At 69.5% G+C, this 55,361-nt stretch carries 55 protein-coding genes (1 of these 55 running past the window's edge); 25 read left to right on the forward strand and 30 right to left on the reverse strand.

The features are described 5' to 3' along the window. Positions 1–837: 837 nt before the first annotated feature. Together ACPW96_RS20755 and ACPW96_RS20760 are read right to left on the reverse strand one after the other, a co-directional pair. Positions 838–993, reverse strand: coding sequence for a hypothetical protein (locus ACPW96_RS20755; RefSeq protein WP_425885429.1), 156 nt, complete (start codon positions 991–993; stop codon positions 838–840). Further along, positions 990–1,316 (reverse strand): ArsR/SmtB family transcription factor, encoded by a 327-nt coding sequence (locus ACPW96_RS20760; RefSeq protein WP_425885430.1) that lies wholly within the window; start codon positions 1,314–1,316, stop codon positions 990–992. Before ACPW96_RS20760 ends, ACPW96_RS20755 begins: the two co-directional genes overlap by 4 nt. A 43-nt stretch (positions 1,317–1,359) precedes the next feature. On the opposite strand from ACPW96_RS20760, the gene ACPW96_RS20765 reads away from it, so the two are divergent. Next, a complete protein-coding gene (locus ACPW96_RS20765; protein WP_425885431.1) occupies positions 1,360–1,995 on the forward strand; it encodes a dihydrofolate reductase family protein in 636 nt (211 codons plus the stop codon). Positions 1,996–2,075: 80 nt separating this feature from the next. Here ACPW96_RS20765 and ACPW96_RS20770 read toward each other — a convergent pair whose 3' ends face one another. From ACPW96_RS20770 to ACPW96_RS20805, 8 genes are all read right to left on the reverse strand, one after another. After that, a complete protein-coding gene (locus ACPW96_RS20770) occupies positions 2,076–3,269 on the reverse strand; it encodes an RNA polymerase sigma factor (protein WP_425885433.1) in 1,194 nt (397 codons plus the stop codon). Positions 3,270–3,271: 2 nt separating this feature from the next. Further along, entirely contained in the window at positions 3,272–3,628 is a 357-nt protein-coding gene (locus ACPW96_RS20775) for a YciI family protein (protein WP_425885434.1), read from the reverse strand. A 16-nt stretch (positions 3,629–3,644) separates the two neighbouring features. Then, the gene (locus tag ACPW96_RS20780) at positions 3,645–4,094 is read right to left on the reverse strand and encodes an SRPBCC domain-containing protein (RefSeq protein WP_425816718.1); all 450 of its coding nucleotides are present in this window, start codon (positions 4,092–4,094) and stop codon (positions 3,645–3,647) included. 418 nt (positions 4,095–4,512) lie between these two features. Continuing rightward, complete coding sequence (locus tag ACPW96_RS20785; RefSeq protein ID WP_425816716.1) at positions 4,513–4,845, reverse strand: three-helix bundle dimerization domain-containing protein; 333 nt, start codon at positions 4,843–4,845, stop codon at positions 4,513–4,515. A 62-nt stretch (positions 4,846–4,907) separates the two neighbouring features. Further along, complete coding sequence (locus tag ACPW96_RS20790) at positions 4,908–5,843, reverse strand: haloalkane dehalogenase (RefSeq protein WP_425885435.1); 936 nt, start codon at positions 5,841–5,843, stop codon at positions 4,908–4,910. 6 nt (positions 5,844–5,849) lie between these two features. Next, positions 5,850–6,200: a carboxymuconolactone decarboxylase family protein gene (locus ACPW96_RS20795; RefSeq protein ID WP_425816712.1), complete on the reverse strand. Its 351-nt coding sequence runs from the start codon at positions 6,198–6,200 to the stop codon at positions 5,850–5,852. Between the two features lie 123 nt (positions 6,201–6,323). Further along, positions 6,324–6,680, reverse strand: coding sequence for a hypothetical protein (locus ACPW96_RS20800; RefSeq protein ID WP_425885437.1), 357 nt, complete (start codon positions 6,678–6,680; stop codon positions 6,324–6,326). A 50-nt stretch (positions 6,681–6,730) separates the two neighbouring features. Further along, the gene (locus ACPW96_RS20805) at positions 6,731–7,309 is read right to left on the reverse strand and encodes a GNAT family N-acetyltransferase (protein WP_425816708.1); all 579 of its coding nucleotides are present in this window, start codon (positions 7,307–7,309) and stop codon (positions 6,731–6,733) included. A gap of 262 nt (positions 7,310–7,571) precedes the next feature. On the opposite strand from ACPW96_RS20805, the gene ACPW96_RS20810 reads away from it, so the two are divergent. Both ACPW96_RS20810 and ACPW96_RS20815 read left to right on the forward strand, forming a co-directional pair. Continuing rightward, positions 7,572–9,008, forward strand: coding sequence for a DUF1254 domain-containing protein (locus tag ACPW96_RS20810; protein ID WP_425885438.1), 1,437 nt, complete (start codon positions 7,572–7,574; stop codon positions 9,006–9,008). 171 nt (positions 9,009–9,179) lie between these two features. Continuing rightward, positions 9,180–10,793, forward strand: a complete 1,614-nt coding sequence (locus ACPW96_RS20815; protein WP_425885440.1) for a M28 family peptidase — start codon at positions 9,180–9,182, stop codon at positions 10,791–10,793. 66 nt (positions 10,794–10,859) lie between these two features. Here the strand turns inward: ACPW96_RS20815 and ACPW96_RS20820 are convergent, their stop codons facing one another. Next, on the reverse strand, positions 10,860–11,705 hold the full coding sequence (locus ACPW96_RS20820; protein ID WP_425885441.1) for a CPBP family intramembrane glutamic endopeptidase: 846 nt from the start codon (positions 11,703–11,705) through the stop codon (positions 10,860–10,862). Positions 11,706–11,819: 114 nt separating this feature from the next. Between ACPW96_RS20820 and ACPW96_RS20825 the strand changes: the two genes are divergently transcribed. Continuing rightward, positions 11,820–12,296, forward strand: a complete 477-nt coding sequence (locus ACPW96_RS20825) for an SRPBCC family protein (RefSeq protein ID WP_425885443.1) — start codon at positions 11,820–11,822, stop codon at positions 12,294–12,296. Between the two features lie 19 nt (positions 12,297–12,315). On the opposite strand, the gene ACPW96_RS20830 is transcribed toward ACPW96_RS20825, so the two are convergent. Both ACPW96_RS20830 and ACPW96_RS20835 read right to left on the reverse strand, forming a co-directional pair. Next, positions 12,316–13,176 carry an NAD-dependent epimerase/dehydratase family protein gene (locus ACPW96_RS20830; protein WP_425885445.1) on the reverse strand — a complete coding sequence of 287 codons (861 nt, stop codon included), beginning with the start codon at positions 13,174–13,176 and terminating at the stop codon, positions 12,316–12,318. Between the two features lie 10 nt (positions 13,177–13,186). Continuing rightward, positions 13,187–13,765, reverse strand: a complete 579-nt coding sequence (locus tag ACPW96_RS20835) for an AAA family ATPase (RefSeq protein ID WP_425816696.1) — start codon at positions 13,763–13,765, stop codon at positions 13,187–13,189. Positions 13,766–13,987: 222 nt separating this feature from the next. Here ACPW96_RS20835 and ACPW96_RS20840 point away from each other — a divergent pair, with 222 nt between their 5' ends. The 3 genes from ACPW96_RS20840 to ACPW96_RS20850 are packed head-to-tail and all read left to right on the forward strand — an operon-like array spanning position 13,988 to position 20,045. Then, entirely contained in the window at positions 13,988–14,752 is a 765-nt protein-coding gene (locus tag ACPW96_RS20840) for a hypothetical protein (protein WP_425816694.1), read from the forward strand. A gap of 8 nt (positions 14,753–14,760) precedes the next feature. Beyond that, a complete protein-coding gene (locus tag ACPW96_RS20845) occupies positions 14,761–18,690 on the forward strand; it encodes a Pls/PosA family non-ribosomal peptide synthetase (RefSeq protein WP_425885447.1) in 3,930 nt (1,309 codons plus the stop codon). Further along, positions 18,687–20,045 (forward strand): M1 family metallopeptidase, encoded by a 1,359-nt coding sequence (locus ACPW96_RS20850; protein ID WP_425885449.1) that lies wholly within the window; start codon positions 18,687–18,689, stop codon positions 20,043–20,045. Before ACPW96_RS20845 ends, ACPW96_RS20850 begins: the two co-directional genes overlap by 4 nt. On the opposite strand, the gene ACPW96_RS20855 is transcribed toward ACPW96_RS20850, so the two are convergent. Beyond that, positions 19,999–20,676 (reverse strand): 4'-phosphopantetheinyl transferase family protein, encoded by a 678-nt coding sequence (locus ACPW96_RS20855; protein WP_425816688.1) that lies wholly within the window; start codon positions 20,674–20,676, stop codon positions 19,999–20,001. The two genes, ACPW96_RS20850 and ACPW96_RS20855, sit on opposite strands and share 47 nt — an antisense overlap. 173 nt (positions 20,677–20,849) lie before the next feature. Between ACPW96_RS20855 and ACPW96_RS20860 the strand changes: the two genes are divergently transcribed. The 6 genes from ACPW96_RS20860 (at position 20,850) to ACPW96_RS20885 (ending at position 27,077) form a co-directional block, all read left to right on the forward strand. Further along, on the forward strand, positions 20,850–21,131 hold the full coding sequence (locus ACPW96_RS20860; RefSeq protein WP_425816687.1) for a metal-sensitive transcriptional regulator: 282 nt from the start codon (positions 20,850–20,852) through the stop codon (positions 21,129–21,131). A gap of 31 nt (positions 21,132–21,162) precedes the next feature. Beyond that, the gene (locus ACPW96_RS20865; protein WP_425885450.1) at positions 21,163–21,396 is read left to right on the forward strand and encodes a heavy-metal-associated domain-containing protein; all 234 of its coding nucleotides are present in this window, start codon (positions 21,163–21,165) and stop codon (positions 21,394–21,396) included. After that, positions 21,393–23,660 carry a heavy metal translocating P-type ATPase gene (locus ACPW96_RS20870; RefSeq protein ID WP_425885452.1) on the forward strand — a complete coding sequence of 756 codons (2,268 nt, stop codon included), beginning with the start codon at positions 21,393–21,395 and terminating at the stop codon, positions 23,658–23,660. The genes ACPW96_RS20865 and ACPW96_RS20870 overlap by 4 nt, the downstream gene beginning before the upstream one ends. A 45-nt stretch (positions 23,661–23,705) precedes the next feature. Continuing rightward, complete coding sequence (locus ACPW96_RS20875; RefSeq protein ID WP_425885453.1) at positions 23,706–25,868, forward strand: heavy metal translocating P-type ATPase; 2,163 nt, start codon at positions 23,706–23,708, stop codon at positions 25,866–25,868. A gap of 84 nt (positions 25,869–25,952) precedes the next feature. Next, the gene (locus ACPW96_RS20880) at positions 25,953–26,498 is read left to right on the forward strand and encodes a hypothetical protein (protein WP_425816679.1); all 546 of its coding nucleotides are present in this window, start codon (positions 25,953–25,955) and stop codon (positions 26,496–26,498) included. Positions 26,499–26,558: 60 nt separating this feature from the next. Continuing rightward, positions 26,559–27,077 (forward strand): DUF1269 domain-containing protein, encoded by a 519-nt coding sequence (locus ACPW96_RS20885; protein WP_425885455.1) that lies wholly within the window; start codon positions 26,559–26,561, stop codon positions 27,075–27,077. A gap of 24 nt (positions 27,078–27,101) precedes the next feature. Here the strand turns inward: ACPW96_RS20885 and ACPW96_RS20890 are convergent, their stop codons facing one another. Then, a complete protein-coding gene (locus ACPW96_RS20890; protein ID WP_425885457.1) occupies positions 27,102–27,848 on the reverse strand; it encodes a patatin-like phospholipase family protein in 747 nt (248 codons plus the stop codon). A gap of 128 nt (positions 27,849–27,976) precedes the next feature. Here ACPW96_RS20890 and ACPW96_RS20895 point away from each other — a divergent pair, with 128 nt between their 5' ends. Next, positions 27,977–28,795 carry an MOSC domain-containing protein gene (locus tag ACPW96_RS20895; protein ID WP_425885459.1) on the forward strand — a complete coding sequence of 273 codons (819 nt, stop codon included), beginning with the start codon at positions 27,977–27,979 and terminating at the stop codon, positions 28,793–28,795. 66 nt (positions 28,796–28,861) lie between these two features. Continuing rightward, positions 28,862–29,689, forward strand: a complete 828-nt coding sequence (locus tag ACPW96_RS20900) for a VOC family protein (RefSeq protein WP_425885461.1) — start codon at positions 28,862–28,864, stop codon at positions 29,687–29,689. A gap of 69 nt (positions 29,690–29,758) precedes the next feature. Here the strand turns inward: ACPW96_RS20900 and ACPW96_RS20905 are convergent, their stop codons facing one another. Next, positions 29,759–30,694 (reverse strand): NADP-dependent oxidoreductase, encoded by a 936-nt coding sequence (locus ACPW96_RS20905; protein ID WP_425885462.1) that lies wholly within the window; start codon positions 30,692–30,694, stop codon positions 29,759–29,761. A gap of 149 nt (positions 30,695–30,843) precedes the next feature. On the opposite strand from ACPW96_RS20905, the gene ACPW96_RS20910 reads away from it, so the two are divergent. Beyond that, positions 30,844–31,344, forward strand: a complete 501-nt coding sequence (locus ACPW96_RS20910; protein ID WP_425885464.1) for a MarR family winged helix-turn-helix transcriptional regulator — start codon at positions 30,844–30,846, stop codon at positions 31,342–31,344. Positions 31,345–31,354: 10 nt separating this feature from the next. On the opposite strand, the gene ACPW96_RS20915 is transcribed toward ACPW96_RS20910, so the two are convergent. Further along, on the reverse strand, positions 31,355–32,023 hold the full coding sequence (locus ACPW96_RS20915) for a response regulator transcription factor (protein WP_425885466.1): 669 nt from the start codon (positions 32,021–32,023) through the stop codon (positions 31,355–31,357). Beyond that, positions 32,020–33,225 (reverse strand): sensor histidine kinase, encoded by a 1,206-nt coding sequence (locus tag ACPW96_RS20920; protein ID WP_425885468.1) that lies wholly within the window; start codon positions 33,223–33,225, stop codon positions 32,020–32,022. The genes ACPW96_RS20915 and ACPW96_RS20920 overlap by 4 nt, the downstream gene beginning before the upstream one ends. Before the next feature lie 158 nt (positions 33,226–33,383). Here ACPW96_RS20920 and ACPW96_RS20925 point away from each other — a divergent pair, with 158 nt between their 5' ends. Together ACPW96_RS20925 and ACPW96_RS20930 are read left to right on the forward strand one after the other, a co-directional pair. Continuing rightward, positions 33,384–34,079, forward strand: a complete 696-nt coding sequence (locus tag ACPW96_RS20925; protein WP_425816661.1) for an ABC transporter ATP-binding protein — start codon at positions 33,384–33,386, stop codon at positions 34,077–34,079. After that, positions 34,076–35,380: an ABC transporter permease gene (locus ACPW96_RS20930; protein ID WP_425885470.1), complete on the forward strand. Its 1,305-nt coding sequence runs from the start codon at positions 34,076–34,078 to the stop codon at positions 35,378–35,380. Before ACPW96_RS20925 ends, ACPW96_RS20930 begins: the two co-directional genes overlap by 4 nt. A 54-nt stretch (positions 35,381–35,434) precedes the next feature. Here the strand turns inward: ACPW96_RS20930 and ACPW96_RS20935 are convergent, their stop codons facing one another. From ACPW96_RS20935 to ACPW96_RS20945, 3 genes are all read right to left on the reverse strand, one after another. Continuing rightward, positions 35,435–36,487, reverse strand: coding sequence for an aldo/keto reductase (locus ACPW96_RS20935; protein WP_425885472.1), 1,053 nt, complete (start codon positions 36,485–36,487; stop codon positions 35,435–35,437). After that, positions 36,484–37,365, reverse strand: a complete 882-nt coding sequence (locus tag ACPW96_RS20940) for an aldo/keto reductase (RefSeq protein ID WP_425885474.1) — start codon at positions 37,363–37,365, stop codon at positions 36,484–36,486. Before ACPW96_RS20940 ends, ACPW96_RS20935 begins: the two co-directional genes overlap by 4 nt. A gap of 141 nt (positions 37,366–37,506) precedes the next feature. Further along, on the reverse strand, positions 37,507–38,901 hold the full coding sequence (locus ACPW96_RS20945) for a PLP-dependent aminotransferase family protein (RefSeq protein WP_425885476.1): 1,395 nt from the start codon (positions 38,899–38,901) through the stop codon (positions 37,507–37,509). Positions 38,902–38,968: 67 nt separating this feature from the next. On the opposite strand from ACPW96_RS20945, the gene ACPW96_RS20950 reads away from it, so the two are divergent. The 3 genes from ACPW96_RS20950 to ACPW96_RS20960 are packed head-to-tail and all read left to right on the forward strand — an operon-like array spanning position 38,969 to position 41,080. Continuing rightward, on the forward strand, positions 38,969–39,535 hold the full coding sequence (locus tag ACPW96_RS20950; RefSeq protein WP_425885477.1) for a dihydrofolate reductase family protein: 567 nt from the start codon (positions 38,969–38,971) through the stop codon (positions 39,533–39,535). Beyond that, positions 39,528–40,733, forward strand: coding sequence for an MFS transporter (locus ACPW96_RS20955; RefSeq protein ID WP_425885479.1), 1,206 nt, complete (start codon positions 39,528–39,530; stop codon positions 40,731–40,733). Before ACPW96_RS20950 ends, ACPW96_RS20955 begins: the two co-directional genes overlap by 8 nt. Positions 40,734–40,756: 23 nt before the next feature. After that, positions 40,757–41,080, forward strand: a complete 324-nt coding sequence (locus ACPW96_RS20960; protein WP_425885480.1) for a hypothetical protein — start codon at positions 40,757–40,759, stop codon at positions 41,078–41,080. Positions 41,081–41,106: 26 nt separating this feature from the next. On the opposite strand, the gene ACPW96_RS20965 is transcribed toward ACPW96_RS20960, so the two are convergent. The 3 genes from ACPW96_RS20965 to ACPW96_RS20975 are packed head-to-tail and all read right to left on the reverse strand — an operon-like array spanning position 41,107 to position 44,230. Beyond that, positions 41,107–42,159: an ABC transporter permease gene (locus ACPW96_RS20965; protein WP_425885482.1), complete on the reverse strand. Its 1,053-nt coding sequence runs from the start codon at positions 42,157–42,159 to the stop codon at positions 41,107–41,109. After that, a complete protein-coding gene (locus ACPW96_RS20970; protein ID WP_425885483.1) occupies positions 42,156–43,178 on the reverse strand; it encodes an ABC transporter ATP-binding protein in 1,023 nt (340 codons plus the stop codon). The genes ACPW96_RS20965 and ACPW96_RS20970 overlap by 4 nt, the downstream gene beginning before the upstream one ends. Positions 43,179–43,219: 41 nt before the next feature. Beyond that, positions 43,220–44,230 carry a glycerophosphodiester phosphodiesterase family protein gene (locus tag ACPW96_RS20975; protein WP_425885485.1) on the reverse strand — a complete coding sequence of 337 codons (1,011 nt, stop codon included), beginning with the start codon at positions 44,228–44,230 and terminating at the stop codon, positions 43,220–43,222. Between the two features lie 119 nt (positions 44,231–44,349). Between ACPW96_RS20975 and ACPW96_RS20980 the strand changes: the two genes are divergently transcribed. The 3 genes from ACPW96_RS20980 (at position 44,350) to ligD (ending at position 47,093) form a co-directional block, all read left to right on the forward strand. Further along, positions 44,350–45,273, forward strand: a complete 924-nt coding sequence (locus ACPW96_RS20980; protein ID WP_425885507.1) for a Bax inhibitor-1/YccA family protein — start codon at positions 44,350–44,352, stop codon at positions 45,271–45,273. A 186-nt stretch (positions 45,274–45,459) separates the two neighbouring features. Then, entirely contained in the window at positions 45,460–45,780 is a 321-nt protein-coding gene (locus tag ACPW96_RS20985; RefSeq protein ID WP_425885486.1) for a helix-turn-helix domain-containing protein, read from the forward strand. A gap of 59 nt (positions 45,781–45,839) precedes the next feature. Next, entirely contained in the window at positions 45,840–47,093 is a 1,254-nt protein-coding gene (ligD, locus tag ACPW96_RS20990; protein ID WP_425885487.1) for a non-homologous end-joining DNA ligase, read from the forward strand. Positions 47,094–47,442: 349 nt separating this feature from the next. Here ligD and ACPW96_RS20995 read toward each other — a convergent pair whose 3' ends face one another. From ACPW96_RS20995 to ACPW96_RS21010, 4 genes are all read right to left on the reverse strand, one after another. Then, positions 47,443–48,051 carry a ClpP family protease gene (locus ACPW96_RS20995; RefSeq protein ID WP_425824005.1) on the reverse strand — a complete coding sequence of 203 codons (609 nt, stop codon included), beginning with the start codon at positions 48,049–48,051 and terminating at the stop codon, positions 47,443–47,445. Beyond that, positions 48,048–48,662 carry a ClpP family protease gene (locus tag ACPW96_RS21000; RefSeq protein WP_425885489.1) on the reverse strand — a complete coding sequence of 205 codons (615 nt, stop codon included), beginning with the start codon at positions 48,660–48,662 and terminating at the stop codon, positions 48,048–48,050. Before ACPW96_RS21000 ends, ACPW96_RS20995 begins: the two co-directional genes overlap by 4 nt. A 235-nt stretch (positions 48,663–48,897) precedes the next feature. Further along, complete coding sequence (gene guaA / locus ACPW96_RS21005; protein WP_425885491.1) at positions 48,898–50,532, reverse strand: glutamine-hydrolyzing GMP synthase; 1,635 nt, start codon at positions 50,530–50,532, stop codon at positions 48,898–48,900. After that, positions 50,529–51,032, reverse strand: a complete 504-nt coding sequence (locus ACPW96_RS21010) for a DUF3817 domain-containing protein (RefSeq protein ID WP_425885492.1) — start codon at positions 51,030–51,032, stop codon at positions 50,529–50,531. Before ACPW96_RS21010 ends, guaA begins: the two co-directional genes overlap by 4 nt. Positions 51,033–51,147: 115 nt before the next feature. Between ACPW96_RS21010 and ACPW96_RS21015 the strand changes: the two genes are divergently transcribed. Further along, a complete protein-coding gene (locus ACPW96_RS21015; RefSeq protein WP_425885493.1) occupies positions 51,148–53,238 on the forward strand; it encodes a glycoside hydrolase family 15 protein in 2,091 nt (696 codons plus the stop codon). A 1-nt stretch (position 53,239) separates the two neighbouring features. On the opposite strand, the gene ACPW96_RS21020 is transcribed toward ACPW96_RS21015, so the two are convergent. Together ACPW96_RS21020 and ACPW96_RS21025 are read right to left on the reverse strand one after the other, a co-directional pair. Beyond that, positions 53,240–54,595 carry a glucose-6-phosphate dehydrogenase gene (locus tag ACPW96_RS21020; RefSeq protein ID WP_425885495.1) on the reverse strand — a complete coding sequence of 452 codons (1,356 nt, stop codon included), beginning with the start codon at positions 54,593–54,595 and terminating at the stop codon, positions 53,240–53,242. 62 nt (positions 54,596–54,657) lie between these two features. After that, a protein-coding gene (locus ACPW96_RS21025; RefSeq protein ID WP_425885496.1) for an SURF1 family protein crosses the window boundary here: on the reverse strand, positions 54,658–55,361 show its 3' portion. 160 nt of this gene lie beyond the right edge of the window; 704 of the gene's 864 nt are visible here — the last part of the coding sequence; its start codon lies beyond the right edge, outside the window; its stop codon occupies positions 54,658–54,660.

Below are 55,361 nucleotides of genomic sequence, written 5' to 3' on the forward strand. Positions count from 1 at the left end.
ACTCGACGTGAGTGACCTCCAGAACCCGGTGTATTGGATCGCGCCGGAAGTCTCTTCGTACGTTCCGGGTCCCACAGAAGTGACAGCAGCTGCGGGCGCTGGCTGAGCGACCCCCGCCAGGACGAGCAGTGTGAAGATGCCGAGCGCAAGTGCTCGGTAAGGGAATAGGCGTGGCATGGGTCCTCCGCAAAACGTCGATTCGGCCCCCAGATGTCAGGTGGCGACCTCATCGGCGATTCCCTACGCAATTGTTGGCACACTCCCGACGAGTGCGGAAGAGGCGGGGGCGGACGCTTACATGAACGAAACGAACCGTGACGCGAACGTCACAAACCAGCTGCAGCGCGCCACCTTAGAGTGCGGCGGGCATGCGCGTTCCATCCCGGGGGGTGTTGGGAGGCTGACGCCCTCGCAGCTGCCCACCCAAGGAGCATCGTGAACGATCGGGTCCTTTCAGCCCGCCGAGCCTACCTGCGTCGGGGCCGGGATCGTCGCCGGCATCATCACTGCCGTGGCGGCTTCGCCTGCACTGGCACCCCTCGTCGGGTGGTGCGCTGCCGGGATCATCGCCCTCACACGGGTGTGGCGGATGCTGTGGCGGCAGGACCCGGGAGGCACCAACGAGCACTCCTGTCGTTCTTCTTCGGCACGGCCCTGATCGCAGTCGCCATCAACCTGGTCACGAACCTCGGCCAAGGATGAGCTCGGAGGCTCCGCTCGGCTGCGGGTGCGGGTCGGGCGACGAGATGGTCACACCCGCTCGGGAGCTCATCGAGCCGCTCTGCCGGTGGTGGGACGCAGACGAGGAGAGGCGGCGAGGTTCGTCTGGCGACGAAGTCAGTGCTCCCCGTGCGGGCGCGGCCCACCGGAACTGATCAGCTGGAGATACTCGCCGACCTGTCCGATATCGGAACCGTCGGACCGGTGACCGATGTAGCCATTCACGGTGACCGACAACTCCTGCTCGTCGGTGTCGACCCTGACGACCGTCATGTGAGCAGGTCCGACATCCGCTCGACCCGACCGCGCCACGCCGATTCGAGATCATCCAGGGCGTGCCTCACGCGGCGGACCATCTCCACGTCGGTACGGACCAGCTGCTCCCGCCCGCGTCGTTCCTTGGTGATCAAGCCGGCCCGCTGCATCACGGCGACGTGCTTGTGCACGGCCGGAAAGCTCATCGAGTACGCCTCGGCGAGCTGCGAGACGGACGGGGAGTCCAGCGCACAGCGACGGAGGATGTCGCGACGGGTGGCGTCGGCAAGCGCCCGCAGCAACTCATCGACTTGCTCTTCCCTCAACGGATCTATAACCATATGGTTTTACGATACACGGCTGATGGACGAATGGAGGATCAGGATGCCGCTGACGACAACGAGCTGGGTGTCAGTAGATGGAGTCATGCAGGGCTTGGGCGCCGAAGACGAAGATCGTCGGGGCGGATTCGAGCGCGGTGGGTGGGCGATGCCGTATGCCGACCCCGCCGTCGAGGGGGCCCTGAACGCCGTCTACGAGAAGGCCGATGCATTCTTGTTCGGTAGTTGGACCTTCGACGTCTTCGCCCGATCATGGGGCGCAGTCCCCGAGATGATGGATTCGCCCATCGGCAGGGCGCTGAACTCGAAGCCCAAGTACGTCGCATCCGACACCTTGGCGAGCCCTGCCTGGGCGCACACCACCGTGATCCCCGCGAACTCGGCCGCGGCTGTCTCCGGTGCGGTGCGCGAGGCGAGCGGTGAGGTGGTGACCCCGGGCGGTCGTACGCTGATCCGCTGGCTGCTCGCGAACGACCTCGTCGATGCCGTCAACCTGTTCATCGCGCCCGTTGTCGTGGGACAGGGCGAGCGCTTGTTCCCCGACACCGGGCCGGATCGTGCTCTCGAACTGACCGAGCATACCGTCGTGTCCAACGGGGTCATCGTGGTGACATACCGCCCCACCGGTCCCGCGCGCTACGGGCAGACAGCCGACACAACGCGGGCGTGGACGGAGTAACCGCACGAGCGCGAGAGTCTGCTCTCACCAGGACAAGGACGTGGGTCTGCGGCTGGGCAGATGTTCGGTCGCCATACCGCTTATCGCCGCGAGAGCAGGTATCGCCGAAGCGCAGGGTCCGATGTCAGCCCGATCGCCCTGTCGAACGCGGCGTGTGCCGCGGCGTCGTCGTTGCTCGCCTGCGCGACTTGCGCGCGGCAGATCCAGTACGGCTGGTGATCGCGAACCGCTTCCGGGGCAAGGGCGTCGAGCAGCGCGGCGGCTTCTGTCGTCTCCCCGGCCTCGATCAGCGCTGCCGCCGCCCCAAGCGTCGCCCCGACGGACGGGGCGATCCGAAGAAGACCGCGGTACAGCACGACGATCGTGTCCCAGTCGGTGTCGTGGCCGTCGGCGCGGGAGGAGTGGATCGCGCTGATGGCCGCCTCGAGCTGGAATCGGCCGATCTGTCCGAGCGCTGCGGCCCGGCGAAGTGCCGCGTCGGCGCGCCCTCGATCAGGCTTCGACCACAGTGCGGTGTCCTGCTGGGCGAGAGGCACGAACGCGCCGTGGGCGACCCGGGCGGTGCGGCGGCTTCGGGTGTGCAGTATGAGGGCGAGCAACCCCCAGGTCTCGGCCTGATCTGGGAGGAGTTCGGTAAGGAGCGTGCTGAGCCGGAGGGCCTCCGCGCGGAGATCGGCGTCGCCGTCACCGCCGACGGTATCGCCGATCCCGTACGCCCCGTACACGGCCTGGAGCACGGCGTCCAGGCGCGGCGTGAGTTGTTCACGCGGAGGCAGAGCGAAGCGGATGCCGGCATCCCGGATCTTCGTCTTCGTCCTGCTCAGACGCTGGCCCATCGTCGCCGGCGACACGAGGAATGCCGAGGCGATGCGGGCCGCATCGACACCGAGCACCGCCTGCAGCATCAGAGGGGCGTGCATCCGCTCGTCGATCGCCGGGTGCGTGCACACCAGCATCAGCCCGAGGCGGTCATCGAGTTCACGGGGCTGCACATCGTCCTCGGGGATCAATTCGAGGTCTTCGGGGGCGACGGTGACGCTTCGAGCCGCGCGCCGCAGCGCGCTCATCGCGCTGTTCCGAGCGGCGACCCGGAGCCACGCCTCGGGGCTGTCGGGGATACCCTTCCCGCGCCACGCCACCACCGCGGAAGCGAAGGCATCCGCAACGGCGTCCTCGGCGAGCTGCAGGTCTCCGGTCCGCCGGAACAGCCAGCCGACGAGGCGCCCGAACAACTGGCGGTAGGCCTGTTCGAGCGCCTCGTCGACACGGTCCACGGCTACGCCATCGCGGGCAGGACGGGGCGGACCTCGACACTGCCGTGAACGGCGGCCGGGCACCTCGCCGCCCAGCGCATCGCCTCATCGAGATCAGCGACCTCGATGAGGAAGACCCCGCCGAGGTGCTCCTTGGTGTCGGCGAACGGCCCGTCCTGCACTTCCCGCGTCCCGCCGCGAAGCCGGATGGTGGTGGCGGTCTCGGGAGGCTGCAGGGCGGCGCCGGCACCCATCACACCGCTCTCGCGAAGCGCCGACACGTAGGCCGCCCAGGATGCCCAGTACTCCGGCGACGCGGCGGGGTCGGTGCGTGCGTCGTAGTCGCGGGGGGATTCCATCGCCAGGATGGCGTATTGCATGCCCGTGCTCCCTCGGTCAGTGCGCAGGGGCCGGTACGAGGGGAGCACCTGTCTCGAGCAGGGTCTTCAGCCCCGACAGGATGAGCACCCATCCCTTCTCGACGTTGCGTGAGGCGACAGTATCAGGCAGCCCCTCGTGTGTGAGCGTGAGCGCGGTCAGGCCCGGCAACGCCATGGCGGTGTCGCCGAGCTCGTAGGTGACGACCGAGTCTGGCAGGGCCGCGACATCAGAAGCCCACGTACCGGCGAACGTCATGCGCAGCTTCCTGTTCTCGTCGACCTCGAGCAGTTCGCCGCTGATGACGGTCTTTCCGTCGCTGACGTATGAGTACGTCTCGCCGGCCCTCTCGCCGTAGTGAGCCTCGAACCCGTAGTAGTACGCCGGGCTGAGAGTCGGGCTGGTCAGGGCAGTCCAGATCTCTGCGGGGCTGGCTTTGATCGCGAGCTGGATCTTCTGAGTCGTCATGATGTCCTCCTGTTCCGCCACGGTGGCGTCGGAGGGGAGACGCACGACGATCGACGATTTCGACAAACGGGCGTTCGGTCGACCGCGCCTCATTCGCCGGCGAGAGGCGTCGCGTCGGACAAGGACCGCGCAGGGCCTCGTGTCCCCGACTGCGAAGTGGTACTGGCACGCACGCCGTCGACGAACTGCCAGGTCGATGGCGATAGCTCCAGAAAGCCGTTCGCGTGCATCCGTTCCCACAACAGCTCGACCCCCGCCTTCGTCAGTGGGCGCCAGACCACGGGTGGAACGAGCTCCCTCGGATGCGCAACCAGCCACTCGCGTGTTTCGGGCGGGACGTTCACCCACGCTTTCTCGAATGCATCGGCGCTCGATACCACCCATTCAGAGTAGGCGGCTCCGCCCCATCGCGCATCCGTCAGCCGCGGCCGTAGTCTCCCAGCAGCGGACCGCTTGGCGGTTCAGCGCGTCGTTGATGCTCCATGGGGTCCACTCCCGACTTCGCATTCGCTGGCATTTCCTGGAGAGGCTCGTCGACGGTCAGTTGCGGGTCCGCCTCGAGGCGGAGCCGCTCGGTCGCTTCGTGCTCCACGAGGAGGGGGATGAAATCGCGGACGCGAGCACCGTTCAAGCGTTCGTGCTCTTCATCGACCACTTCGGCGACGTGATCCCTGGCGAGGGTCGGGAATCGTGCGGCAAGCCGATCGACCACGTTGACGGTGACGTCGCCGGTCTCTTCTGTTTCGCTCATACCGGCATCCTCCGTGCACCTCGGCCGGCTTGACAAGGGGTTCGTTGGGAGCGCCGGGCGCGTTACGCGCCTCGCACGCCCTCGTCGACGGTTGCCGTCGCGATGGCCCACGCCGCCAGTGCCGCTGCCATGTTCTCCGGTTGGTCCTCCGGCAGGAAGTGCAGCCCTCGTCCGACGTCGACCGATGCGATGGCCGGTATGTCCGCCACCAATTCACGCGCAACGGCGGTTGTGATGATGGCGCCGGGATGGGCGTGCAGCAGAAGCCGCGGTGTGCTGGTATGCGCCAGCCATTCGTAGTTGGCGCTGAGCGCGTCGTGAACGGGAGCCGGATCACCTCGTACCGGAATCTGCGTCACCCACGCCCAGATGGGGAGGCGTGAGGCGGGCGTCGGGAACGGTTCCCGATAGGCGCGCGCCTCCTCGATGGTGAGCTGGTGGTGCATCCCGCCTGGGAGGATCGCCGTAAGGAAGACGTCGTCGTCCAGGACCTCTCTACGACCGTCGACCGGATCACGGAGCCGGCGGAAGAGTTCCCGACCGCCCTCATCGAAAGCCTCCCAGGATGGAAGCGGTCGGAGGTGGCCTTCCGCGAAGGCCACTCCCGCGACGCGGAGCGGATGAGTGCGGGCGTACTCGATGCCCAGCCCGACGCCCCAGTCGTGGGTCACCAAGCGCACAGGCTGGGTGCCGACGTCCAGACAATCAAGGGTCTCCGTCAGGTACGCACGATGGTCGGTCCAGGAGTATCCGATGGCGGGTTTGCCAGAGCCCCCCATGCCGATCAGATCAATGGCGATGCATCGGTACCGGGATGCGAGCGCCGCGATCACCTTGCGCCACAGGAAGGACGATGTCGGGTTGCCGTGCAGGAACACGAGCACCGGCCCGGTCGCTCGATCCACCGGGCCGACGTCGACCACGCTCATCGTTGACCCGAGCACCGGGACGTCGTGCCCGTAGTTGCGCGTCACGGCGTCCCAGTCGAGTGCCGCCACGGCGCCCTACAGGTCGTCGTCGAACTCGTCGTCGAGCTCGGCGACCTCGAGATCCGCGAGGGCCGCCTCGGCGGCGAAGGCTCGGATGATGTTGGCGGTGGCGGCCGCGATGCGCGCCGTCCCGACGATCGGCGCGATTGCGGTCAGGACACCCCGAATCGTGTCGAGGTCGAGGCCGTCTTCAGCCGCGACGTCCAGGTTGAGGGCATAGGAGACGGGTGGGGCATCGACGGCGACGAGCGCTGCGATGCGCACGAGTATCAGGGTGTCGAGGTCGAGGCTCGAACTCTCGTAGGCATCGGTCGTCATGCGAGCGAGGAGCTCGAGAACGGGGGCGTCGGTGGTTGTGTCGCTCATGCTGCGTCCTTCCGGAACGGTTCAGACGCCGGACACGTGACCGTCGCCATTGCCGCCCACACTCGCAGAGCGCCGGCGGGCAGACCATGAACGGCCGATGAAAGGACGGCGAACAGTGCCCGTTTAGCCGTACGCCTGATCGCAAGGGACAGCGGTTGCCGGGGAGTGCTCCAGTCCGACCCCGTCGATCTCGGGACGAAGACCGCCGACGACGACGGCGACGTCTCCTACGCGATCGTGCTGCCCGCCGACCTCACCCCTGGCACGCACACCGTCACCCTCACCGGGGCGCAGAGCGGACCCGCCGTCGGCACCTTCCAGGTGGTCGGAGCGCCGCCCGCTCCTGCGGGCGGCACAGGTTCCGGTTCGGGCGCGCTGCCCGCCACCGGCGCGGAGCCCGCCGTCCCGGCATCCATCGCCCCGCTCCTGCTGCTGGCGGGCGTCGTGCTCGTGACAGCGGCCCGTCTCCGTCGCCCGCATCGGCTGAGAGCACCGGCCGACCGCAACCCCACCCGTCCCCGGCGTCAGCCTCAGGCCGGCGGGATCGTCTTGCGCATCACGGTCTTGCTCTTGCCGATGTGGCGCTCGAACGTGAATCCCGCCTTCTCGAACATGGCCCTGGTCCCGTTGTGGAGGAAGGAGGATGAGGTTCTCTTGCCGGGCACGAGCTCGTTGGGGAACGAAACCACCTCGCCTCCGCCTGCCTGCGCGATCAGCTCGAGCGCTCCATCCAGCGCCTCCCGTGCCACACCAGAACGCCGATGGTCGCGGTCGACGAAGAAGCAGGTGATGCGCCACGGCGCCGGCTTGGTCTCGCCCGCGTCGTACTGCTTGCGGTGGTAGATGTTCGGCAGCTCGACCGGAGTGCCGTACTCGCACCACGCGATCGCATCGTCGCCGTCGAAGACCAGCGCGGCGTGCGCGACGCCCTCCGCCACGAGTCGCTCCTTGAACGTCGGCCCGTGGTGATCGCTCTTGCTGGTCTGCGCCGTGTCACCGTGAAAGTAATGGCAGTAGCACCCGCCCCAGACCCCGTTGTGCTTCTGCGCAAGTGCCAGCCACGCCGGGAAGGTCTCGGGGGTCAGCGGCTTGATCACGTGCGAAGACATCACGCCCACCTCATCCGCCTCACGTCTTGGTCCACGTCTCGAAACGTCCTCGTCGGCCATGCCGGACTCCTCGCGTCGGTGCGGCCAGTCTGCCAACTGCCTCCGACACCGGACAAGGCATCGCGGGCGTCTCACGCTGTCTGCATGAGTCGGGCACGAATCCAGGCAAGTATCTTGAGGCTCGTCCGGTCATCGCTCTGGATTGCGGACACGACTCGCGTGTCTGCGTGAAGCCGGGAACATCGCTATGTGAGGGAGATGCATGTCGGACCAGAACCGCCCGGGGCTCAGCAGCGACGAGATGGCGAAGGCGGTGGCTTCACTGAGCGCGCCCGACACGATTCGATCCCCCTTCGGAGATCTTCGCTTCTTCGACGGTGTTCCCCTTCCGGAAACGGCCACGACGGCCTACGACGCGCTGGACCTCATGACGGGAATCGAGGTGTTTCTGAATGCCGTGCCCGGGGCATCGCTGGTGGCATTCCGCAACGGGTTGCGCACAGCCGGCGTCGAAACGGCCAGGCAGATCGGCATCACCGAGCCGAGGGCGACGTCGAAGGCCCTCTTCCTCACACCGAACACCGAGACCACATACGGGGTCACGATGCTCGACCTGAAAGCCTGGGGTCCCACGGTGATCGAGGCGCCGCCGCAGTCCCTCTGCGTCGTCGACGACTTCTGGTTCCGGTACGTCGCAGACATGGGAATCGCAGGGCCGGACCGGGGAGCCGGCGGCAAGTACCTGTTCCTCCCACCCGGCTTCGACGGGGACGTTCCCGAAGGCTATTTCACGTATCGAACCCCCACCTTCACCAACTTCGTGGTGCTGCGGGCCCTCGGCGGCGTCCCCGCCATGAAGCAGACGCGCATCTACCCGCTCGCCCAGGCGGAGAATCCAGACGCGAACGAGTTCATCAACCTGTCCGAGCTCGCGGTGAACACCGTCCACGCCAACGATTTCTCCTTCTACGAGGAGGTCGCGGAGCTCGTGCAGGAGGAACCGGCGGATGCCCTCGACGCGGAGCGCGCGGGGCAGCTCGCATCCATAGGCATCGTGCGCGGTCAGCCGTTCGCACCCGATGCACGCCTGAGGGCGATTCTCGAGCAGGCCGCACCGATCGGCGCGGGCATCGCCCGGGTGATCGCCTATGCGCCGCGCGACCCCGATGCGGTGCTGTACGGTTCGTGGCGCAACGGATTCGTCGGCGGCAGCTACGAATTCCTCCGTGACGGTGCCCGCTTGCTGGAGGCTCGCACCCAGTTCCACTACCTCGCGACCGTCATCACGCCCGCGATGGCGCACGCACAGATCGGAGCGGGCTCCGCCTATGCCTACACGGTGCACGACGCCGACGGCGACCTGCTGGACGGAGCTCGCACCTACCGCCTGCACGTCGATGCCAACCCGCCGGCGAAGAACTTCTGGGCGGTCGACGTCTATGACACTCAGACCCGGTCGCTGCTGGTCGTCCCATCGACGCCATACCCGGCGCTGGCCAGCAACGACGGCAAGATCCAGGCCAACGACGACGGTTCGTACGATCTGTACTTCGGACCCACCTCACCCGAAGGCAAGGAATCGAACTGGGTGCAGACGCTCCCCGGCAAGGCGTGGTTCCCGATCCTGCGCATCTATGGACCACTGGAGGGCTGGTTCGACCAGACCTGGCGGATCAGCGAGTTCGAACGCCTCGGCTGAGCGAGGGCCGCTCGCTGCGCTGCGCCTCCACGAAGTGCCCCCCGCCGCCGGCTCCGGCGCATGCTACAGCGCCGCGAGCATCGAGGCCACCTCTGTTCGCCGCGCCGCGGCACTCCTAGGGTCGGAGCATCAGCGCCGTCGTGGTGCTGAGCCCACCGACAGGAGAGACGATTGAATCCACCGAAGAAGCACACGCGGACACTGACCGTGGCGGCATCCGCCGTCGCGGTCACCGCACTCGCCCTAGCGCCGGTGACGGCGGCCACTGCTGCACCGGCTCAATGCGACATCGGCACGGCCATCAGCGTGAAGAAGATCGCGACGTGCGTCGCCGCCCCCGGCGTCTACGAGCACATGCAGGCATTCCAGAAGATCGCCGACGAGAACGGCGGAAACCGCGCTGCGGGACTTCCCGGCTATGAGCGGAGCGTGGACTACGTCGTCGACACGCTCACCAAGGCGGGCTGGAAGGTCACGATCGATGAGTTCCCGTACCTGTTCAACTACGATCCCGTGCTGACGCAGCTCACCCCGGCCGAGACCGAGCGTGCCTCCGGGTCTTTCGTGGGCAGCGCGTACGGCGACGTGACCGGCACCATCATTCCGGTCGACCTCGTGCTCGACCTGCCTCGCGATCCCGTCACGAGTGGATGCGAGACGGAGGACTTCGACGGGCTCGACTTCTCCGGCCCGGCCGACATCGCCCTCGTGCAGCGCGGCACATGCGAATTCGGCGTCAAGGCGTTCAACGCCGAGACGGCAGGGGCCGAAGCCGTCATCATCATGAACCAGGGCAACACCCCGGCGCGTTCGGATGTCTTCACGAACGTGACGCTGATCGGTGAGGTCACCGAACCGCGCGGCATCCCCGTCGTCTCGACGTCGTTCGATTCCGGAGTCGCGCTCGCGGAGGCCGGGTCCACGGCCCGCGTGCAGATCGCGGAGCCCGGGTCACGTCCGCAGAAGAACGTGATCGCCGAGCTTCCGGGCAGGAACGCGAACAACATCGTCATGGCGGGCGCTCACCTCGACTCGGTTCGTGAGGGTCCTGGAATCAACGACAACGGCAGCGGATCCGCCACGCTCCTCGAGGTGGCACAGACCTTCTCGAAGCTGAAGCCGCAGAACACCATCCGTCTGGCATGGTGGGGCGCAGAGGAGGACGGTCTGGTCGGCTCGAGCGAATACGTCCTCGGACTGAGCCAAGCGGAACGTGACCGCATCGGGCTCTACCTGAACTTCGACATGACGGGCTCGCCCAACTACATCTACACGGTGTACGACGCGGACCAGTCGGGCTTCGTGGCGCCGGAGGGCGTCCCGATCCCCGAGGGCTCCGTGCAGATCGAGAACCTGTTCGAGGGGTACTTCAGCACTCTTCGAGTCCCGTACGACGATGCCGAGTTCAGCGGGCGCAGTGACTACCAGGCGTTCATCGAAGCGGGCATCCCGTCCGGTGGATTGTTCACCGGCGCGGAGGAGCCCAAGACCGAGGAACAGGCGGCGATCTGGGGCGGCACAGCGGGCGAACAGCTCGATCCGTGCTACCACGAGGCCTGCGACTCGATCGAGAACGTGAGCATCGAGGCACTGGGCGTCAACGCCGGCGCGATCGCGGTCGCCATCGGCGTGTTCTCCTACTCGACCGAGTCGGTGAACGGCGTGCGCGGCGGATACGTTCCGAGCAGCCTGCGGCTCCCGACGATCGCGGGCCCGGAGGGCACGACCAACACGGACGGCGGAGGCGGACTCGCACCGCACCACGACGAGCTCGTCGCCGGCTGAGCCGGTAAAGGGCATCAGGGGTCCCGCGCGATGAGCGCGGGGCCCCCTTGTCTTGGTGTCCCGCCTCTAGACGGCGATCGGGGCTCCCGTGACGGCATCCTGCTTCGCGCGCCGCCGTTCGCTGACGATGAGGACGATCAGCAGGATGACCCCCGTGAGGATGATCAGGTAGGTGCTGAGCGCCGGGACGATCCCGAACAGGTTGGAGGCGGGATCCTGGCCGTGCAGCAGCAGGGTCGGGTCCGTGGTCGCGTGCAGCAGGATCGGCCAGATGAGGTGGCCGGTCACGCGGAGCGTGAGGTACATGCAGAGCCCGAACCAGAACGTGTAGATGACCTGGAGCGAGGTGGTCGCCAGACCCTGATCGCTCGTGAACAGGTTCCCGATGTGCAGAGCCGCGAAGATCCCCGACGAGACCAGCGCGACCGCGATCTCACCGTGACCGGCCTTGCGCATGAGGGTGACGACGAAACCGCGGGTGAGGACTTCTTCGGCGAATCCGACGAACAGCCCGGTGAACAGCCACGCCGCCACGAGCCCGGCACCGGCCCGCGCGTAGTCGATGCTGAGGAACCCCGACACGTTGATCGCGAGCACCACGCCGACCGCGACCCACATCCATCGACGCCCGGGAACGGGCTGGCGGCCGAACAGCTCCTTCAGCCAGCCGAGCGAGAGGGCGAACACGACCAGCAGCACGCTGGCGAGGATGATCGGCAGCGCCGTCGCGATGAGGACGTCCATCGCGCTGCCCTCTTCGCCTCGGATGCCGCCGCCGTCCCCGAACACCGCTCCGACCAGCAGACCCATCAACTGGTAGAGGCCGTAGTAGACGGCGGCGAGGAGGAGGGCCCTCCACGCCCCTCCCCGCTCCCAGAAGCGCTTCCACGCGGACGGCGACTGTTCGGGCACGGCTAACCCCCTGGGTGTTCGGCGAGTCGAGGCGGCGGCCCCTCGCTTAGACGCTACTCGGGGCGAGACAGTTTGCTTGACGGACGACGGCGCCCGGAGTCGTATCCTCAGGTCATGGGTGTCATCGAGTTCGAGTTGACTCGCACCGTGGATGCGGGCATTGAGGACGTCTTCGCTCGTCTGGCGGATATCGACGGACACAACGACTGGATGCCCGATAAAGGCAGCATGCTTCGACACACTCGGCAGACATCGCCGGGGCCGCCGACCCGTGGCACGACCTATCTCGATGAGACGTCCTTCGGTCCCACTCCTGGCGAGATCGCGAAATACGAGCCGCCCCACACCCTGGTGTACCACTGGTGGGACCGGTCCAAGGCGGGCAAGCTCAAGCTCGAGGGGTGGCCGGCGTACTCGCTCGAGAAAGTCGATGACGGCACGACGCTCGTGCGCCACACCGCGAGGATGCAGACCTACGGGCTGTACCGGCTGGCCGCTCCCCTGCTCCGCAGGATCGCGATCAAAGAACGCTCCGCCACGCTGGAGGCGCTCGCGGCGTCCTTCGACCGCGGCCAACAGACCGAGCCCTGACATCCTTCCGTCGGAGGCGTTAGGGGTGTCGCCACGAGCGTGTCGCGTGCCAGCCGATCACGCTGGCCGCACGGGAGGTGTCGAACCCACCCGTGTGACCATCGAAGTCTCGCTTCCGGCGAGCGTCGGGAAGGTGGCGGTTGAGCAGGTCGCCGGTCGGAGTCTCCGAGAGCGTCTCGTCGCTCGCGATGACAATCGCTTCGTAGCCGCGGTGCTCCGCTCGAGGCTGCAGGGAGAGCACGCATGCCCGAGCGGCGTCCTCGAGTTCCACCCATCCCCAGAGGTTCGCGGCGCCCTCGGTGTCGTCCGCGGTGCGGGCGACGTGCTCGGCCTCGCGCGCGGTGAGGATCCAGTGCAGCCTCAGCGCCGTGACGGTCATCCCGCGTCGGGCGTACATCTCGCCCATGCGTTCGGTGAAGTCCTTGGTCAGCGCGTACGGGTCCACGAACTCCAGCGGCGTCGACTCGTCGACCGGCAGAGCGGAGAAGAAGAGCGGGTCGGGCGACCATGCTGTGCCGTAGATGGATCCGCTGGAAATCAAGACCGCCGTCCGCACACCCGCGAGCCAGGCCTCCTCGAGCGCGTTGAAGCAGGCCATCGTGTTGTTGCGAACGAGCTCGCTCGGCTCGATGTTCTCCGGGCTCGGGATCGCCGCGCAGTGGATGATGGCGGTCGCACCACGCATGGACCGCGCGACCGCGTCCGGATCGGTGAGTTCCACCGGGGACGGTCCGTGCGCGTCCGCCTCGAGCACCTGGACACCGGCCGCGCGCAGCTGACGGCAGACCTCCCGCCCGAGCTTGCCGTGCGAACCGCTCACCCACACCACTGACGCGTCAGGCAGAGTCACCGTCGGTGGTCCGGGCTCGTTGCGGTTCACGCCTACGACCCTATGACTCTCGCGTCGGCCCGTGCGCCCCGGTCGCACCGTTGATCCCTCGCTCCGTCGCCGGCTGCTCCGTCTTGTCCGGCAGTTCGGATCTGATTCGCCTGGCGAGAGCCCGGATGTCGACGGGGCGGCTCGTGTCGACCTCGAGCAGCGGGCCGACGCCCAAGGGTGCGACCGGCTCTCCCCACAGTTCTTCCGCGGTCCGTTGAAGGTCGAGGTGGCGGCCATCGCGGACGCGCGCTTCGAATCGAGCGCGAGCGGTCTGGAGCGGGACGTGGCACCGCACCTCAACCCGAGTGCCGTGCAGGCGAGCGACGAGCGGCCTCGTGTAATCGAACCACGTACTGTCGATGACCGCCCCGGGAACGTCGAGGGCGGCCCGGAGAGCGACGTGCACGGCGGCGCGGCCCAGCCGACGCGACTCCTCGACGGATGCGGGAGCGCCGAGTGCATCCATCAGCGCTTCTTTGATCGCGTCCTTGCTCAGTAGCGCCAGTCCGAGCTCCGCCGCGAGAGCCGACGCGAGCGTCGATTTGCCGGATGCCGGCCACCCGCCGACCAGCACGTACAGCACGGTCATACGGCCATGGTCGCATCACACGGCCGTCTCCGGGATAGTCGACGAACATCAGGATGGCCGCGCGTCCACGCGAGCGTCACCGTGTTCCTGAACCCCCTGTGGGGATCCGGCTCGGGTCGGGCGGCTGAGTCGCTCCTCAGCCGTTCTTGTTGCCCCTGTAGCCTGTATCCCCTCTAGGAGGCGCCGATTCCGCGGGCTTCCGACGAAGGAGAAGGTGTCACGATGGCGAAGACCACCAAGGCGGAGAGGGCGGCCGGTGCCGCTCTGGATGCAGCCGCCGCAGCCGCAAGAGATGCGAAGAGGCTGAGCAGGACGCTGCCGAAGAAGGACGCGAAGAAGCTCCGATCGCTGGCCGACGACGCCAAGGATGCGTCGCAGGCGTCGAAGAAGAAGGTCGCGCGCCATCCCCGGAAGGTCGAGAAGAAGGCGGTGGCCGCCATCGCCCGGGTCGAGAAGGCGGCCGACAAGGCCGAGGGCAAGCTGGCCGACGCCAAGGCCGCCGCTGCGAAGAAGCAGAAGGCTGCGGCGAAGAAGGCTCTGGCTCAGAAGCCTGTGACCCTGACTCCGGTGGTCCAGAAGGCCGCGGAGCAGACGCCCGTGACGCCGAAGCCGGCAGCCCAGAAGCCTTCAGCCCAGAAGCCTGTCGCCCAGAAGCCTTCAGCCCCGAAGCCTGTCGCCCAGAAGCCCGTCGCCCAGAAGACCACGGCCAAGACGACCACGGCGAAGAAGCCTGTCGTGAGGCGGCCGCGCACCGCGAAGATCGCCGGAGACGATCCGGCTGTGGCGGCCGCGGATGTCGTGGAAACGGTCCTCAAGCCGACCCCGGTCGCCGTCGCGGCATCGTCCCCCGGGGCGAAGAACGAGCCGCCCGCCCAGAACCTGGCCTCGTTCACCATCGTTCAGCTGCGTGAGCGCGCTCGTGCCGCCGGACACACCGGGTTCTCCCGCTCGAACAAGGCGCAGTTGGTCGCGCTGCTGTCCTCCTGACAGCACCGATGCAGGAGCAGCTCGATCGGAGGGCCGCGGCGCCGTCCCCGCGGACGCTGATCGACATCCTGCGCGAGACGGCGGAGCGATTCCCGGAATCCTCGGCGATGGAGGACGCGGACGGCGCGCTGAGCTATGCCGAACTGCTCGCGCTCGTGGGCCGCATCGCCGTGCGCCTGCACGCGCAGGGCGTGTGTCGCGGCGACCGGGTCGGGGTTCGCATGCAGTCGGGCGGCCGCCAGCTGTATGCAGCGATCCTCGGGATCATGGCGGCGGGAGCGGCGTACGTGCCCGTGGACGCAGACGACCCACAGGAGCGCGCCGACCTGGTGTTCAGTGAAGCCGGCGTGAAGGGGGTGATCACCGGGAAGGGAGTGTTCGAGCCGTCGGCATCCACAGCGACGGATGCCGCGGCCGGGAACCTCTTCGCCGACATCCCGCACCCCAGCTCGCGTGACCGACCGTCCGTTCCCGCGCCCACCCTCGACGATGACGCATGGATCATCTTCACCTCGGGCTCGACGGGAGTGCCGAAGGGGGTCGCGGTCACCCATCGATCGGCCGCAGCCTTCGTCGATGCCGAGGCGCGCCTCTTCCTGCAGTCGGCACCGCTCGCACCGGGTGACCGGGTGCTGGCCGGTTTGTCCGTCGCGTTCGACGCGTCGTGCGAGGAGATGTGGCTCGCCTGGCGTCACGGCGCGTGCCTCGTTCCGGCGCCCCGCGCCCTGGTTCGATCGGGGGAAGATCTCGGACCGTGGCTCGTCGGCCACGGGATCACGGTGGTCTCCACGGTGCCGACGCTCGCCGCCCTGTGGCCGCAGGACGCGATCGAGAACGTGCGGCTCCTGATCTTCGGCGGTGAGGCATGCCCGCCCGACCTCGTCACACGACTCGTCGCGGAGGGGAGGGAGCTGTGGAACACGTACGGACCCACCGAGGCGACCGTCGTCGCGTGTGCGGCTCCGCTCGACGGGCAGGGGCCGGTGCGGATCGGACGGCCCCTCGACGGGTGGGCGCTCGCCGTCGTGGACCCGACCGGCGTACCGGTCGGCGACGGCGAGATCGGTGAGCTGATCATCGGCGGCGTCGGCCTCGCGCGCTACCTGGATGGTGCGAAGGATGCGGAGAAGTACGCCGGGATGCCGACCCTCGGGTGGGAACGCGCCTACCGCTCCGGGGACCTCGTCCGCATGGACCCCGCCGGCCTCGTCTTCCAGGGTCGCGCGGACGACCAGGTCAAGATCGGCGGTCGGCGCATCGAGCTCGGCGAGGTCGAGTCCGCTCTCCAATCGCTGAACGCCGTCACGGCGGCAACCGTGGTCGTGCAGCGCTCCGAGGGCGGGGTATCGCTCCTGGTCGGCTATGTCGTACCTGCCGAAGGGTTCGATCGCCGAACGGCCCGCGCCGAACTCGCGCACCTGCTGCCGGCGCCGCTGATCCCGCTCCTCGCCGTGGTCGACGACCTGCCTGTGCGCACGTCGGGCAAGGTCGACAAGGCGGCCCTGCCATGGCCGCTGACCGACACGGATGACGCACACTCCTCGCTGACGGGAACCGCGGCCTGGCTCGCGGAGCAGTGGGCAGCGGTGCTCGGCATCGGACCGTCCGACGAGGATGCGGACTTCTTCCAACTCGGCGGCGGCTCGCTCGCCGCCGCCCAGCTCGTCTCCCGCATCCGGAGTCGCGCGCCGGAGTTCACGATGTCGGACGTGTACGACCTCCCCCGCCTGCGTCAGATGGCCGATGCGGTCGAGGCGGAGGCAGCCGAACTCGGGGGCCTGCCGAACACGTTCAGCGTCCCGCGGCCGACCCCCCGGATCATGCAGTGGGTGCAGACCGCTGCGGGGGTGCCGCTCTTCATCTTCGCCGGCCTGAGGTGGACGTTCTGGCTGCTGGCGGCGAGCTGGATCCTGCGCCTCTTCCCCGGCTTCGACTTCCTGCCCGCGGCGCCGCTGTGGCTCGTTGTCATCGGACTCGTTCTCTTCGTGACACCGCTCGGAAGGATGGCGACATCCGCAGCGGTCGCCCGTCTCCTGCTCGGCGGAGTGCGGCCGGGCGACTACCCCCGTGGCGGAGGAGTGCACCTCCGGCTCTGGCTCGCCGAGCAGGTCGCCCACCAGGTGGATCCCGTGGGCATGGCGGGGGCGCCGTGGGTCAGCTACTACGCCCGCGCGCTCGGCGCGAAGCTCGGCGCGGACGTCGACCTGCACTCCCTTCCGCCGGTGACCGGCATGCTCGAGATCGCCGATGGCGCGGCGATCGAGCCGGAGGTCGACCTCTCCGGTTACTGGATCGACGGCGACACGGTGCGGATCGGCGGCATCCGGATCGGAGCGGGCGCGACGATCGGCACCCGCAGCACACTGGCCCCCGGGACGAGGATCGGCCGCCATGCGGAGATCGCACCGGGTTCCGCGGTCTTCGGTCGCGTCAGAGCCGGCCAGCGCTGGGCAGGCTCCCCTGCGGTGCGGGTCGGAGGCACATCCAACGCGCTCGCGCCTGAGCGCCCGCCCGCGCCACGGCGCTGGCTGTGGGCCTACGGCGTCTCCTCTGCCGTGCTCGGGCTGCTGCCCTTCGTCGCGATCGCCGTCGGCGGGATCGTGCTGGCGCAGGGGATCGCGGGAGCGTCCTCGATGGCTGAGGCGATACCCGGCGCGATCGCCTGGCTTCTGCCGGCGACGCTGGTCGTGGGCACCACGTTCGCCCTCTCCGTGTGCCTGCTCGTCCGGCTGCTGTCGATCCGACTCACCGAAGGTGTGCATCCGGTGCGCAGCCGGGTGGCATGGCAGGCGTGGACCATCGAACGGCTCCTGGATTCCGCGCGCACGCTGCTGTTCCCGCTCTACTCGAGCCTGTTCACCCCCCTGTGGCTGCGGATGCTCGGTGCCGACGTGGGAAAAGGCGTCGAGGCATCCACCGTGCTTCTCATCCCGTCGCTCACGACGATCGACGACGGGGCATTCCTCGCCGATGACACCATGGTCGCCACGTACGAGTTGAAGGGCGGCTGGATGCGGCTGGAGGGTGCGCGCATCGGGAAGCGCGCGTTCCTGGGCAACTCCGGCATGGCGGGCGCCGGCCACCGCGTTCCCCGCGACGGTCTCGTCGCGGTGCTCTCCGTGGCGCCGGAGAAGTCCAAGCCCGGATCCTCATGGCTCGGCTCGCCCGCGGTGCGCCTCCGGCGCGTGGTGAACGACGGCGACCTCGAGCGCACCTACCGGCCCCGTCGCTCTCTGCGCGTCGCGCGCGCGCTCTGGGAGCTGTGCCGCCTCATCCCGGTTCTCGTCACGTGCGCGATCGCTCTCGCCGTGCTGTTCACGCTGGCCTGGCTCATCGACACGTGGGGGCTCGCCTGGGCGATCCTCGGCTCGGGTGTCGTGCTGCTGCTCGCCGGTGCGGCCGCCGCCGTGATCACGACGATCGCGAAGTGGCTCTTCGTCGGTCCGATCCGCGCGGGCGAGCACCCGCTCTGGTCGAGCTTCGTCTGGCGGACGGAGGTCGCGGACACGTTCACCGAGATGGTCGCGGCGCCATGGTTCGCGAACGCGGCTGCCGGAACTCCCGCACTCGCGATGTGGCTGCGCTCGCTCGGCGCGAAGGTCGGCCGGGGCGTCTGGACCGACAGCTACTGGCTGCCCGAGCCCGACCTGGTCACCCTCGGAGACGGGGCGACGGTCAATCGCGGATGTGTGGTGCAGACGCATCTGTTCCATGATCGGGTGATGAGCATCGACACGGTCACACTCGGAGCGGGCGCGACGCTCGGGCCGCACAGCGTGATCCTGCCCGCCGCGAACATCGGCGCGAACGCGACCGTCGGCCCCGCCTCTCTCGTGATGCGAGGGGAGTCCGTCCCGATCGGCAGCAGGTGGAGCGGCAACCCCATCGGGCCGTGGCGTGCCGTGACGGTGCGGGTGTACCAGTCAGTGGACGCATGAGGGCCGATTCCTACACGCCGCAGAGCGGTGACCCGCGCATCGAGGTCGACCACTACGCCCTGACGCTCGACTACAAGGTGAGCACCAATCGGCTCAGCGGAACCGCGACCATCCGCGGACGGGTGGTCGCGGCCACGAAGGTGCTGGCGTTCGACCTGTTCGGGCTCCGGGCGACGAAGGTCACGACGGCGGGGGTGCGCGTGCCCGGCTTCCACCAGAGCGACCGCAAGCTGCGCATCACGCTTCCCGCACCGCTCGCACCGGGCGGCGGATTCGAGATCACGGTCGCCTACGCCGGCGCGCCGCGACCGCGCCGTTCCCGCTGGGGCACGATCGGCTGGGAGGAGCTCGACGACGGTGCGCTCGTCGCCGCCCAGCCGACCGGAGCCCCCACCTGGTTCCCCTGCAACGACATCCCGTCCGACAAGGCGACGTACCGCGTCTCCGTGACCACCGACCGCGCGTACACGGTCGTCGCGAGCGGGGTTCGCAGCGAGTTCACGACGCGCGGCGGAAAGTCGACGTGGGTCTTCGACCAGGCCTGCCCTACACCCACGTACCTGATGACGGTGCACATCGGTCACTACGTGGAGGAGGCCTTGGCACTCGGGGCAGCGGTCGGACGGCTGTACTACCCCGCCCGCCTCGCGGACCGGGTGCACGCCGACTTCGCAGACCTGCCACGGATGTTCTCGTGCTTCGAAGAGCTCTTCGGCCCGTACCCGCTTCCCGAGTACGCCGTGGTCGTCACGGATGACGAGCTGGAGATCCCGCTCGAGGCACAGGGAATCGCCGTGTTCGGCGCGAACCACGTGGCCGGTGCGGGAACGTACGAGCGGCTGGTCGCACACGAGCTCGCACACCAGTGGTTCGGCAACTGCGTCGGCGTCGCCAGGTGGAAGGACATCTGGCTCAACGAGGGCTTCGCGTGCTACGCGGAGTGGCTGTGGTCGGAGTACGCGGGCGGGCTCACGGCTCACGAGAACGCCCTCGCGCACAACGCGCGTCTAGCCGCGCTTCCGCAGGACCTCGTCCTGAGCGACCCGGGCCCCGACCTGATGTTCGACGACCGGGTGTACAAGCGGGGAGCGCTGACCCTGCACGCCCTCCGCCTCGCCGTGGGAGACCAGCCGTTCTTCGCTCTGCTGCGCACGTGGATCAAAACGTACGGCTCGTCGACGGCGACGACCGCGGACTTCGTGACCCTCGCCGTCGATGCCTTCGGGAAGTCGGCGGCAGGACTCCTGAACGCGTGGCTCGAACGACCGCGACTCCCCGACCTTCCGAGCGCCGGCGGCGAACGATCGATCAGGCGGCTCGCGACGCCGCGGCCGGACGAGCGACCGCCGCGCTGATCACGTGGCCCTCCGGGCCCGGGATCACCGCGGCATCCACGCTGTCGGATCGCCACGGCATCAGAACGGCACGCGAACCCGGCAACGACCCGCTCGCATGGTCGCCGATCCGCACGGTCGACAGGTCTGCTGTGACTCCACGACCGTCGGCCTTGAGCGCGGCCTCGAGGAGCGTCCACTCCGACGTGCTCGGCGGTCGCCCGGGCGCGAAGAGCGGGGCCAGCCCGCCGAGCGGAGAGTCCGCGCCGTCGCTCGGACGCCGCTCGATGTCAATGCCCACGCCGGACGCGTGGGCACATGCGACGGCCGCCACGGCCACGATGTCTCCCGCATAGCTCACGCTGACCTCTACCGGGACGCGCGCGAAGCGCGGGCGCCCGTGCTCTGCGCCACATCGCTCGCACGTCGATCCCATGGTGAGGTCCGCGCCTTCGTGGGCTTCGTCGATCAGGGCCGCCAAGAGGCGTCGACCAGCGAGGAATCTGCGCGCCGCGGGCTCCTCGAGGGCGGCGAACCTTCGGCGCTGCTGATCTCCGAAGCGCGCGAGCACATCCGCCGCCAGCGGTGCGGATGCCGCGGCATCCATCCAGGCGAGTCGCACAGGACCGAACGTTCCGCGACCGACCACCATCGGCCCAGGATACGTCGGCCGCCGCTCCACGAGGTGGGCAGCCGATAGTTTCCGCATGCCCGTCGGCGCAGTTGGCCATCCCTCGGATCCAGGGCGCAGCCTGGCATGAGGGTCGGCGGGAATTTTCCCCTCCGATTCGCCGTTTCTATACCGTAGGGGGGTATGGTATTCGCATGAACGGTTACGTGGCCAACAAGGAAGACCTGCTGAAGCGGCTCGGTCGCGCTGAGGGCCAGGTGCGCGGCATCGCGCGGATGGTCGATGAAGAGAAGTACTGCATCGACATCCTCACCCAGGTGTCCGCGGCGACGAAGGCGCTCGAAACGGTCGCCCTCTCGCTCCTCGCCGACCACCTCACTCACTGCGTAGCCGAAGCCAGTGCCGAAGGCGGACCCGTCGCCGCGGAGAAGATCCGCGAGGCGAATGAAGCCATCGCGCGCCTCGTCCGCTCCTGAGCACACCAACCCCCACTCGAAGGAGACACCCATGACCATAAACGACCGCACCGAGATCCTGGTCGCCGGAATGACGTGCGCGCACTGCGCCATGAGCGTCAAGGAAGAACTCACCGCCCTGGAGGGCGTGGAGAGCGTATCCGTCGACCTGAACGCCGGTGGCGCGTCCCGCGTCACGATCGAGAGCGCCGCACCGCTCGACGCCGCGACCGTCCAGGCCGCCGTCGAGGAGGCCGGTTACACCCTCGCAGGCGCACCAGCATGAGCACCGTCGACGTCGAGCTCGAAATCACCGGGATGACGTGCGCATCGTGCGCCACCCGGATCGAACGCAAGCTGAACAAGCTTCCCGGAGTGGAGGCCACGGTGAACTACGCCACCGAGAAGGCAAGCGTTCGAGGGCACGACGTCGACCCCGCCGACCTCATCGCCGCGGTGGAATCCGCCGGCTACCGGGCCGCGCTTCCCGCACCGCCGGTCGACCGCACCGACGCTTCCGGGAACGCCTCACCCCAGAATGACGAGGTCGCCTCCCTGCGCCGCCGGCTGCTGATCAGCACCGCCCTCGCCCTGCCGGTGGCCGTGCTGTCGATGATCCCCGCGCTGCAGTTCACCTACTGGCAGTGGCTGGCCCTCACGCTCACAGCCCCTGTGGCCGTGTGGGGCGCTTGGCCGTTTCACCGCGCCGCGGCCATCAACGCCCGTCACGGTGCCGCGACGATGGACACACTGATCAGCCTCGGGGTGATCGCGGCGTTCGGATGGTCGCTGTACGCGCTGTTCTTCGGTGGGGCCGGGATGCCGGGTATGACGATGAGCTTCACGCTGATCGGCGCACCGCAGGCCGGCGGTCACGAGATCTACCTCGAGGTCGCCGCCCTGGTGACCGTCTTCATCCTCGCCGGCCGGTACGCCGAAGCACGCGCCAAGAAGTCCTCCTTCGAGGCGCTGCGCGCGCTCCTCGAACTGGGGGCGAAAGATGCCACCCGGCTGATGAACGGCGTCGAGCAGAGGGTGCCCGTCACCCAGCTCGTCGTCGGCGACATCGTTCTGGTGCGCCCCGGCGAGAAGATCCCGTCGGACGGGCTCGTGACCGATGGATCCTCGGCCATAGACGCCGGCATGCTCACCGGCGAGTCCATCCCCGTCGAGGTCACCCCGGGATCCCGAGTGGTCGGCGCGACGGTCAACGTCGGCGGCCGGCTGACGGTCGAGGTGACCCGCGTCGGCGCCGACACCGAGCTCGCGCGGATGGGTCGGCTCGTGGAGCAGGCGCAGGCCGGAAAGGCCTCCGTGCAGCGTCTCGCCGACCGGGTCTCCGCCGTGTTCGTTCCCGTCGTGATCCTGCTCGCGGTCGCGGCGTTCGGAGGGTGGCTTCTGGTCGGAGGCTCCCTCGAACTGGCTTTCACCGCCGCGGTGGCGACGCTGATCATCGCGTGCCCATGCGCCCTCGGGCTGGCGACCCCCACCGCCCTGCTGGTCGGCACCGGACGCGGCTCGCAGCTCGGAATCCTCATCAGTGGACCCCAGGTGCTGGAGCAGACCCGCAAGGTGGACACGATCGTGCTGGACAAGACCGGCACCGTCACCACCGGCCGGATGACCGCCACAGAGATCCTTCCCGCACCCGGCGTCGCCCGAGACGAGCTGCTGCGCGTCGCCGCCGCCGTGGAATCCGGTTCGGAGCACCCGGTGGCCCGCGCGATCGTGACGGCGGCGCCGACCGTGCCGCACGCCGAGACCTTCGCCTCGCACGCCGGGCTGGGTGTCCAGGGCATGGTGGACAGGTCGCTGGTGATCGCTGGCCGCCCGTCGTGGGTGCGGGAGCAGTGGACCATCCGCCCGTCTGCCCGCGCACAGCGGGAGGCCGACGCGCTGGCGGCAGGAGGCGCAACGGTCGTGATGGTCGCCCGCGACGGCGAGTACCTCGGTGCGATCGCCGTCGCAGACACCGTCAAACCGACCAGCGTCGAGGCGATCAGGCGCTTCCGCGCGCTGGGCCTCCGACCGATCCTGCTCACCGGCGACAACGAGGGTGCGGCCTTGCAGGTCGCGTCGCTCGTGGGAATCGACGAGGTGCACGCCGGCATGAGCCCTGCGGGCAAGCTCGATGTGATCCGCCGTCTGCAGGCGCAGGGACGCGTGGTCGCCATGGTCGGGGACGGCGTGAACGACGGCGCCGCACTGGCCGCTGCGGATCTCGGTCTGGCGATGGGCGGCGGCACCGACGCGGCGATCGCGGCCAGCGACATCACCATCGTCTCCGGCGATCTCCTCGTCGTCGCGGACGCGATCCGCCTGGCTCGCAGAACCTTGGGCACGATCAAGGGCAACCTGTTCTGGGCGTTCGCGTACAACGTCGCCGCCGTTCCGATCGCCATGCTGGGCCTGCTCAACCCCCTGGTCGCCGCCGCCGCGATGGCGTTCTCATCCGTGTTCGTGGTGACCAACAGCCTGCGGCTGCGCACCTTCAACCGGGTCGCGGTCCCCGCCCTCCCCACTGACGAACGGGTCCCCGAGCCCGTCTGAGAAGCGCACCCGCGCCCCGCGGGCGTGACAGTGAAGGACCCCATCATGAGCCAGCACAATCATCAGCACACGGCGATCACCGACCGCGAGATGCTCGAGCAGCACGAGCAGCACGAGCAGCACGAGCAGCACGAGCAGCACGAGCAGCACGAGCACGGCACCCCGGCGCCCTCTGCGCACGGTGTCGCCGGTCACGGCGGTCACGGGCGTCACGGTGGCCACGCCGGGCACGGTGGCCATGTCGGCCGGTTCCGCCGGCTGTTCTGGATCATGCTCGTGCTCGCCGTGCCGGTGATCGCCTTCTCGTCGATGTTCGCGATGATCATCGGCTACTCGCTTCCCGATGCGGGATGGGTGGGCTGGGTCTCACCGGTCGTGGGCACCGTCATGTACGTGTGGGGCGGCGCACCGTTCCTCACCGGGGCGGTCGGGGAGCTGCGCGCGCGCAAACCGGGGATGATGCTGCTGATCGGGCTCGCGATCACCGTCGCGTTCCTCGCCTCCTGGGGCGCGAGCCTCGGAGTCCTCTCCCACCAGCTGGACTTCTGGTGGGAGCTCGCGCTGCTGATCGTGATCATGCTCCTCGGTCACTGGATAGAGATGCGCTCCCTGGCGCAGACCACTTCCGCGCTGGACTCGCTCGCCGCGCTCCTGCCGGATGAGGCGGAGAAGGTGCAGGGCGACGCCATCCTTTCGGTGGCCCCATCGGCACTCGTGGTCGGCGACATCGTGGTGGTCCGTCCAGGCGGCCGCGTGCCCGCGGACGGACGGATCGTGCAGGGGTCGGCGTCGATGGACGAGTCGATGATCACCGGCGAATCCCGGGCCGTGCGCCGCGCCGATGGCGACGCGGTCGTCGCCGGCACCGTCGCCACCGACTCGGGCGTGCGCATCCGGATCACTGCGGTCGGCGAGGACACCGCCCTCGCCGGCATCCGGCGACTCGTGGCGGAGGCGCAGAACTCCTCGTCTCGCGCGCAGCGGCTCGCCGACCGCGCGGCGGGGTGGCTGTTCTGGTTCGCACTCGTCGCAGCGGCGGTCACCGCCCTGGTGTGGACCGCCCTCGGTCAGCCGGATGACGCGGTGATCCGCACGATCACCGTCCTCGTCATCGCCTGCCCGCACGCGCTCGGACTGGCGATCCCGCTGGTCGTGTCCATCGCCACCGAGCGCGCCGCCCGCGCAGGAGTGCTGGTGAAGGATCGGCTGGCGCTGGAGAGCATGCGCACGGTCGACACGGTTCTCTTCGACAAGACCGGCACGCTGACCAAGGGAACCCCCGCGGTGACGGGCATCGAGACAGCCGAGCCTTCGACCTCCGCGGATGACCTGCTCGCGCTTGCCGCCGCCGCCGAGGCGGATTCCGAGCACCCCCTGGCTCGGGCGATCGTGAACGCGGCGCGGCACAAGGGCCTCACCATTCCCGGCTCCATCGACTTCGAGTCCTCGCCCGCTGCGGGGGTGCGCGCCCGCGTCGGCCGGCGAACAGTCCGGGTCGGCGGTCCGAACATGCTGCGGCAGGAGAACGCGGCCGAACTGCCCATCACGAGCGAATGGCAGAACGAGGGCGCGATCATCCTCCACGTTCTCGTCGACGGAAAGGTCGCCGGCGCGCTGCGCCTTGCGGACGAGATCCGCACCGAGTCGCGGGAAGCCGTCGCCGCTCTGCACGAGCGAGGCGTGGAGGTCGTGATGATCACCGGTGACGCGGAGGCGGTGGCGGGCGCGGTGGCGGCCGAGCTCGGCATCCACCGGTTCTTCGCCGGCGTCCGCCCGGAGGACAAGGCAGCCACCATGAAGGGACTGCAGGCCGAGGGTCGCAAGGTCGCGATGGTCGGCGACGGCGTCAACGACGCCCCCGCGCTCGCACAGGCCGACGTCGGCATCGCTATCGGCGCCGGCACCGACGTGGCCATCGCCTCGGCGGGCGTCATCCTCGCCAGCGATGACCCCCGCTCGGTGCTGTCGGTGATCGAACTCTCGCGGGCAAGCTACCGAAAGATGAAGCAGAACCTGTGGTGGGCCGCCGGCTACAACCTGATCTCGGTCCCCCTCGCTGCCGGCATCCTCGCCCCGATCGGCTTCGTGCTGCCGATGTCCGTCGGCGCGATCCTGATGTCACTGTCCACCATCGTGGTCGCGCTCAACGCGCAGCTCCTGCGCCGACTCGATCTCAGCCCCGAGGCCGTGATCGGGCGCACCCGATAGCGACCGCGGCTGTATCAGAGCGTCGACTGCCGCGCTCTTCTGTTCACACGCGCCAACCAGGCGCCGCAGACGATCGGGGCGACGATGCAGCCTTTTGTGGAACTACAGGTCGGGAGCGGGCTCCGCGGGGTCACGAAGCTTCGATGGCGGGAGTGGCCGACCCGCACCTGGCTCAGCTGGACACTGGCCGGGATCTTCATCGCGGCGGCCGTCTTCACGTGCTATCTGCTCGCGCCCCCGGCAAACGAGCTGCCGTCGTGGGTTCACACGGTGCGCCTCATCGGCGGCGGGGTGCTCGTACTCATGGTCGCCGTGCGCCTGCTGATGGAGGCGACAGTGTCGAAACCCCGGCCCGGGGAGGTTCCCGCCGGGGACCGGAAACTGATGGATCCGTGGTGGTCGACCATCCACACCTCGACCGGAGTCGTGCTCGGGCTCTGGCTCATCCCGTTCCTCGTCGTCGCCATCCTGACCGTCCTCTGGGAGGTCGTGGAGACGAGCGTTCCTGGTTTCGGCGATGAGGAGATCAACGGCAACCGGATGTTCGACATCCTGCTGGCGTGGACCGGATGGCTGGTTGCGGCGGTCATCATCGCGTGGGGCTCCGGCGTTCCGCTGCCCGTCATCTGAGACCGCCCTTCCTCTCCGAGGACGCGACCGCCAGGATGGCCGTGAGTGAAAGGAATTCTCATGGCCGACCGTAACTACATCCTGCTCGTCGTCGCCTATGACGACGACGCCTCCGCGCGGGAGGACTTCACGAGGATCAACGCGCTGGAGGACACCGCCGTCACCGCCGCCGTCGTCCTCTCGCGCGACTCCGAGGGGAAGGTGGAGGTGAAAGAGCACGGCGGCGGACTCATCCGCAACGGGACAGGCATCGGGGCCGTCGGCGGGCTCGTGGTGGGTCTGTTCGCGCCGCCTCTGCTGCTTTCCGGACTCGTCGGGGCGGGCATCGGCGCCGGCGTCGCAGCGATCGCACGGCATCACGAAGAGAAGAAGATCGGGGTGGATGCTGAGGAGTGGCTGCCCGCCGGCTCTTCCGCGATCGTCGCACTGGTGGATGATCTCTACCTCGACCGCGTCGACGCAGCGATCGAGCGCGCCACCAAGAAGGTCGACAAGGCGATCGACAAGGGCGACTACGACGCCGTCGCGAAAGCCGTCAACGAGGGCGACGAGAAGATCATCGAGGCGATCCAGTCCTGACCAGCGGGGCGGCGCACGGCTCCGTCAGCTGCGCGGGAGCGCGTGCACCGCGTCCAGGGCGCGGCGCGCCGCGCGCCGTCCTTCCTCGATGAGGTGCGGCACGTCGCCCATCGACCACTGCGCCAGCCCTTCCATCTCGGGTTGGATGAGGATGACCGATGGGTCTTCCTGGAGCTCTGCGGCGGTGGAGGCGACGCGCATCATCCTCACGTTCTCCCACTTCGCGTGCAGGCGCACCACGATGACGGTCTTCGCGCCCAAGCCCCGTGTCGCGGCGACGGGCACGTTGTCGACCATTCCTCCGTCCATGAGCACCTGACGGCCGCGGCGAACAGGCGGCAGAAGGCCGGGAACGGCGATCGTGGCCCGCAGCGCGACGTTCAGCGGGCCCCTGTCCAGAACGACCGCCTGACGGGTTCGAAGATCCGTCGCCACGGCCGCGAAGCGTCGTGGCAGCTCCTCGATGAGCGGATCATCGCCGAAAGTGCGATGGATGGCGTCCGTCAACGCGCCGGAGTCGAGCAAGCCGAGTCGTGGGGTGAGCGACATGCGGGCGATCGAACTCCAGCGGAAGGCCGATGCCGCTCGTTCGATCGCCTCCTGGGGGACCCGGGCCGCATAAGCGGCCGCCACCAGCGCCCCCGAACTCGTGCCCGCGACGATGCCGGGATGGATGCCGCGGTCGCGGAGCTCCTGGAGCACTCCCACGTGCGCGGCGCCGTACGCCCCGCCGCCGCTGAGGGTGAGTCCCAGGCTCTTGTCGTCAGTCATGATGCCGCCAGCTCACGCTACCAGCGCCATCCACGGGGCACAGGTGCCCACGGAAGTGCCCGCAGCAAGTCGGCCGACCGGGGGCGACCGGGGCCGCTCCCCGGACGCCTTCGCGGTAGCGTTTGAGCGTGCAGGTGACCAGGCTCCGCGTCTACCCCGTCAAGTCGTTGGCGGGTCTGGAGGTCGGGTCGGCAAGGGTCCTGCCGTGGGGGCTCGCGGACGACCGCCGTTGGGCGGTGGTCGATCCGCACGGCGAACCCGTCACCGCGCGAGAGGCGAACGCGCTTCTCTCGCTCGGTGCCGTGGTGCTCGATGACGGCGCCCTGCTGCTGAGCGACCGAGACGCGGAGTCGTTGCGCGTTCCCGTACCACGGGGCGCGGGGCCGGTCGCGGTCGGGCAATCTCGACAGGGCTCGGCGCTGCCGGCCGATTCGGGCTCCGCGGCCTGGCTGAGTGCCCGGCTCGGGCGCCCGGTGCGACTGGTCTGGCAGCCCGATCCGCTGGTTCGACCGGTGAATCCGTCCCTCGGCGGGCATCCGGGTGATCGAGTGTCTCTCGCCGACGTGGCCCCCTTGCTGCTGGCCAGCGAGTCCTCGCTGGCGCAGCTCGACCGGTGGACCGACGAGGGCACACCGCCGATGGACATGCTCCGCTTCCGCCCCAACGTGGTCGTCGATGGCGACCCGGATGCGCCTTTCGCCGAGGATGCGTGGCCGTTCGTGCAGCTCGGCGACGTGCGCTTCCGGGTGAGCGGCGTGTGCGACCGGTGCGTGATGACGACGATCGATCCCGGGTCGCTGGCACGCGGCAAGGAGCCCATCCGCACGCTCGCGAAGCACCGCAGCTGGGACGGGAAGACCTGGTTCGGCGTGTGGCTCGTCCCCCAGCTGACGGCGTCGCCGACGCCCGCGGTCATCGCCGTCGGCGACGCGGTGGTACCCGGCTGAACCTCGGCACGGCGACGTGTCGGCGGGGCCGAGTACGGTGATCGGGAAACCGGTGAAGGAGCACTCATGGACCACACACCGCATCCACCGCGCACCTACCCGGCGGGCGTGCCGTGCTGGGTCGACGTCGAGGCACGGGATGTGCGGGCGGCCGCCGACTTCTATGCCGCACTGTTCGGCTGGAGCTACGCCGAGGCCGGCGAGCCCGGCGCCGGCGACCCGTACCTGTTCGCCCGGCTCGACGGACGCGATGTCGGCGCCATCCAGGCGGGCGACTCGGACGCCGGGTGGGTGAGCTACATCTCCTGCGACGACGTGGAGAAGACCTGCGCCCGTGTCGAAAGACAGGGCGGCGAGGTCCTCGTCCCGCCGTCGGAAGGCGGCGAGTACGGACGCACCGCGACCTGCCGGGACCCACAGGCGGCGCTCTTCCGCCTGTGGCAGCCCGGTACGCACCACGGGTCGCAGATCGTGAACACTCCCGGTGCATGGAACTTCAGCGACCTGCACACTCCCGATCCGGAGGCCGCGCTCGCCTTCTACGGCGAGTTGTTCGGCTGGACGGTGGACCCCCGTCTCGGAGCCGGCATGATCCGCCTCCCCGGATACGGGAACCACCTGGCCGCGACGAGCGACCCGGACATCCACACACGCCAGGAGTCCCTGCCCGAGGGCTTCGCCGACGTTATCGCCGGCCTCACCCCGGGTGCTCCGAAATCGTCATGGCAGATCCGGTTCGCCGTCGCAGACCGCGACGCAAGCGTCGCCGTCGCCAAGGAGCAGGGAGCGACGATCGAGTCCCAGGCCGACACGGAGTGGTCGAAGGACGCGGTCGTCGTGGACCCCCAGGGCGCTCGGTTCATCGTGAGCGAGTTCGCCCCGGGCGAGGGTTAGGCCCTGCGACGCGAGAGGCCACCGATAGCTCACGCGGCTCCCGTGGGCGGACGACACTGCTCGCGCGGTCTACGACCGCGACGTCGGCGTGAGCACCACTTTGCCGCGGAGCTTCCCCGCCTCGGCCATGGTGTGCACCGCGGCGAGGTCGTCGAGAGAGTGGCGCTCACTGACATCGACTCGCAGCTCCCCTGCGTCCACCAGCTCCGCCAGTCGAGTCAACTGAGTCGCGTCGCTGCGCGCGAACACCGCCACGGTGCGCACTCCCCCGGCGGGCTCGCCCGGTGTGGTGGTGGAGACGAAGACACCCCCTGGTGCGACGAGCGCGACGAGGGCCGCCGTCTCGGCGGGCGTCGTGCGCACGAAGTTGAGCACCGCATCGACCGGTTCCGTCAGGGCCTCGACCACCGGCGTGGACGTGTAGTCGATGACCTGCGAGGCGCCGTCGGAGACGACCGCGTCGCGGCTGCGGGGGCTCGCCGTGGCGATCACCGTCGCGCCGGCGCGGGCGGCGAGCTGCACGGCGAATCCGCCGACGCCGCCACCGGCGCCGTTGACGAGCACGCGCTGACCGGCGCGGACGTCCGCCTGCTCGATGACCGCCTGCCAGGCAGTGAGGCCGCTCGATGCCAGCGTCGCCGCGTCGGCGAGGGGGATGGATGCCGGAGCCGCCGCGAGCAGTTCGGCGCTCACGATCGCATACTCCGCGGATGCTCCGGATGAGGTCGGAGGGAGGAAGGCGACGACATTCCCGCCGACGAGGTCGGGCGCCACCCCCTCGCCGACGGCGACCACGGTGCCGCTGACGTCGATGCCCGGGACGTGAGGAAGCTCCATGGGGAAGACGCTCGCCAGGTAACCGGCGCGGATCGTGGCGTCGACCTGGTTGAACGTGGTGCCGGCGACACGGACGAGGACTTCGCCGGCCCCGGGTGCGGGGAGGGGAAACTCCACCGCCTCGAGGACGGAGGGTTCGCCGTACTGGGTGAATTGGATGGCGCGCATGATCGTGATTCCTTTCGTCTGGGTTCGGGCCGCGAGTCGCGGATCGCCGGTGGCATTCCTTCAAATTCGAACCACCTTGGTGAGTGAGAACGCCGACTTGCGGTGATGTATTTCCAATTCGCACCAAAAGTTCGCCGTAGGATTTCGACATGCCCCGTCGCGTGATTCCGCCGACCCTTCCCCCGGAGTTCGGGGTGTACTTCGCGCTCCTCGAGGTGAGCGGGCTCCTCCGGCAGGGGAGCGAACGACAGCTCCGAGAAGAGGGCGGGCTGAGCTTCGTGCAGTTCCAGATCCTCGCCACGCTGGGCGAGGACCCCACGACGCCCCGCAGCATGACCTACCTCGCCGACCGGCTCGTCCACAGCAAGAGCGGCCTGACCTACCAGGTGGGCCGGCTCGAGCAGGCGGGACTCGTGAGCCGCACCCCTTCCCCCGATGATGACCGCGGCGTGAACGCCACCCTCACGGCCGACGGCGCCGCCCTTCTCGCCCGCGTGCTCCCCGGGCATGTGGCGATGGTTCAGCAGGTCTTCGTGGATGCGCTGGGCGCCGCCGACCGGGACCAGCTCACCCGGCTCCTCGACCTCGTCGCGCGCCACATGAGGCCGCGCCCGCCGCGCTCCGCCCGCGTCGCGGCGAAACCGGCCTAGCTCAAGGGGCTCAGCCCGTTCCCGGCGCGAGCAGACCGCTCTCGTACGCGAGGATCACGAGCTGCGCACGGTCGTGGGCGTACACCTTCGTCATGATGCGATTGACGTGCGTCTTCGCGGTGTGGGGCGAGATGAACAGCTCGTCCGCGATCTCCTGGTTCGAGCGTCCACGGGCCACGAGCAGCAGCACTTCCCGCTCGCGCTCGGTGAGCTGCTCGAGCTCCACAGGCACGGCGACGGGCGCCGGTGCCCGCGGCAGCACATACCGGGTGATGAGGCCCCTCGTCGCGGTGGGCGAGAGAAGCGCGTCGCCGGCATGCACGGCCCGAACGGCCCGCACGATCTCGTCCGGCTCGGAGCCCTTGCCGATGAAGCCGCTCGCACCGGCGCGCAGCGCGTCGACGAGGTACTCGTCCTCCTCGAACGTCGTCAGGATGAGCACCCGGCTCGATGCCAGCGCCGGATCGGCGCAGATCGCGGCCGTCGCCGCGATGCCGTCGAGCTCCGGCATCCGGATGTCCATCAGAACGATGTCGGGAAGAAGAGCGGATGCCGCGGCCACGGCCTCCCGGCCGTTGACGGCCTGCCCCACGACGGCGATCCCCGGCTCGCCGCCGAGGATGTCGGCGACCGCCTGCCGGATCAGAGCCTGGTCGTCCACGACGAGCACGGTGATCACGTCGAGCTCTCCTCGGGAAGAGGCAGCGTCGCCGCGATGCGGTAACCGCCGGGCGTCGGACCGGTCTCGACCGATCCGCGCACCGACGCCACGCGCTCCCGAAGGCCGAGCAGTCCCCGGCCGCCGGTGCCGGCGTCGAGGTCGACCGGGTCGGCCGCCGCCGACGGAACGGGGTTGCTCACCGCGACGTCCACCTGCCGGTCGCCGACAGCGACGAGCACGTGCGCGCGATGCTCGGCTCCGTGCTTGTGCGCGTTGGTCAGGCCCTCCTGGATGACCCGGTACGCCACCAGATCGACAGCTCCGGGAAGCCGCGAGATGTCACCATCGACCCGCACGGTGACGCGCAGACCGCTCTCGCCGAACCGGCCGACCAGCTCGTCCAGCCGGGCGAGCCCCGGCTGGGGCGCCGCTCCGATTCCACTGGACCCGTCGTCCTCCGCGCGCAGCATCGCGAGCAGATCGCCGATCTCGGCCAGCACCGCGCGCGACGCGACGCGGATCGTGCTCAGCGCCTCGCGGGCCTTCTCAGGCCGGGATTCGAGCGCGGATGACGCGACCCCCGCGTTGAGGCTGATCACCGAGATCTGATGGGCCACGGCGTCGTGCAGGTCGCGCGCGATGCGCAGGCGCTCCTCGGTGACGCGACGCCGGGCCTCCGAATCGCGGGTCTGCTCGGCCCGCTCGGCCCGCTCGGTCACGGCCCGCACGTACTCCCGTCGCGAACGGGTCGCGTCACCCGCCGCGGCGGCGAAGGCCACGGTGACGGCGAACTGGAAGGCTCGCGGGTCGAGCACGTCGCTGATGGTCGCCAATCGGCTGAGCGGCAGGATCACCACGATGGCGACCACCGCCACGAGGATGGTCGTCCGCCGGTTCGTCCGGTTGGCGACACCGAACATCGTGATGGCGGTCGCGAGAACGATGCCGGGTGCGAGCGTGCCTGTGAACGCGGCGATGCCGTACAGCAGCACACAGACGGCCAGGGCCGGGATCGGCAGCCGGCGGCGCACCGGAATCACGAGCACCGGGGCCAGTGCGATTGCAAGGGTCAGGGGGCTGGCGGGGCGGAACTCCTCGCCGGTGTAGGGCACGAAGGCGGCGGCGACGATGAAGAGCCCGGCGATGACGTCGCCGACCCACCCCGGGAACCACGGTCGAGGCGGCGCGGGATTGCGCACCCGGTCCTCGGCGGTCGTCATCCACCCAGTGTGACGGTGCGGGCCCGACGCGGCATCCACCCCACGCGGCATGCGCCGTACCGCATGCGCAGTACGCGAGGTGTCTGCCGCGGGCTGACGCGCGCCGAGGCTCGGAACGCGAGGCTGGAGGAACAGTCGACCATGAACCAGGAGCATCCATGAACCCCCCTCTCATCTCGGTCAAGGACGTGCACAAGTCCTACGGCCGGGGCCAGAACCGCTTCGACGCCCTCAAGGGGGTGAGCTTCGACATCCACGAAGGCGAGAGCATCGCCATCATCGGCAAGAGCGGATCCGGCAAGTCCACGCTCATGCACGTGCTCGCGCTGCTGGACGCGCCGACCTCCGGCACCGTCGCGCTCGAGGGCGTCGACACGCGTGAGCTGCGCGGTCGTCGCCTCAACCGCACCCGCAACAAGACCTTCGGCTTCGTTTTCCAGCAGTTCTTCCTGACCGCCAACTCGTCGGTGCTCGAGAACGTCATCCTGCCGCTGAAGATCGCCGGCATCGGCCGCGGCGAGCGCAAGCGCCGGGGTGTCGCCGCCCTCGAACAGCTCGAGATGAGCGACAAGGGCAAGAGCAAGGCCGTCAACCTCTCGGGTGGCCAGAAGCAGCGGACGGTCATCGCCCGGGCCCTCGTGAACAACCCGCGCATCATCTTCGCCGACGAGCCGACGGGCAACCTCGACTCGGCCACCGGCGGCGTCGTCGAGGACATCCTGTTCGGCCTCAACCGCGAGAACGGCATCACGCTCATCGTCGTCACGCACGACGAGGACCTCGCCGCCCGGTGCGATCGGCGCCTCGTGATCCGCGACGGCGTGCTCGTCGAGGACTCGGCGGTGGCAGCATGAAAACGCTCGATCTCATCGCGTCCGCGATCTCGAACACCTTCCGATCCAAGACGCGAACGATCCTGACGATCCTCGCGATCTTCGTCGGCGCATTCACCCTGACCCTCACCAACGGTCTCGGCACGGGCATCAACGCCTACATCGACGACACCGTGACCTCGGTCGGGGCATCCGACGTCCTGACGGTCACGAAGACCGCTGAGTTCGCGACGGGAGTGGCCGCCGACGGTCCTGTCGAATACAACCCGGATGCCGTGGCCAGCGCCCAGGCCGGCCCCCCTGGATCGACGGTCGTGGCCCTCACACCGGCCGACCTCGACACCCTTGCCGCGATCGACGGCGTGCTCGACGTGCAGGCGTCCAAGTCGATCTCGACCGACTACATCCAGGTCGGCGACGGCACGAAGTACGTCACGAACGTCGGCGCTCTCGTGGCCGGGCAGATTATCCAGCTCGAAGCCGGCGCGACCCCCGACGACGACGCCGACGGCTTCGAGGTCGTCGTGCCGGTGTCGTACGTCGAACCCCTGGGGTTCGACGAGAGCGTCGCGGCGGTCGGCCAGACGCTGTCGATCGTGCTCACCGACGCGACGCGCACGCAGCACACCGTCGAGGCGACCATCGTCGGGGTGGCCGAGGAGGGGCTCGCATCTCCGACCGGCGCCAGCATCGTGCCGAACGACGCGCTGACCGATGAGCTCTTCACGCTGCAGAACACCGGCGTGCCCGCCGATGAGGTGCAGCGCTACGCCCAGGCGAGCGTCTTCTTCGACCCCCAGGCCACCGACGCGGAGATCGCGGCGCTGAAGGACCGACTGGCGGATGCCGGCTACACGGGGAGCACTGTCGCCGACCAGCTCGGCGCGTTCAAGACAGTGATCGACGGCATCGTGCTCGTGCTCAACGCCTTTGCGGTCATCGCCCTGCTGGCGGCGAGCTTCGGCATCGTCAACACCCTGCTGATGTCGGTGCAGGAGCGCACCCGCGAGATCGGGCTGATGAAGGCCATGGGCATGGGCAGCGGACGGGTGTTCAGCCTCTTCAGCCTCGAGGCGGCGTTCATCGGCTTCCTCGGCAGCGCCATCGGCGCCGTCGTCGCGATCGCCGCGGGCACGGCGATCAGCGCCTCGCTGTCCGACACCCTGCTCTCGGACCTTCCGGGCCTCAACCTGATCGCGTTCGACCCGCTGTCGATCGTCGGCGTCATCGTGGTGATCATGGTCATCGCGTTCCTCGCCGGAACGCTCCCCGCCCTCCGCGCGGCTCGTGCGGATCCGGTGGAGTCGCTGCGCTACGAGTAGCCGCGCAGGCAGAGGGCAGGTCGCCTCGCGGCCTGCCCTTCTCGCGTCGCGCGGCTAGCGCCCGCCCTCGATCTTGCGGTGCCGCTGCGCGATGCCGGGCGCTCCGTACGGGTAGTCCTCGGCCGGCGGAGCGCTGACCTCGGAGAGCCGATCGAGCTCCGCGGCATCCAGCTGCAGCGTGAGCGCGCCCATGTTGTCGCGTAGCTGCTCGAGCGAGCGCGCGCCGAGGATGACCGAGGTGACCGCCGGCTGAGCACCGAGCCAGGCGAGCGACACCTGCGAAGCCGACACCCCGTGAGCCTCAGCGATCTCCGTGACGGCGTCGATGATCCGCCACGTGCGCTCGTTCTCGTTGCGGGCGGCCCATGCCTCCATGCCCCGCTCGGGGTTCTCGCCGAGCCGGGTGCTGCCGGTCGGCGGTTCGTCGCGGCGGTACTTGCCGCTCAGCCAGCCGCCGCCCAGGGGCGACCACGGCAGAAGCCCCAGCCCCGCATCCAGGGCCGCGGGCACGATCTCGTGCTCGATCCCCCGCACCAGCAGACTGTACTGCGGCTGCAGCGTGACGGGCCGGGCCCACTCGTGCGCCTCGGCGAGCATCGCCGCCTTCGTCACCTGCCAGCCGGTGAAGTTCGAGAACCCGTAATAGCCGATCTTGCCCGCCGTGATGGCGTCGTCGAGAAAGCGAAGGGTCTCATCCAGCGGAGTCAGCGCGTCCCACGCGTGCAGCTGGTAGAGGTCGATGTGCTCCACGCCGAGCCGCTGCAGCGACGCGTCCAGAGCCACTCGAAGGTGCCTCCGCGATGTGCCGAGGTCGTTGGGCCCCTGCCCCATCGGGAAGCGAGCCTTCGTGGCGAGCACGATCTGGCTCGCCTGCGCCGGATGCGCCGACATCCACCGTCCGATGATCTCCTCGCTGACGCCCGCGCTGTAGACATCCGCGGTGTCGAGGAAGTTGCCGCCGCCTTCGACGTAGGCGTTGATGAGCGCGTGCGATGTCGCCTCGTCCGCTTCGGCACCGAAGGTCATCGTGCCGAGCGCGTGCGCGCACACGACCGCGCCGCTGCTGCCGAGCCGGCGATAGGTCACCGCGTTCCGAGAGTCGCTCATGCGGCGGCCTCCTCGTTCTGGTCGTCGGTGAGCTGGGCGATCTGCTCGTCGGTGAGCGTGAGCTCGGACGCCCGCACGGAGTCTTGGATGCTCTCGGGGCGGGATGCGCCGGGGATCGGGATGACGACGGGGGCGAGCGCCAGCTCCCACGCCAGGCACACCTGCTGCGGGCTCACACCGAGGTCGGCGGCGATCCGCTCGAACGCGGCGCCCTTGCCTGCCAGGTTGCGGGCACGGGAGATGCCGCCCAGCGGGCTCCAGGGCAGGAACGCGATTCCGAGCTCCGCACAGAGCTCGAGCTCGACGAGGCTGCTGCGGAACGCGGGCGAGAACTGGTTCTGCACCGACACGAGCCGACCCCCGAGCACGTCCTGCGCGAGCCGGATCTGCTCGACGTTCGCGTTGGAGATCCCCGCCATCCGGATCACGCCCTCATCGAGCAGGTCGCGGATCGCCCCGACGGATTCGGCGTAGTCCCCGTTCGGGTCGGGGCGGTGGAACTGGTAGAGGTCGATCGCCTCCACGCCGAGTCGCTGGGCCGACGCCTTCGCGGCCCGCTTGAGGTACGCGGGATCGCCGTTGAGGGTCCAGCTGCCGTCGCCGGGGCGCAGGTGCCCGCCCTTGGTGGCCACCAGCACGTCGGACGTGTCTCCCCCGTAGCTCTTCAGCGCTCGGGCGATGAGCGTCTCGTTGTGCCCGACGTCGTCGGCGTGGAGGTGATACGCGTCGGCCGTGTCGATGAGGGTCACGCCCGCATCGAGCGCGGCGTGGATGGTCGCCACGGAGCGGTCCTCATCAGGCCGCCCCTCGATCGACATCGGCATCCCGCCGAGTCCGATCTCGCCCACTTCGATCTCGCCGATCGATCGCTTGTTCATGTGCGGAGCTCCTTGTCGTGAGAATTGCCCGGGATGTCTCCACGCTAGGCGCGGGTCCGTGTGCGTGGCCAGGATGGCGCCTGCAGGACGGGGGGCCTGGACGGGCGACGGGTGAACGTGATAGGCGCCGCGGGCCGTGTTTCACCGGGTGATGTCGCCGACAACCCGCACCCCGGCGGCGATCCGCTCCTCGTCCGCGTTTCCGAAGCCGATCACCAGCGCCGGCTGTTGTGGAGGATCGATCGAGAAGCCGCGCAGTCCCCGGACCGAGACCGATCGCTCCGCCGCCCACCCGATGATGTCCTCTTCGTCGACGCCGACCGGGAGGTGCAGCACCCCATGGAACCCGGCGGCCAGACCCGTGAGCCGCAAGCCGGGCGCGTGCTGCGTCAAGGCGGAGACGAGCGCCGCGCGGCGGCGCTTGTAGACCGCCCGCATTGCTCGCACGTGGCGGTCGTGCCGGCCGCTCTCCAGCAGCAGCCCGAAGGCGTACTGGTCGAGGGCGGATGACCCCCGATCCGCGGCCTCCTTGCCGGCGGTGACGGCGGCCAGCAGCGCCCGGGGCACGGCCACCCATCCGAGACGGACGGCCGGCGCATGCGTCTTGCTGACGGATCCGATCAGGAGGATGCGATCGGGAGCGATCCCCTGCAAGGCGCCGACCGGCTGTCGGTCGTACCGGAACTCTGAGTCGTAGTCGTCTTCGATCACCCACCCGCCGGTCCGGTCCGCCCACGCGACCAGCGCGGTGCGGCGCCTGGCGGAGAGGACTGCGCCGGTCGGTGCCTGATGCGCCGGCGTCACGATCGCGGCGTCCGCACCCGTGGTGACGAGCGCGTCGACATTCATTCCCTCCTCGTCGACGGGGATCCCGACGACGCGCAGGCCGAAGGATCGGGCGATCTCGTCCACCGACCGATCGCCCGGATCCTCGACCGCGAGCGTGCGGGCTCCGTGGGCCGCCACCGCGCCGAGGGCGAGCGACACGCACTGCGCGAATCCCGATCCCAGCACCACCTCGGCCGGCGTCGTCTCGGCGGCGCGGGTCCTGCGGAGCGCCGCCGCGACCTCTTCGCGCGCGAACGGGTTGCCGAGGTCGTTCCCGTAGCCCAGGTCGGTGCGGCCGATGCCGCGCGCCGCACGGCCCAGAGCCCACGCCCAGTCGTCGGCGGGGAAGAGCCCGAGGTCCGGGATGCCGGGGCGCAGGTCGATCGCGTGCGCCCGACCGACCGGCCGCGCCGGGGCCTGGGCCATGGGGTGTCTGTCGGCGCGGGCGCCGACGACGGTGCCGGAACCGGTCCTCGCCTCCAGGTACCCCTCGGCGACCAGCTGCTCGTACGCCTCGACGACCGTGCCGCGTGCCACGCCGAGCGCGCCCGCCAGGTCGCGGCTGCCGGGGAGGACCTCCCCCGCCCCGAGGCGGCCGGTGCGCACCGCATCGCGCAGCCCCTGCTGCAGCCGCCGGCCTCGATCGCGGGGGTGCCCCGCCCATTGCAGCGCCAGCACCAGATCCGAAGTGGTCCACTTCATTGCCATGGAACCGGACCATAGCACTGGACCGCTCGCTGCCTAGCCTGAAGCCACGACACGAAGGGATCGACCCATGACCACCGTCACCCTCACCTGCTCCGTCTCCGTCGACGGCTTCGCCACCGGACCCGGAGGCGACCTCTCGCGGCTGCATCGCTGGCTCTTCGACTTCGAGGCGAACCACGCCCTCGACTTCGAGGACGAGAACATGGCGGAATTCCGCGCCGCGGGTGCGCTCGTCATCGGCCGAAGCACATTCCGCTCCGGCGAAGAGCCCTGGGGCGAGCACGACGTCTTCGCAGCCCCGGTCTTCGTCCTCACCCACACCGAGCGCGAGCCGCTCCGCAGGAACGGCACGACGTTCACCTTCGTGACCGGCGGACCCGCCGAGGCGCTTGCGCTTGCCCGAAACGCCGCCGGTGGCCGGGATGTGGTGATCATGGGATCGCCGGATGTGGCGAGGCAGTTCCTCGCCGCCGGGCTCGTCAACCGGATCCTCCTGCATCTGGTGCCGGTGCTGCTCGGCGGCGGCACCCGGCTCTTCGGTGAGCTGCCTGGTCCGCTCGAGCTGGTCTGCGACCGGATGCTGGCCGACGACGAGGCGGCGCAGCTCGCCTTTGCGGTGGTGCACCATGCCTGACATCCGCCGCCGGGCTCGTCTCTGGCCGGCGTTCCCGATCTCGCTCGCCGCACTCACGGCGTTCTTCCTCCCTCTCTCGGTGCTGCCGGCCCAGGCCCAGGCGGACGGGGCATCCTTCTCGGTCGCAGCGATGACGTCGGCGTCCTTCCTGGCCGGCGTGGTGGCCGGCGAACTGGGCGCGGCGGCGGTGCTCGATCGCCTCGGCGCACGGCGGGCCGTCGTCTTCGGGCTCCTCGCGATGGCCCTTCCGACGGCCCTGCTGACGGCGATCGGCGCGCCGGCGATGTGGGCGCTCTGCAGCGTGCTGCGCGGGCTCGGCTTCGCGCTCGTCGCGGTCGCGGCGGCCGCGGTCGTGGCGAACGGGGCGGACCGGCGCCGCCGCGGCGGCACCATCGGCTGGTACGGCGTCGTGGCCGGCATTCCCGCGATCGCGGCGCTGCCCCTCGGTGTGCTGCTGACCGCTCAGGCGGGGTGGGCGACCGGGCTGCTCGTCGCCGCCGGCGCCGCGGCATGCGGTATCCCGTTCGCCCTCCTGCTGCCGTCCGACGGCCTGCCTCCGGCGCCACGGCGAGGACTCCGCGCGGTGCTGGTGCATCGCGGTGCGTCCCGACAGGCCGCGGCCCTCGCGCTCGGCGCCGCCGCGAGCGGAGCCCTGATCGCCTACGCGCCCGTCGCGGTCGCCCGCACCGATCCGGCGCTGGCCGGCGCGCTGCTGCTCGCCGCGTCCGTCTCGGCGACGATCGCGCGGCTGCCCTCGGGGATCCTCGGCGATCGGATCGGCCCCCATCGGCTGATCGCGCCGGGGCTCGTCGTGTCGGCAGCGGGTGTCGCGCTCTGCGCCGGCAACGGCTGGCTCGCGCCCGCGGCGGGTGCGATCGGCATCGGCCTCGGTTTCGGCATCCTGCAGAATTCGACCCTGCACGCAATGACCGCGATCCTCCCGGCGGCCCTCGTCGGGGCGGTGAGCGCCGCCTGGAACCTGGCCTACGACGTCGGGCTGCTCGCCGGCACTCTCCTCTTCGCGGGGCTAGCGGCCCTCGCTCCGCCCGGTGCTGTCCTGCCGATGCTCGCGGTCCTCTTGGCCGTGGCATCCGCGTCGCTGCTCGCCGCGATGCGCAAGGACGCATCGCGGTCCTCGCTCGATGGCCTGGACGCTTGTCGGACCGGCGTGCTATCGATGGAGTCGCCGAATTCCTGACCGCCACCGATCCGAGGATGACCATGACCGAAACCCCGCCCGCCGCCACCGTGATGCGCATGTGGACCGGCTGGATCAGGCCGTCCGACCGCGACGCCTACGCCGACTACATCGAGCAGACGGGGCTGTCGGCCTACCGGACGACGCCGGGCAACCTCGGAGCCTTCACCGTATTCCGTGACCTGCCGGACGGTCGGTGCGAAGTGCGGACGATCTCGTTCTGGCGAAACCGAGACGACATCCGCGCATTCGCCGGGGACGACATCGAGGCGGCCGTCTTCTATTCCGAGGATGACCGCTTCCTGGTCGACCGCGAGACGACGGTCGCCCACTTCGACGTGGCCTGACGACACCCCGATGAGGGCGGGCGCTTTCAGGCGATCCGCGTGCCCTTGGGGAGCCGCCCGGCCGGGGTGCGCGTGCGCGCCCAGGCCCAGACCAGTGCGGCCGCGGCGAGCACGACCTGAAGCGCGAGGCCGACGAACCAGCTCGGGGTGGTCTTGGCGTGGATCTGCTCGGCGGTGTCGAAGTCCTCGTTGAAGGCCCCCTGTCGGCAGCCGTCGAAACGCTGCTCGAGGTCCGGAGGCAGCTGCACCTGCCGCACACTGGTGCTGATCTGCCCGAAGAGGTCCACCGGGTAGCCCCGCGCGTCGAACGCGATGGGCGTCGCATCGGCGAGGATCACGAATGGATTGGGAGTCAGCGTCCACCACACGTAGTCCAGGCGCGGGACCTCGTACTCCGACGTCTGCCACTCGCCGCAGACGGGCGGGTCGCTCACCATCCCGTTGGCGTCGTAGACATAGTCGCGATACTGCTGGACGGCTTCGCTTTTCACCGAGGTGCCGCCGAGCCCGAAGGCGATGAGCGTTCCGACCGTGAGCGCCGCCACGACGAGGTAGGTGGCGACGACGCTGAACAGCGGCCGATTAAGGATGCCGGACAGCCCCACGCCGACGGCGGCCACCACCGCGATCTCGACGAGCAGCACCACGATCGACACCGCGAGCACGCCCGGCGGCACACCTCCTGCGATGGCGGTGAATGCCAGGAACGGCACGGCGACGGCGACGAATGCGAGGCCGGTGATCCAGGCCGCGAGGAACTTGCCGAGGATGATCTGCCAGGTGGTGACGAGCGTGACCTGCACGGGCGCCAGCGTCGCGGCATCCCGGTCGCCGTTGATGGCGTTGCCGCTGAGTGCCGGCGTCACCAGCACCGCGAGCAGCAGCACGAAGTAGACGACGACGGAGTACGTGCCGCGGAACCGTTCGGGCGAGGTGAGGAAAGCGGCGGATGCCAGCATCGTCACGATGATGAGCAGCACGGCGAAGATGCCGAGCAGCACGTACCAGGCGAGGCTGCGAACCCGCTGGCGCACCTCGAGCGCCGCGATGGTCCACGTGCCGTGCAGGAAGGCGCTCATGCCCGGTCCCCTCCTTCTGTGCCTGTGCGGGGATCGGGGGTGCCCGGATCGGGCGTGTGGGGATCGGAGGCGGGGGCGCTTGGATCGGGCACGCCGGACTCGGAGCGGCTGCCGAGGTCGAGGAAGGTGTGCTCCAGATCTCCCGTGACCGGAGCGAACTCGGACACCGCGACGCCGGCGGCGACGAGGGCGCTCAGGGCCCGCGTGGCATCGACCTCCGAGGCGAAAGGCACGACGATGTCGCGCCGGTCCACTCGCGCCGGCGCTCCGGGCAGTGCCCCGGCGACCGCCTGCCGCGCCTCGTCGGGCGAGGCTCCCGCGATCCGGATGCGCCATTCCCGCGATCGAGTGGATGCCGCGGCGACGCGGTCTCCACTGACCGTCTCGCCGCGCACCATGAACACCGCGTCATCGGCGAGCTCGTCGAGCTCCGACAGCACGTGGCTCGAGATCAGGATGGTACGGCCGTCGGCCGCTAGCCCTCGCAGCAGCGTGCGCAGGTGGATCCGCGCCTCCGGATCGAGCCCGGAGGCCGGCTCGTCCAGCAGCAGCACCGATGGGTCGTGCACGAGCGCCCGGGCGAGGCCGAGCCGCTGCTTCTGGCCGCGCGACAGCACCCGCGCCGGCGCATCGGCGAGGTCCGCGAGCCCCACCGTGTCGAGCAGGCTGGCCGCCCGATCGCGCGCCCGGCCCGCCGGGATGCGGTAGAGCTTCGCCGTCACCACGAGCGTCTCCCGCACGGTGAGCGAGGGCCACGCGCCGAGGGCATCGGGCATCCACCCGAGAATCTTGCGCACACCAGCGGGGTCGGTGACCGGATCGACGTCCGCGATCCGGATCTCACCCGCATCCGGACGCAGGAGCGACGCGAGCATCAACAGCAGCGTCGTCTTGCCCGATCCGTTCGGGCCGACGAGTGCGGTGACGCGTCCCGGGCGGGCCTCGAAGCTGACATCCCGCACTGCATGCACTTCGGCGAATGAACGGCGAAGGCCACGAGCGATGATTCCTGTGGTCACCCGGCTCAGCCTAGATGAGAGAATGCTCATCCCCCGTCCGGTCAGGCTCGGAAGAACGCCACGCCCAGGTCGGCGTGGTCGACGAAGACACCGTCGAGCCCCGTAGAGCGCAGCACGTCCCACTCCGCCTCGTATTCGCCCACCGCGTCGGGCGCGCGGCCGATTCTGTATTCACCCACGAGGAACGCATTCTCGGGACGGCATGTCCAGGTGAAGACCCGTAGCCCTCGGGCATGCGCATCCTCGACCACGGACGTCGGACCCGTCATCCGCCCCCTCTTGTCCGGCGCGAGGATCAGGCGCTTGTCGACGCTGATGCCGTCGACGACACCCACGAGCGAGTCCAGGCCCGGCGGCTCGATCGTCGCCCGGTAGGTGAGCGCGGCCTTGCCGAACGCCGCCACCATGTCGAACGGACGCCCGGCCGCTTCGATCAGATAGACGTAGGAGCCGCGGATGCCGCGCGCGCGGAGTCGCGTCAGCACGGTCGACTCGAAGGCCTCGAGAACGAGTGGGAGCTCCCCATCGGCCCACCCGGCTCGGCGAAGGTCGGCGACGATGAGCGGCACCATGTCCAGCCCGATCCCGGAGAAGTACGTCGCGTGCTTGATCTCCAGCACGACGCCGATCTCCCGCCCCTGCTCCAGCGACGCCTGGCGGACGAGGTCGAGCACGTCGGTGAGTCGCAGGATCGGCTGCTGGTCGTCGAAGCTCGCGCACGAGGGACGCAGGTTCGGCAGGCGCTCGCGGCACCGCAGGGTCGCGAGCTCATCCCATGTGAAGTCCTCGGTGAACCAGCCGGTCAGGGCTGCGCCATCCACCGTCTTGGTCGTTCGCCTGTGGGCGAACTCCGGCCGGTCGGCGACATCCGTGGTCGTGGAGATCTCGTTCTCGTGCCGAACGACGAGCACGCCGTCCTTCGAGACGACGATGTCGGGCTCCACCGCGTCGACGCCCATCTCGAGGGCCAGGTCGTACGAGGAGCGGCTGTGCTCGGGCCTGTATCCGGGCGCACCGCGATGTCCGATGACCAGCGGCGAACGACGAGGCACGCCTTCAGCGTAATCGCGGCATCACTGGGCGAGATCCCAGCCGGCTGAAGGGATCGGTCAGGTATCGTGGATTCACAGCACTTAGCTGTGACCCCCTGACATTGGAGTGTGTGAAGGCCATGGCCCTCAATAACCCCGCGTTCAACAACCCGGCGTTCCAGGATCCACGCGCCGTATCGACCTACCCCGGCGGCCCGCAGGCCGCCAACCTCGGTAGGACGACCCAGTTCTCGACGGCCCAGGCGGCCGGCACGGATGCCGCGGCCAACGCCCGCCTGGAAGGCATGTACGCCGCGCCCCCGGCCGGCGCCATCGAGACCAACCGGATGACGGTCGAAGACTCGGTCGTCAAGACTCTCGCCCTCTTCGCGGTTCTTGTTGCGACCGCCGTCGTGGGCTGGGTCTGGACGATGGCACCGGTCACCGCGGAGAACCCTGCACCGACCCTCGCGCCGTGGCTGATCGGCGCGCTCGGCGGCTTCGTGCTCGCGATGGTCGTCATCTTCACGTCCCGCAAGAAGGTGCGCCCCGCGCTGATCTTCGCCTACGCCGCCTTCGAGGGACTGTTCGTCGGTGGCATCTCCGCCTACTTCGAGTTCCTCTGGCCTGGCATCGTCGTGCAGGCCACGCTCGCGACGCTCGCCGTGGTCGGTGTGACACTCGCGCTGTTCGCCAGCGGCAAGGTGCGGGCTTCGAAGAGGGCCACGAAGGTCTTCATGATCGCGATGCTCGGCTACCTGGTGTTCTCGCTCATCAACGTCGGCCTGATGATCTTCAACGTGCCGATCGCCGGCGGCGCCTTCGGTGTGCTGAGCCAGCCCAGCTTCCTCCTCGGGATCCCGTGGGGCGTGCTGATCGGAATCTTCGTCGTCATCATGGCCGCGTACTCGCTCGTGCTCGACTTCGACCAGATCCAGCAGGGCGTCCGCAACGGCGCCCCCCGTCAGTACGGCTGGCTCGGCGCCTTCGGCATCATGGTGACCGTCGTCTGGCTGTACGTCGAGATTCTGCGCATCCTCGCGATCGCACGCGGCAGCAACTAGTCCACGCAGTTCGCGAAAGGGCCGTCCCCCGGGGGACGGCCCTTTCTCTTGCGCCTGAAATCGACCGGCCGGGGCGTGCGGCGCGGCGCATTGCTTCGTCGGGGCCGTGCTGTGCTCCTGCACGGGCGATTTCTGCTCAGAGCGGAAGCGCTCGGATGGCGCGGTCTCCGCGTTCTATCGTGGGGCATGGCCGAGATCATCCCTCTGCATCACCGCGAACTCGATCCCCTGTGGCGGCACGTGCTCGGGGAGCACCTGCGCCGGTTCCGTCATGAGCGGGGAGAGACGCTGACCGAGACGGCCGACCGCGCCGGGGTCTCACCCCAGTACCTCTCCGAGATGGAGCGGGGCCTCAAGGAGCCGTCGAGCGAGATGGTGGCGGCGGTGCTCGGTGCACTGGGCATCACCCTGCTCGACCTCACGGTGGCCGTCGCCGACGACCTCCGGGGCGCTCCGGCCCAGGCGCAGGGCGCAACCGTGCGGGCCGCGTTCACCCTCGTCGCATAGCGCCGGGCACGCGCGCAAGAGGGGTTACGGTGCCACCCCGCCGCGGCTAGCGTGGCACCGTGAGCCCATCCAAGAGCGCGGCCGAGATCCTCGAGATCGACGGCCACGAGGTGCGCGTCAGCAACCCCGACAAGGTCGTCTTCCCCCAGCCGGGCCTCACAAAGCTCGACCTCGTCAAGTACTACCTCGCGGTCGCCGACGGCGCCGTGCGCGGCGTATACGGACGCCCGATGGTGCTCAAGCGGTTCGTGAAGGGCATCGATCAGGAGGCCTTCTTCCAAAAGCGCGTGCCCGAGAACCACCCCGACTTCCTCGACACGGCGACGCTGCACTACGCCCGCGGCACGTCGGCCGAGGAGGCGGTCGTACGAGATGCCGCCGGGCTCGCGTGGGTCATCAACCTGGGGTGCATCGACCTCAACCCGCATCCGGTGCGCGCCGAGGACCTCGACCGCCCGGACGAGCTGCGCATCGACCTCGACCCGATGCCCGGCGTCGACTGGTCGCAGATCGTGGACGTGGCGTTCATCGCCCAAGAGGTGCTCTCCGATAACGGGCTGGTCGGCTGGGCGAAGACGTCGGGCTCCCGCGGCATCCACATCCTGATCCGCATCGCGCCCCGGTGGGACTACAAGCAGGTGCGCCTCGCGGCCGAGACGCTCGCCCGAGAGGTCGAGAACCGTGCCCCCGGTCTCGCCACCGCCCGCTGGTGGAAGGAGGAGCGAGGCGAGAGCGTATTCGTCGACTTCAACCAGAACGCCAAGGACCGCACCGTGGCATCCGCGTACTCGATCCGCCCCCTCCCGGACGCCCGCGTATCGACGCCCCTGAGCTGGGACGAGCTGCGGGTGCGTCGGCCGGAGGAGTTCACCGTGCCGACCGTGCTTCGGCGCTTCGAGGAGCAGGGCGACCCGATGGCGGGCATCGACGACGCGGTCGGCGATCTCACCCGTCTGCTCGCCCTCGCCGACGAACTCGGCCCGGCCGAGAAGGCCCCGCGCGGTGGCGACGGCTCGGGGCAGCGCGTCTCGACCATGCCGCTCATCGAGGTAGCGCGCACGAAGACCAAGCCGGAGGCGCTGGAGGCTCTCGAAGCCTGGAAGGCGAAGCACCCCGAAGTCGTGGCGCAGCTGCATCCGGCCGACGTGCTGGTCGACGGCATGCGCGGCAGCAGTTCACTCTGGTACCGCGTGCGCCTCAATCTCCAGCACGTGCCGGAGGAGGAGCGTCCAGCCCAGGGTCCGCTCGAGGCGGACTATGACCCCTGGGCAGGCAAGGTGTGGCCGGGCGGTCATCCGTCCGCGGCCGGCTGAGCCGCGGCCACCTCCGCCCGGCGAGCACAGCGGAGCAGATCCGTTCAGCGGGGACCGCGAGACCCCGGAACCACGGGACCCACTGCGCCGATCGACGACGGATCTGCTCCCCCATGCTCGGGTACAGCCGGCGCCCGCTGGCCGGCCCACGCGTTCCGCATTCAGGCTCACTGGCAAGACCCGCTTCCCCGAGCCCCGGAATTCCGGCGCCTCCCGAACCACCAGCCCCAATCAGCCTGAATCGCGCACACGCGACCCCCAGACCCCGACCCGAGTCGGCGCGAGATGCGCACGCGCGACTCGCGTGAACACCGGACCGACTGGGCCGATCGACGTCAGATCTGCGCCCCTATGCCCGCGCGACCGCCAGCGCCCGCTCGGTCAGCACGTTGTCGACGAGCCCGTAGTCCCGGGCCGCGGAGGCCGTGAAAACCCGGTCGCGGTCGGTGTCCGCCCGCAGCGACGCCGCGTCGCGGCCCGTGTGCCGGGCGAGGATCTGCTCCATGTCCTCCCGGACGCGCACGAGCTCGTCCGCGTGCAGGATCAGGTCCGGGATCGTCCCCCGGCTCTGCGCGGCCGGCTGGTGCAGCACCACCCGGGCGTGCGGCAGCACGGAGCGCTTGCCGGCGGCCCCCGCCGCGAGCATGACCGCCCCGACGCCGATGGCCTGCCCGATGCAGGTCGTGGCGACATCCGAGCGGATGAACTGCATGGTGTCGTAGACGCCGAGCATCGCGCTCGGGTCGCCGCCCTCGCAGTTGATGTAGAGCTGGATGTCGCGATCCGCGCCGTCGGCATCCAGGTACAGCAGCTGCGCGATCAGCGCGTTGGCGACGCCCGCGTCGATGCCCGTGCCGAGGTACACCACACGCTCGGAGAGCAGGTGCGAGTAGACGTCCATGATCCGCTCGCCCCGTGGTGACTGTGCGATGACGTTCGGGATGGTGTAGCTGCTCATGCCGCCGCCCCCAGTCCCACCGTCGACCGCCGTTTCGGCAGCACCTCGTCGAACCGCTCGACGATGCCGTCGATGAAGCCGTACTCCAGCGCCTGCCCGGCGGTGTACCACCGGTCGTGCAGGGAGTCGTCGAAGATGCGCTCCACCGGCTGCCCCGTGTCGGTGGCGATCAGCCCGAGCACCGTGTCGCGCATGTGCCGCAGGTCGTCGGCCTGCACCTCGACCTCGACCGCGGACCCGCCGATGCCGGCCGAGCCCTGGTGCATCAGGATGCGCGCATGCGGCAGGGCCTTGCGCTTGCCGGGCGTGCCCGCCGACAGCAGAAACTGCCCCGCGCTGCACGCCATCCCCAGCGCGAGCGTGGACACATCGCACGGAACCAGTCGCATGACATCGCGGATGGCGAGCATCGACGGCACCGACCCCCCGGGGGAATGGATCCAAAGGGCGATGTCGGATGCCGCATCTTCGGCCGCCAAGGCGAGCATCTCGGTCGCGAGCAGGGTGCCGTTGTCATCGTCGAGGACGCCGTCGAGCACCAGAACGCGCTGGTGATACAGCGCCCTCCGGGCCTCGGCGCCGAACCGCAGAACAGAGTTTTCTTCAGCCATGGAACCACCCTGCGCCCCCGAGAACGTCGCTGCGCGGGTATCTGCCGTGAGCGTTTCCACCGCAAGCAGATTCCGGCGACGCACCGAACGTCCGTCCCCACCCACGCCCGCTCGTTCGCGTTCACGCGAGCGGCGCAGGGACGTCCCTCGTGAGGCAATCGGGGTAGGGGCCCCGCTCTTGCCTCACGAGGGACGGCCCGAAGCCGCGGACGCAACCCGCGCACTCAGGCCGCGATCACTCCCACTCGATCGTCCCCGGCGGCTTCGACGTGACATCGAGCACCACGCGGTTGACGTCCCGCACCTCGTTGGTGATGCGGTTCGAGATGCGCGCCAGCACGTCGTAGGGCAGGCGCGTCCAGTCGGCCGTCATCGCATCTTCGGATGACACCGGGCGCAGCACGATGGGGTGGCCGTAGGTGCGGCCGTCGCCCTGCACGCCGACCGAGCGCACATCGGCCAGCAGCACGACGGGGCACTGCCAGATCGTGTCGTCGAGCCCCGCGCGGGTCAGCTCCTCCCGCGCGATCGCGTCCGCCTCGCGGAGCAGCTCGAGACGCTCACGGGTAACCTCACCGACGATCCGGATGCCGAGGCCTGGCCCCGGAAACGGCTGACGCCCGACGATCACCTCCGGCAGGCCGAGTTCGCGGCCGATCGCGCGCACCTCGTCCTTGAAGAGGGCGCGAAGGGGTTCGACGAGCTCGAAGAGCAGGTCCTCGGGCAGGCCGCCGACGTTGTGGTGGGACTTGATGTTCGCCGTGCCGGCGCCTCCGCCGGACTCCACGACATCCGGGTAGAGCGTGCCCTGCACGAGGAAGCGAATCGGCTCTCCGTCGGCCTCGGCTTCGGCGATCAGATCCCGCTCTGCTGCCTCGAACGAACGGATGAACTCGCGCCCGATGATCTTGCGCTTCTGCTCCGGGTCGGAGACGCCGGCGAGCGCGTTCAGGAACTGCTCGCGCGCGTCGATCGTGACGAGCCGCACGCCGGTCGCGGCGACGTAGTCGTTCTCGACCTGCTCGCGCTCGCCCTTTCTCAGCAGCCCGTGGTCGACGAAGACGCACACGAGCTGGTCGCCGACGGCCTCGTGCACGAGCGCTGCCGCGACGGCCGAGTCGACCCCGCCCGACAGGCCGCAGATCACCCGCGCGGAGCCGACCTGCTCGCGGATGCGCGCGACCTGCTCGGCGATGACGTTGCCGCTGTTCCAGTCGGCCGGGAGCCCCGCGGCCCGGTGCAGGAAGTTCTCGATCACGTTCTGGCCGTAGTCGGAGTGCCTCACCTCGGGGTGCCACTGCACGCCGTAGAGCCGGCGCGCGTCGCTGCCGAACGCCGCCACGGGCGTCGCGACGGTGGATGCCAGCACGTCGAAGCCCTCCGGAGCGCGGGACACCTGATCGCCGTGGCTCATCCACACGTTCTGCTCGGCCGGCTGGCCGTCGAGCAGCACCCCGCTGTCGGCCGTGAGGGCGGCATCCGTCGCGCCGTACTCGCGCAGCCCGGTGTGCGCCACCTCGCCACCGAGCGCCTGCGCCATCACCTGGAAGCCGTAGCAGATGCCGAGCGTCGGCACGCCGAGGTCGAAGACGCCGGCATCAAGCGCCGGGGCACCCGGTTCATACACCGACGACGGTCCGCCGGAGAGGATGAGGCCAACCGGATTCTTGGCCGCGATGTCGGCTGCGGTCGCCGTGTGCGGCACGATCTCGCTGTACACGCCGGCCTCGCGCACCCGCCGCGCGATCAGCTGCGCGTACTGGGCGCCGAAGTCGACGACGAGGACGGGCCTCTGCGAGGTCTGCTCCGATGCTCCTGCATCCGCGGGTGGGGCACTTCCCTCCGAGGAGGGGTAGGTCTGCTCGGTCAACGGGTGCCTTCCGGGGCGGGCTGGGATCGATCGACGGGGAGAGCGGAGAGAGAAGCGGATGCCGCGGCCTCGCGCTCGGCGAGGTAGCGCTTCACGTCGCGGGCGACGGCCGCCTCCATGAAGAAGGACAGGAAGGGGATGATGCCGCCGGAGGCGAGCAGGAGGAAGCGCCAGAACTGCCACCGCATGAGGCTCCAGATGCGGAAGCATGCGAAGAGGTAGACGACGTAGAACCAGCCGTGCACGATCAGGATGCCGAGCGACAGGTTGATGCCGTCGCCCGTCGACTCGAGCCCTTCCGGGCCCTCGACCACGGGAGCGAACCAGAGGAAGCCGCCGGAGCCGCCGAGGAAGAGCTCCACGTGCAGCGGCGTGTACTTCAGCACCATCTCGGCGCAGAGCAGCAGCAGTCCGACGCCGGTGATGACCGAGCAGACCTGGTAGAACCGGAGCGCGCCCCGAATTGCCGGAAAACTGGCGAGTTTGGGGGCCCTGGGCATGCCTCCAGTCTACCCGCGGCTCCCGAGCGCCCCGCCCTGCCCGCACCCTCATAGGCCTTCGCGGACGCGAGCGCAATCGGGTGCGCGCGAGGCGTGGCGGGCATAGCGTCGACCTATGAAGCACGACTCCGAAGACTTCGACCCGACGGCCGAGCCGATTCGGCCTCTTAGCCCCATCGAGGACTACGCGCTGATCGGAGACCTGCACACCGCCGCGCTCATCTCGCGCTCGGGCGCGATCGACTGGCTCTGCATGCCTCGATTCGATTCCCCAACGATGTTCGCCGCCCTGCTCGATTCGCCCGAGGCCGGTCACTGGACCCTGTCCCCCGCCAGCGATGTCATCCGCGTCGAGCGCGAATACCTGCCCGGCACATTCGTGCTGCGCACCGTTTGGCACACGAGCGACGGCGAGGCGGAGGTACTCGAATTCATGCCGCTGCACGACCGCCAGGCGAACCTCGTGCGCCGGGTGCGCGGCCTCCGGGGCCGGGTGCGCTTCGCCGAGGAGATCCGCATCCGCTTCGACTACGGAGCCGCGACGCCGTGGATGCGGCAAGTGCCGTATGGCGGCGGCAAGGCCCTGCTGGCCACCGCAGGTCCGGATGCCGTGCTGGTGCGCGGGCCCCGACGAAGCGCGAAAGACCTGCGACACGTGTCGGAGTTCGATGTCGCGGTTGGAGAGAGGGTCGACCTCGCCATGACGTGGTATCCGTCCTACCGTCAACCTCCGGAGCCATTCGACGTCGACGATGCCCTCGAGCAGACCATCATGTGGTGGGAGGACTGGGCAGCACGGAGCAATCCGCCGTCGCCGTTCGACGAGCAGGTGCAGCGATCGCTGCTCGTGCTGCGCGCCCTGACTCACGAGGACACCGGCGGGATCGTGGCCGCCGCCACGACGAGTCTCCCCGAAGAGGAGGGCGGTGTCCGCAACTGGGACTACCGCTACGTGTGGCTTCGCGATGCCGCGCTCACCATCGAGGTTCTCATCACGCACGGCTACCGTGCCGAGGCGGAGGAGTGGCGGGGCTGGCTGCTCCGGGCGATCGCCGGCGATCCGGCGGACGTGCAGATCATGTACGGGATCGGAGGCGAGCGGCGCCTCCCAGAGTACGAGCTCCCCGAGCTGGCCGGCTACGGCGGCGCTTCGCCGGTCCGCATCGGCAACGCCGCCTACCTCCAGCGGCAATGGGACATCTTCGGCGAGGTCATGGTCGCCCTGCACGGCGCCCGCACCGCCGGCCTCGAGGAGACGCGGGCTTCATGGCCGCTGCAGCGCGCGCTGCTGAGCTTCCTCGAGGAGAATTGGGAGGAGCCGGACTGCGGGATCTGGGAGATCCGCGGCGCGGAGCAGAAGTTCACCCACTCGCGCGCGATGGTGTGGGCCGCCTTCGACCGAGGTGTGCGCGGCATCGAGGAGTTCGACCTGCCGGGCGATCCGTCACGCTGGGCGGAACTGCGGGACCGGATCCGCGAGGAGATCCTTGCCCACGGCTACGACGAGAAGCGCAACACCTTCGTGCAGCACTACGGCGGGACGGCCGTGGATGCCTCGCTCCTCCAGCTCTCGCAGATCGGCTTCGTCGAAGCGGATGACCCGCGCATGCTGGGTACCGTCGCGGCGATCGAGGAAGATCTGATGCAGGACGGCCTGCTGCTGCGCTATCGCTCCGAGACGGGCGTCGACGGCCTCGCCGGCGGGGAGCATCCCTTCCTGGCGTGCTCCTTCTGGCTCGTCGAGCAGTACGCGGCCTCGGGCCTGATCGCCGAGGCGCGCGCGTTCATGGGCCGACTGGTCCAGCTCGTCAATGACGTGGGGCTGCTGAGCGAGGAGTACGACCCTGTTCGCAAGCGCCAGATGGGGAATGTCCCGCAGGCCTTGTCGCACCTCACCCTCGTCCGGGCGGCGGACGCTATCGCCGCGGCAGAGCGCGGCAGGGAAGACCGGCTGCCCTACGTGCGCGGAGAGTCCGAGGGCGAGCAGGCGGAGGTCACGGAGAAGCGGCCCGGCGGTGCGCCATCGTCGCCGCAGAAGCCTGACACGGGCGGAGACCGGGACCTCGGCGCCAAGCCCCGTCAGGCGAGGGCGGATGCCGAAGGCAGCACTCCGGCGGATGCCGCGGACAGCGACCCGGCGGATGCCGAAGGCAGCACTCCGGCGGATGCCGCCGACAGCGATCCGCCGAGCGGTCAGGGCGGCTGAGCTACCAGCCCTCCGGTCCGGAAGAGCCCGCCGGGTACTCCTCGAGCGGCACCTCGTCCTTCTTCCATGCCCGCAGCACCGGCCCCATGATCCGCCAGCACTCCTCAGCCATGTCCGCGCGCACCGAGAGCAGCGGGTCCCCATCCAGGATGCCGTGCAGCACCTGCCCGTACGGCAGCAGATCACCCGGCTCCTTCTTCGCCACGAGTGTGCTGCGCTCGAGGGTGAAGGGATCCCCGCTGCCGTTCATCGTCAGGTCGAGTTCGACCGCACCGGACTTCACGTCGAGCATGATCGAATCCGGCGCGGGGGCCCCGCCGAAGCCGGGAATCTCGGGCACCGGGCGCATGTGCACCCGCACCTGGGTCACCTTCTCGCCGAGCGCCTTGCCCGAGCGCAGCACGAACGGAACGCCGCGCCAGCGGGCGGTGTCGATCTCGACCGTCACCTGAGCCAGGGTCTCGGTCTTGAGGGCGGGGTCGACGCCTGGCTCGTCGGCGTAGGAGGGCAGCGACCGGTCGCCGACCTTCCCCGCGGTGTAGCGTGCACGGCGGCTGTTCGCCACCGGGTCGTCGTCCCAGACGTGCGTCGCCCGAAGCACCTGTGCGGCGTTGGAGCGGAGCTCGACCTCGTTCAGCTTCGGCGGCTGCTCCATGGCGACGAGGGCCAGCACCTCGAGCAGGTGGCTCTGCAGCATGTCGATCAGAGCGCCGGCGTGGTCGTAGTAGCCGCCACGCCCCTCGAGGCCCAGGGTCTCGTCGTAGACGATCTCGACACGCTCGATGCGGCGACCGTTCCACACCGCCTCGAAGAGCTGATTCGCGAAGCGCAGTCCGAGGATGTTGAGCACCATCGACATGCCGAGGAAGTGATCGATGCGGAACACCTGCTCCTCCGGGACCAGCTGCGCGATCAGGCGGTTGAGTGCCCGCGCGGAGCGGAGGTCGGTGCCGAAGGGCTTCTCCAGCGCCAACCGGGTCCCCTCGGGCAGGTCCACCTGGCGCAGGGCGGCGCACACCGCGGCGGTGACCGCGGGCGGCAGGGCGAAGTAGATGATCGGCGTGTGGTCACAGGCAGCGATCAATTCCTGCAGCCGCGCGACATCGGTCACGTCCGGCGTGACGATGTAGCGGGCGGACTCGAGGAAGCGGTCCGCATCCGCCGGGTCGGTGACCTGCCCGAAGCTGTCGCGGATGAGCTGCCGCCACTGTTCGTCGGTGCGCTCCTCCCTGGCCGCACCGAGAACCTGCACGTCGTAGTCGTGCACCGATAGCAGGCTCGCCAGACCGGGAAGCAGCAGGCGCTTGGTCAGGTCTCCGCCGGCGCCGAGGATCAGGATGCTCACGCTCTTGGTCACAGGACGAGCGTATGGTTCGCTTCCCCCCACCGCGGCCCCCTGGCGCGTGGCACCGCTCGGTGCTAAGCCCCCCGCACCCCGTCGGGCGACGCGGCATTCTCGAGGTCCTCGAGCTCCTTCTCCCACGCGTCGCGGGCGAGACGGTACCAGAGGTAGAAGGCGAAGCCGGCGAAGACCGCCCACTCCGCCGCGTAGAAGATGTTCAGCCAGTTGACGGGAGACGCCTCGGCGGGTGCCGGCGACGAGATGCTCTCCAGCCCGGCGAGCGGCTCGTCCGACGTGAGGTACGGCCGGTACACGTCGAGACCCTCGATGTCGTGCCAGCGCGCGAGCAGCGCGGCGGGCGACATCCGCGTCATCTCCTGCGGGTCGGCGCCGCGAGGCGGCAGCACCGGTCCCTCGTCGGAGATCAGGCGCCCCGTCAGCTGGAGCGAGTCGCCGGATGCCGCGGCCTCGTCGAGCGCGGATGCCGCGGCATCCGCCTCTTCGCGACTCGGGGTCCACCCCACCGCGACGGCGAGCGAGACGGGCTGTCCGGCGAGGCCGGTCGATTCCTCCGCCACCCTCAGCTGGCCCGTCACCCAGTACCCCTCGACGCCGTCGTTGAAGCGCGAGGAGACGACGGAGAAGTCACCCGGCACCCACGATCCCTGCACCTCGACCCGCTGGCCGACGCTCGGCTCCTCGAGATACGCCCCGGGTTGCACGACGTCGGCGATCGGGCGCACCTGCTCGGTTCTGCCCGCGGGCGGCGGGTCGGTGTCGA

The sequence above is a fragment of the Micromonospora sp. DT81.3 genome (genome assembly GCF_049847225.1).
GTDB lineage: Bacteria > Actinomycetota > Actinomycetes > Actinomycetales > Microbacteriaceae > Microbacterium.

Excerpts from the sequence above, each read along its gene's own strand:
- ACPW96_RS20755 (WP_425885429.1), bottom strand. The coding sequence starts at position 993 with ATGACGGTCGTCAGGGTCGACACCGACGAGCAGGAGTTGTCGGTCACC.
- ACPW96_RS20760 (WP_425885430.1), bottom strand. The coding sequence starts at position 1,316 with ATGGTTATAGATCCGTTGAGGGAAGAGCAAGTCGATGAGTTGCTGCGG.
- ACPW96_RS20765 (WP_425885431.1), top strand. The coding sequence starts at position 1,360 with ATGCCGCTGACGACAACGAGCTGGGTGTCAGTAGATGGAGTCATGCAG.
- ACPW96_RS20775 (WP_425885434.1), bottom strand. The coding sequence starts at position 3,628 with ATGCAATACGCCATCCTGGCGATGGAATCCCCCCGCGACTACGACGCA.
- ACPW96_RS20780 (WP_425816718.1), bottom strand. The coding sequence starts at position 4,094 with ATGACGACTCAGAAGATCCAGCTCGCGATCAAAGCCAGCCCCGCAGAG.
- ACPW96_RS20785 (WP_425816716.1), bottom strand. The coding sequence starts at position 4,845 with ATGAGCGAAACAGAAGAGACCGGCGACGTCACCGTCAACGTGGTCGAT.
- ACPW96_RS20795 (WP_425816712.1), bottom strand. The coding sequence starts at position 6,200 with ATGAGCGACACAACCACCGACGCCCCCGTTCTCGAGCTCCTCGCTCGC.
- ACPW96_RS20800 (WP_425885437.1), bottom strand. The coding sequence starts at position 6,680 with ATGCGGGCGACGGAGACGGGCCGCTGTCACGAGCACGACGCCCGCCAG.
- ACPW96_RS20805 (WP_425816708.1), bottom strand. The coding sequence starts at position 7,309 with ATGTCTTCGCACGTGATCAAGCCGCTGACCCCCGAGACCTTCCCGGCG.
- ACPW96_RS20810 (WP_425885438.1), top strand. The coding sequence starts at position 7,572 with ATGTCGGACCAGAACCGCCCGGGGCTCAGCAGCGACGAGATGGCGAAG.
- ACPW96_RS20825 (WP_425885443.1), top strand. The coding sequence starts at position 11,820 with ATGGGTGTCATCGAGTTCGAGTTGACTCGCACCGTGGATGCGGGCATT.
- ACPW96_RS20835 (WP_425816696.1), bottom strand. The coding sequence starts at position 13,765 with ATGACCGTGCTGTACGTGCTGGTCGGCGGGTGGCCGGCATCCGGCAAA.
- ACPW96_RS20840 (WP_425816694.1), top strand. The coding sequence starts at position 13,988 with ATGGCGAAGACCACCAAGGCGGAGAGGGCGGCCGGTGCCGCTCTGGAT.
- ACPW96_RS20845 (WP_425885447.1), top strand. The coding sequence starts at position 14,761 with ATGCAGGAGCAGCTCGATCGGAGGGCCGCGGCGCCGTCCCCGCGGACG.
- ACPW96_RS20850 (WP_425885449.1), top strand. The coding sequence starts at position 18,687 with ATGAGGGCCGATTCCTACACGCCGCAGAGCGGTGACCCGCGCATCGAG.
- ACPW96_RS20855 (WP_425816688.1), bottom strand. The coding sequence starts at position 20,676 with ATGGTGGTCGGTCGCGGAACGTTCGGTCCTGTGCGACTCGCCTGGATG.
- ACPW96_RS20860 (WP_425816687.1), top strand. The coding sequence starts at position 20,850 with ATGAACGGTTACGTGGCCAACAAGGAAGACCTGCTGAAGCGGCTCGGT.
- ACPW96_RS20865 (WP_425885450.1), top strand. The coding sequence starts at position 21,163 with ATGACCATAAACGACCGCACCGAGATCCTGGTCGCCGGAATGACGTGC.
- ACPW96_RS20870 (WP_425885452.1), top strand. The coding sequence starts at position 21,393 with ATGAGCACCGTCGACGTCGAGCTCGAAATCACCGGGATGACGTGCGCA.
- ACPW96_RS20875 (WP_425885453.1), top strand. The coding sequence starts at position 23,706 with ATGAGCCAGCACAATCATCAGCACACGGCGATCACCGACCGCGAGATG.
- ACPW96_RS20880 (WP_425816679.1), top strand. The coding sequence starts at position 25,953 with ATGCAGCCTTTTGTGGAACTACAGGTCGGGAGCGGGCTCCGCGGGGTC.
- ACPW96_RS20885 (WP_425885455.1), top strand. The coding sequence starts at position 26,559 with ATGGCCGACCGTAACTACATCCTGCTCGTCGTCGCCTATGACGACGAC.
- ACPW96_RS20890 (WP_425885457.1), bottom strand. The coding sequence starts at position 27,848 with ATGACTGACGACAAGAGCCTGGGACTCACCCTCAGCGGCGGCGGGGCG.
- ACPW96_RS20900 (WP_425885461.1), top strand. The coding sequence starts at position 28,862 with ATGGACCACACACCGCATCCACCGCGCACCTACCCGGCGGGCGTGCCG.
- ACPW96_RS20905 (WP_425885462.1), bottom strand. The coding sequence starts at position 30,694 with ATGCGCGCCATCCAATTCACCCAGTACGGCGAACCCTCCGTCCTCGAG.
- ACPW96_RS20910 (WP_425885464.1), top strand. The coding sequence starts at position 30,844 with ATGCCCCGTCGCGTGATTCCGCCGACCCTTCCCCCGGAGTTCGGGGTG.
- ACPW96_RS20920 (WP_425885468.1), bottom strand. The coding sequence starts at position 33,225 with ATGACGACCGCCGAGGACCGGGTGCGCAATCCCGCGCCGCCTCGACCG.
- ACPW96_RS20925 (WP_425816661.1), top strand. The coding sequence starts at position 33,384 with ATGAACCCCCCTCTCATCTCGGTCAAGGACGTGCACAAGTCCTACGGC.
- ACPW96_RS20930 (WP_425885470.1), top strand. The coding sequence starts at position 34,076 with ATGAAAACGCTCGATCTCATCGCGTCCGCGATCTCGAACACCTTCCGA.
- ACPW96_RS20935 (WP_425885472.1), bottom strand. The coding sequence starts at position 36,487 with ATGAGCGACTCTCGGAACGCGGTGACCTATCGCCGGCTCGGCAGCAGC.
- ACPW96_RS20940 (WP_425885474.1), bottom strand. The coding sequence starts at position 37,365 with ATGAACAAGCGATCGATCGGCGAGATCGAAGTGGGCGAGATCGGACTC.
- ACPW96_RS20945 (WP_425885476.1), bottom strand. The coding sequence starts at position 38,901 with ATGGCAATGAAGTGGACCACTTCGGATCTGGTGCTGGCGCTGCAATGG.
- ACPW96_RS20950 (WP_425885477.1), top strand. The coding sequence starts at position 38,969 with ATGACCACCGTCACCCTCACCTGCTCCGTCTCCGTCGACGGCTTCGCC.
- ACPW96_RS20955 (WP_425885479.1), top strand. The coding sequence starts at position 39,528 with ATGCCTGACATCCGCCGCCGGGCTCGTCTCTGGCCGGCGTTCCCGATC.
- ACPW96_RS20960 (WP_425885480.1), top strand. The coding sequence starts at position 40,757 with ATGACCGAAACCCCGCCCGCCGCCACCGTGATGCGCATGTGGACCGGC.
- ACPW96_RS20965 (WP_425885482.1), bottom strand. The coding sequence starts at position 42,159 with ATGAGCGCCTTCCTGCACGGCACGTGGACCATCGCGGCGCTCGAGGTG.
- ACPW96_RS20980 (WP_425885507.1), top strand. The coding sequence starts at position 44,350 with ATGGCCCTCAATAACCCCGCGTTCAACAACCCGGCGTTCCAGGATCCA.
- ACPW96_RS20985 (WP_425885486.1), top strand. The coding sequence starts at position 45,460 with ATGGCCGAGATCATCCCTCTGCATCACCGCGAACTCGATCCCCTGTGG.
- ACPW96_RS20995 (WP_425824005.1), bottom strand. The coding sequence starts at position 48,051 with ATGAGCAGCTACACCATCCCGAACGTCATCGCACAGTCACCACGGGGC.
- ACPW96_RS21000 (WP_425885489.1), bottom strand. The coding sequence starts at position 48,662 with ATGGCTGAAGAAAACTCTGTTCTGCGGTTCGGCGCCGAGGCCCGGAGG.
- ACPW96_RS21010 (WP_425885492.1), bottom strand. The coding sequence starts at position 51,032 with ATGCCCAGGGCCCCCAAACTCGCCAGTTTTCCGGCAATTCGGGGCGCG.
- ACPW96_RS21015 (WP_425885493.1), top strand. The coding sequence starts at position 51,148 with ATGAAGCACGACTCCGAAGACTTCGACCCGACGGCCGAGCCGATTCGG.